This window comes from Burkholderia sp. 567 (assembly GCF_040545115.1).
In the GTDB taxonomy this organism is placed as follows: Bacteria; Pseudomonadota; Gammaproteobacteria; order Burkholderiales; family Burkholderiaceae; genus Burkholderia; species Burkholderia ambifaria.
On the sequence record NZ_JBEPLG010000010.1, the window covers coordinates 112,911 to 168,401 of the forward strand.

At 67.0% G+C, this 55,491-nt stretch carries 52 protein-coding genes and 1 tRNA gene (1 of these 53 cut by a window edge); 22 read left to right on the plus strand and 31 right to left on the minus strand.

The window, feature by feature from the left end; translation table 11 throughout:
• Nucleotides 1-1,599, plus strand: partial view of a phosphoenolpyruvate--protein phosphotransferase gene (gene ptsP, locus ABIC50_RS26460; RefSeq protein ID WP_354167943.1) — the 3' portion only. 984 nt of this gene lie to the left of the window's left edge; 1,599 of the gene's 2,583 nt are visible here — the last part of the coding sequence; the start codon falls outside the window, past its left edge; its stop codon occupies nt 1,597-1,599.
• Nucleotides 1,600-1,686: 87 nt separating this feature from the next.
• Entirely contained in the window at nt 1,687-3,450 is a 1,764-nt protein-coding gene (gene nagE, locus ABIC50_RS26465) for an N-acetylglucosamine-specific PTS transporter subunit IIBC (RefSeq protein ID WP_354167945.1), read from the plus strand.
• A gap of 363 nt (nt 3,451-3,813) precedes the next feature.
• Here the strand turns inward: nagE and ABIC50_RS26470 are convergent, their stop codons facing one another.
• The 6 genes from ABIC50_RS26470 to rpoH all read right to left on the minus strand — a co-directional run bounded on the left by ABIC50_RS26470 (nt 3,814) and on the right by rpoH (nt 11,351).
• Nucleotides 3,814-6,297 carry a beta-N-acetylhexosaminidase gene (locus tag ABIC50_RS26470; RefSeq protein WP_354167948.1) on the minus strand — a complete coding sequence of 828 codons (2,484 nt, stop codon included), beginning with the start codon at nt 6,295-6,297 and terminating at the stop codon, nt 3,814-3,816.
• 587 nt (nt 6,298-6,884) lie between these two features.
• A complete protein-coding gene (gene cydX / locus ABIC50_RS26475) occupies nt 6,885-7,007 on the minus strand; it encodes a cytochrome bd-I oxidase subunit CydX (protein WP_006483737.1) in 123 nt (40 codons plus the stop codon).
• Nucleotides 7,008-7,062: 55 nt separating this feature from the next.
• A complete protein-coding gene (gene cydB, locus ABIC50_RS26480) occupies nt 7,063-8,199 on the minus strand; it encodes a cytochrome d ubiquinol oxidase subunit II (RefSeq protein ID WP_229060862.1) in 1,137 nt (378 codons plus the stop codon).
• Nucleotides 8,200-8,230: 31 nt separating this feature from the next.
• Nucleotides 8,231-9,808, minus strand: coding sequence for a cytochrome ubiquinol oxidase subunit I (locus ABIC50_RS26485; protein ID WP_175662513.1), 1,578 nt, complete (start codon nt 9,806-9,808; stop codon nt 8,231-8,233).
• The gene (gene cydP / locus ABIC50_RS26490) at nt 9,798-10,076 is read right to left on the minus strand and encodes a cytochrome oxidase putative small subunit CydP (RefSeq protein ID WP_471686026.1); all 279 of its coding nucleotides are present in this window, start codon (nt 10,074-10,076) and stop codon (nt 9,798-9,800) included. The genes ABIC50_RS26485 and cydP overlap by 11 nt, the downstream gene beginning before the upstream one ends.
• Before the next feature lie 339 nt (nt 10,077-10,415).
• Entirely contained in the window at nt 10,416-11,351 is a 936-nt protein-coding gene (rpoH, locus tag ABIC50_RS26495; RefSeq protein ID WP_006753294.1) for an RNA polymerase sigma factor RpoH, read from the minus strand.
• A 360-nt stretch (nt 11,352-11,711) separates the two neighbouring features.
• Here rpoH and ABIC50_RS26500 point away from each other — a divergent pair, with 360 nt between their 5' ends.
• Together ABIC50_RS26500 and ABIC50_RS26505 are read left to right on the plus strand one after the other, a co-directional pair.
• Nucleotides 11,712-12,281, plus strand: coding sequence for an acyloxyacyl hydrolase (locus ABIC50_RS26500; RefSeq protein ID WP_354167951.1), 570 nt, complete (start codon nt 11,712-11,714; stop codon nt 12,279-12,281).
• Nucleotides 12,282-12,326: 45 nt separating this feature from the next.
• Nucleotides 12,327-12,710 (plus strand): nuclear transport factor 2 family protein, encoded by a 384-nt coding sequence (locus tag ABIC50_RS26505; RefSeq protein WP_165752060.1) that lies wholly within the window; start codon nt 12,327-12,329, stop codon nt 12,708-12,710.
• A gap of 142 nt (nt 12,711-12,852) precedes the next feature.
• On the opposite strand, the gene leuA is transcribed toward ABIC50_RS26505, so the two are convergent.
• Nucleotides 12,853-14,499 carry a 2-isopropylmalate synthase gene (leuA, locus tag ABIC50_RS26510; RefSeq protein ID WP_354167954.1) on the minus strand — a complete coding sequence of 549 codons (1,647 nt, stop codon included), beginning with the start codon at nt 14,497-14,499 and terminating at the stop codon, nt 12,853-12,855.
• A gap of 391 nt (nt 14,500-14,890) precedes the next feature.
• Nucleotides 14,891-15,865, minus strand: a complete 975-nt coding sequence (ybiB, locus tag ABIC50_RS26515) for a DNA-binding protein YbiB (protein WP_105833011.1) — start codon at nt 15,863-15,865, stop codon at nt 14,891-14,893.
• 189 nt (nt 15,866-16,054) lie between these two features.
• Between ybiB and maiA the strand changes: the two genes are divergently transcribed.
• The gene (gene maiA, locus ABIC50_RS26520) at nt 16,055-16,699 is read left to right on the plus strand and encodes a maleylacetoacetate isomerase (RefSeq protein ID WP_354167957.1); all 645 of its coding nucleotides are present in this window, start codon (nt 16,055-16,057) and stop codon (nt 16,697-16,699) included.
• 94 nt (nt 16,700-16,793) lie between these two features.
• Here the strand turns inward: maiA and ftsY are convergent, their stop codons facing one another.
• Complete coding sequence (gene ftsY, locus ABIC50_RS26525; protein WP_126228535.1) at nt 16,794-17,954, minus strand: signal recognition particle-docking protein FtsY; 1,161 nt, start codon at nt 17,952-17,954, stop codon at nt 16,794-16,796.
• 201 nt (nt 17,955-18,155) lie between these two features.
• On the opposite strand from ftsY, the gene rsmD reads away from it, so the two are divergent.
• The 3 genes from rsmD (at nt 18,156) to ABIC50_RS26540 (ending at nt 19,705) form a co-directional block, all read left to right on the plus strand.
• Nucleotides 18,156-18,770 (plus strand): 16S rRNA (guanine(966)-N(2))-methyltransferase RsmD, encoded by a 615-nt coding sequence (rsmD, locus tag ABIC50_RS26530; RefSeq protein WP_175662516.1) that lies wholly within the window; start codon nt 18,156-18,158, stop codon nt 18,768-18,770.
• A gap of 111 nt (nt 18,771-18,881) precedes the next feature.
• Complete coding sequence (gene coaD / locus ABIC50_RS26535; protein WP_006398238.1) at nt 18,882-19,379, plus strand: pantetheine-phosphate adenylyltransferase; 498 nt, start codon at nt 18,882-18,884, stop codon at nt 19,377-19,379.
• Between the two features lie 59 nt (nt 19,380-19,438).
• Nucleotides 19,439-19,705: a YfhL family 4Fe-4S dicluster ferredoxin gene (locus ABIC50_RS26540; protein WP_006760398.1), complete on the plus strand. Its 267-nt coding sequence runs from the start codon at nt 19,439-19,441 to the stop codon at nt 19,703-19,705.
• A gap of 93 nt (nt 19,706-19,798) precedes the next feature.
• Here the strand turns inward: ABIC50_RS26540 and hisC are convergent, their stop codons facing one another.
• From hisC to ABIC50_RS26580, 8 genes are all read right to left on the minus strand, one after another.
• The gene (hisC, locus tag ABIC50_RS26545) at nt 19,799-20,866 is read right to left on the minus strand and encodes a histidinol-phosphate transaminase (protein ID WP_354167960.1); all 1,068 of its coding nucleotides are present in this window, start codon (nt 20,864-20,866) and stop codon (nt 19,799-19,801) included.
• 125 nt (nt 20,867-20,991) lie between these two features.
• Nucleotides 20,992-21,591, minus strand: coding sequence for an aminoacyl-tRNA hydrolase (gene pth, locus ABIC50_RS26550; protein ID WP_006760396.1), 600 nt, complete (start codon nt 21,589-21,591; stop codon nt 20,992-20,994).
• A gap of 129 nt (nt 21,592-21,720) precedes the next feature.
• Nucleotides 21,721-22,329: a 50S ribosomal protein L25/general stress protein Ctc gene (locus ABIC50_RS26555; protein ID WP_006753282.1), complete on the minus strand. Its 609-nt coding sequence runs from the start codon at nt 22,327-22,329 to the stop codon at nt 21,721-21,723.
• A 161-nt stretch (nt 22,330-22,490) separates the two neighbouring features.
• Nucleotides 22,491-23,453 carry a ribose-phosphate pyrophosphokinase gene (locus ABIC50_RS26560; RefSeq protein ID WP_006753281.1) on the minus strand — a complete coding sequence of 321 codons (963 nt, stop codon included), beginning with the start codon at nt 23,451-23,453 and terminating at the stop codon, nt 22,491-22,493.
• Between the two features lie 44 nt (nt 23,454-23,497).
• Nucleotides 23,498-23,574, minus strand: a tRNA-Gln gene (locus tag ABIC50_RS26565).
• A gap of 53 nt (nt 23,575-23,627) precedes the next feature.
• The gene (ispE, locus tag ABIC50_RS26570) at nt 23,628-24,509 is read right to left on the minus strand and encodes a 4-(cytidine 5'-diphospho)-2-C-methyl-D-erythritol kinase (RefSeq protein ID WP_354167963.1); all 882 of its coding nucleotides are present in this window, start codon (nt 24,507-24,509) and stop codon (nt 23,628-23,630) included.
• 27 nt (nt 24,510-24,536) lie between these two features.
• On the minus strand, nt 24,537-25,157 hold the full coding sequence (gene lolB / locus ABIC50_RS26575) for a lipoprotein insertase outer membrane protein LolB (protein ID WP_354167966.1): 621 nt from the start codon (nt 25,155-25,157) through the stop codon (nt 24,537-24,539).
• Entirely contained in the window at nt 25,157-26,980 is a 1,824-nt protein-coding gene (locus ABIC50_RS26580; RefSeq protein ID WP_011657971.1) for a tetratricopeptide repeat protein, read from the minus strand. The genes lolB and ABIC50_RS26580 overlap by 1 nt, the downstream gene beginning before the upstream one ends.
• A gap of 86 nt (nt 26,981-27,066) precedes the next feature.
• Here ABIC50_RS26580 and mutM point away from each other — a divergent pair, with 86 nt between their 5' ends.
• Nucleotides 27,067-27,894: a bifunctional DNA-formamidopyrimidine glycosylase/DNA-(apurinic or apyrimidinic site) lyase gene (gene mutM / locus ABIC50_RS26585; RefSeq protein ID WP_006759023.1), complete on the plus strand. Its 828-nt coding sequence runs from the start codon at nt 27,067-27,069 to the stop codon at nt 27,892-27,894.
• 35 nt (nt 27,895-27,929) lie between these two features.
• A complete protein-coding gene (gene mutY, locus ABIC50_RS26590; RefSeq protein ID WP_011657969.1) occupies nt 27,930-29,036 on the plus strand; it encodes an A/G-specific adenine glycosylase in 1,107 nt (368 codons plus the stop codon).
• 136 nt (nt 29,037-29,172) lie between these two features.
• Here the strand turns inward: mutY and ABIC50_RS26595 are convergent, their stop codons facing one another.
• The 11 genes from ABIC50_RS26595 to kdsD all read right to left on the minus strand — a co-directional run bounded on the left by ABIC50_RS26595 (nt 29,173) and on the right by kdsD (nt 38,416).
• The gene (locus tag ABIC50_RS26595) at nt 29,173-29,808 is read right to left on the minus strand and encodes an LON peptidase substrate-binding domain-containing protein (RefSeq protein ID WP_175665596.1); all 636 of its coding nucleotides are present in this window, start codon (nt 29,806-29,808) and stop codon (nt 29,173-29,175) included.
• Between the two features lie 26 nt (nt 29,809-29,834).
• The gene (gene rapZ, locus ABIC50_RS26600) at nt 29,835-30,743 is read right to left on the minus strand and encodes an RNase adapter RapZ (RefSeq protein WP_041489859.1); all 909 of its coding nucleotides are present in this window, start codon (nt 30,741-30,743) and stop codon (nt 29,835-29,837) included.
• Nucleotides 30,744-30,818: 75 nt separating this feature from the next.
• Nucleotides 30,819-31,787 carry an HPr(Ser) kinase/phosphatase gene (gene hprK / locus ABIC50_RS26605; protein ID WP_011657967.1) on the minus strand — a complete coding sequence of 323 codons (969 nt, stop codon included), beginning with the start codon at nt 31,785-31,787 and terminating at the stop codon, nt 30,819-30,821.
• Nucleotides 31,788-31,916: 129 nt separating this feature from the next.
• Nucleotides 31,917-32,456, minus strand: coding sequence for a PTS sugar transporter subunit IIA (locus ABIC50_RS26610; RefSeq protein ID WP_011657966.1), 540 nt, complete (start codon nt 32,454-32,456; stop codon nt 31,917-31,919).
• 169 nt (nt 32,457-32,625) lie between these two features.
• Nucleotides 32,626-32,985: a ribosome hibernation-promoting factor, HPF/YfiA family gene (hpf, locus tag ABIC50_RS26615; RefSeq protein WP_006477786.1), complete on the minus strand. Its 360-nt coding sequence runs from the start codon at nt 32,983-32,985 to the stop codon at nt 32,626-32,628.
• A gap of 157 nt (nt 32,986-33,142) precedes the next feature.
• Complete coding sequence (locus tag ABIC50_RS26620; RefSeq protein WP_175710571.1) at nt 33,143-34,648, minus strand: RNA polymerase factor sigma-54; 1,506 nt, start codon at nt 34,646-34,648, stop codon at nt 33,143-33,145.
• A gap of 171 nt (nt 34,649-34,819) precedes the next feature.
• A complete protein-coding gene (gene lptB, locus ABIC50_RS26625; protein ID WP_175656273.1) occupies nt 34,820-35,596 on the minus strand; it encodes an LPS export ABC transporter ATP-binding protein in 777 nt (258 codons plus the stop codon).
• Nucleotides 35,593-36,258 carry a lipopolysaccharide transport periplasmic protein LptA gene (gene lptA / locus ABIC50_RS26630; protein WP_011657963.1) on the minus strand — a complete coding sequence of 222 codons (666 nt, stop codon included), beginning with the start codon at nt 36,256-36,258 and terminating at the stop codon, nt 35,593-35,595. Before lptA ends, lptB begins: the two co-directional genes overlap by 4 nt.
• A gap of 20 nt (nt 36,259-36,278) precedes the next feature.
• Entirely contained in the window at nt 36,279-36,893 is a 615-nt protein-coding gene (gene lptC / locus ABIC50_RS26635; protein ID WP_011657962.1) for an LPS export ABC transporter periplasmic protein LptC, read from the minus strand.
• A gap of 3 nt (nt 36,894-36,896) precedes the next feature.
• On the minus strand, nt 36,897-37,433 hold the full coding sequence (locus ABIC50_RS26640; protein WP_105833002.1) for a KdsC family phosphatase: 537 nt from the start codon (nt 37,431-37,433) through the stop codon (nt 36,897-36,899).
• Nucleotides 37,433-38,416 carry an arabinose 5-phosphate isomerase KdsD gene (kdsD, locus tag ABIC50_RS26645; protein WP_126228526.1) on the minus strand — a complete coding sequence of 328 codons (984 nt, stop codon included), beginning with the start codon at nt 38,414-38,416 and terminating at the stop codon, nt 37,433-37,435. The genes ABIC50_RS26640 and kdsD overlap by 1 nt, the downstream gene beginning before the upstream one ends.
• A 125-nt stretch (nt 38,417-38,541) precedes the next feature.
• Here kdsD and ABIC50_RS26650 point away from each other — a divergent pair, with 125 nt between their 5' ends.
• The 5 genes from ABIC50_RS26650 to purU all read left to right on the plus strand — a co-directional run bounded on the left by ABIC50_RS26650 (nt 38,542) and on the right by purU (nt 43,632).
• Nucleotides 38,542-40,548 carry a monovalent cation:proton antiporter family protein gene (locus ABIC50_RS26650; protein WP_175662521.1) on the plus strand — a complete coding sequence of 669 codons (2,007 nt, stop codon included), beginning with the start codon at nt 38,542-38,544 and terminating at the stop codon, nt 40,546-40,548.
• 78 nt (nt 40,549-40,626) lie between these two features.
• Nucleotides 40,627-41,193, plus strand: coding sequence for an adenine phosphoribosyltransferase (locus ABIC50_RS26655; protein WP_011657958.1), 567 nt, complete (start codon nt 40,627-40,629; stop codon nt 41,191-41,193).
• Between the two features lie 26 nt (nt 41,194-41,219).
• A complete protein-coding gene (locus tag ABIC50_RS26660) occupies nt 41,220-41,834 on the plus strand; it encodes a LysE family translocator (RefSeq protein WP_165752049.1) in 615 nt (204 codons plus the stop codon).
• A gap of 5 nt (nt 41,835-41,839) precedes the next feature.
• Nucleotides 41,840-42,697 carry an NUDIX hydrolase gene (locus ABIC50_RS26665; RefSeq protein ID WP_354167969.1) on the plus strand — a complete coding sequence of 286 codons (858 nt, stop codon included), beginning with the start codon at nt 41,840-41,842 and terminating at the stop codon, nt 42,695-42,697.
• Nucleotides 42,698-42,747: 50 nt separating this feature from the next.
• Nucleotides 42,748-43,632: a formyltetrahydrofolate deformylase gene (gene purU, locus ABIC50_RS26670; RefSeq protein WP_011657955.1), complete on the plus strand. Its 885-nt coding sequence runs from the start codon at nt 42,748-42,750 to the stop codon at nt 43,630-43,632.
• 105 nt (nt 43,633-43,737) lie between these two features.
• On the opposite strand, the gene ABIC50_RS26675 is transcribed toward purU, so the two are convergent.
• Together ABIC50_RS26675 and uvrA are read right to left on the minus strand one after the other, a co-directional pair.
• The gene (locus tag ABIC50_RS26675; protein WP_011657954.1) at nt 43,738-44,820 is read right to left on the minus strand and encodes an AI-2E family transporter; all 1,083 of its coding nucleotides are present in this window, start codon (nt 44,818-44,820) and stop codon (nt 43,738-43,740) included.
• A gap of 242 nt (nt 44,821-45,062) precedes the next feature.
• Entirely contained in the window at nt 45,063-47,948 is a 2,886-nt protein-coding gene (gene uvrA, locus ABIC50_RS26680) for an excinuclease ABC subunit UvrA (RefSeq protein ID WP_012364727.1), read from the minus strand.
• A gap of 263 nt (nt 47,949-48,211) precedes the next feature.
• Between uvrA and ABIC50_RS26685 the strand changes: the two genes are divergently transcribed.
• Together ABIC50_RS26685 and ABIC50_RS26690 are read left to right on the plus strand one after the other, a co-directional pair.
• Entirely contained in the window at nt 48,212-49,399 is a 1,188-nt protein-coding gene (locus ABIC50_RS26685; protein WP_034176676.1) for an MFS transporter, read from the plus strand.
• Nucleotides 49,400-49,502: 103 nt separating this feature from the next.
• Nucleotides 49,503-50,060: a single-stranded DNA-binding protein gene (locus ABIC50_RS26690; protein WP_175706572.1), complete on the plus strand. Its 558-nt coding sequence runs from the start codon at nt 49,503-49,505 to the stop codon at nt 50,058-50,060.
• 280 nt (nt 50,061-50,340) lie between these two features.
• On the opposite strand, the gene ABIC50_RS26695 is transcribed toward ABIC50_RS26690, so the two are convergent.
• Nucleotides 50,341-50,562 (minus strand): hypothetical protein, encoded by a 222-nt coding sequence (locus ABIC50_RS26695; protein WP_011657941.1) that lies wholly within the window; start codon nt 50,560-50,562, stop codon nt 50,341-50,343.
• 215 nt (nt 50,563-50,777) lie between these two features.
• Here ABIC50_RS26695 and ABIC50_RS26700 point away from each other — a divergent pair, with 215 nt between their 5' ends.
• From ABIC50_RS26700 to ABIC50_RS26720, 5 genes are all read left to right on the plus strand, one after another.
• Nucleotides 50,778-51,542 (plus strand): ParA family protein, encoded by a 765-nt coding sequence (locus ABIC50_RS26700; RefSeq protein WP_011657940.1) that lies wholly within the window; start codon nt 50,778-50,780, stop codon nt 51,540-51,542.
• Nucleotides 51,543-52,019: 477 nt separating this feature from the next.
• Nucleotides 52,020-52,601 (plus strand): TIGR01841 family phasin, encoded by a 582-nt coding sequence (phaP, locus tag ABIC50_RS26705; RefSeq protein WP_011657939.1) that lies wholly within the window; start codon nt 52,020-52,022, stop codon nt 52,599-52,601.
• Between the two features lie 276 nt (nt 52,602-52,877).
• The gene (locus ABIC50_RS26710; RefSeq protein ID WP_354167971.1) at nt 52,878-54,059 is read left to right on the plus strand and encodes an acetyl-CoA C-acetyltransferase; all 1,182 of its coding nucleotides are present in this window, start codon (nt 52,878-52,880) and stop codon (nt 54,057-54,059) included.
• Nucleotides 54,060-54,270: 211 nt separating this feature from the next.
• Nucleotides 54,271-55,014 (plus strand): acetoacetyl-CoA reductase, encoded by a 744-nt coding sequence (gene phbB / locus ABIC50_RS26715; protein WP_105832879.1) that lies wholly within the window; start codon nt 54,271-54,273, stop codon nt 55,012-55,014.
• Nucleotides 55,015-55,212: 198 nt separating this feature from the next.
• The gene (locus tag ABIC50_RS26720; RefSeq protein WP_175656281.1) at nt 55,213-55,413 is read left to right on the plus strand and encodes a hypothetical protein; all 201 of its coding nucleotides are present in this window, start codon (nt 55,213-55,215) and stop codon (nt 55,411-55,413) included.
• Nucleotides 55,414-55,491: the final 78 nt, after the last annotated feature.

The following is a 55,491-nucleotide window of genomic DNA, read 5'->3' on the forward strand; positions in this document are numbered from 1 at the left end:
GGCACGCCCGCGTCGGAAAGCCGCCGGCTCGACCAGGCGCTGAAGGCGGTCGATGCCGAACTCGACGAAACGGTGCGCAACGCGTCGGCGCGCGGCGCAGTCGGCGAGGCGGGGATCTTCGCGGTGCATCGCGTGCTGCTCGAGGACCCCACGCTGGTCGACGCGGCGCGCGACCAGATCAGCCTCGGCAAGAGCGCGGGCTTCGCGTGGCGCGCGACGATCCGCGCGCAGATCGACACGCTGTCGAAGCTCGACGACGCGCTGCTCGCCGAGCGCGCGGCCGACCTGCGCGACATCGAGAAGCGCGTGCTGCGCGCGCTCGGCCACACCAGCGGCGCGACGCGCGCACTGCCCGACGAGGCCGTGCTCGCCGCCGAGGAATTCACGCCGTCGGACCTGTCGTCGCTCGATCGCCAGCGCGTGACCGCGCTCGTGATGGCGCGCGGCGGCGCGACGTCGCATGCGGCGATCATCGCGCGCCAACTCGGCATTCCGGCGCTCGTCGCGGTCGGCGACGCGCTGTACGCGATTCCGGACGGCACGCAGGTCGTCGTCGATGCGAGCGCGGGCCGTCTCGAACACGCACCGACCGCGCTCGACGTCGAGCGCGCGCGCCACGAACGCCAGCGTCTGGACGGCGTGCGCGAAGCGAACCGGCAGTTGGCCGGTGCCGCCGCCGCGACCACCGACGGCCGCGCGATCGAGGTCGCCGCGAACATCGCGACGCTCGACGACGCGAACACCGCGGTCGACAACGGCGCGGACGCGATCGGCCTGCTGCGCACCGAGCTGATGTTCATCCATCGCCAGGCCGCGCCGAGCGCGGTCGAGCATCAGCAGAGCTACCAGTCGATCGTCGACGCGCTGCAGGGCCGCACTGCGATCATCCGCACGCTCGACGTCGGTGCCGACAAGGAAGTCGACTACCTGACGCTGCCGCCCGAACCGAACCCGGCGCTCGGCCTGCGCGGCATCCGCCTCGCGCAGGTGCGCCCCGACTTGCTCGACGATCAATTGCAGGGCCTGCTCGCGGTGCGGCCGTTCGGCGCGGTGCGCATCCTGCTGCCGATGGTGACGGATGCGGGCGAACTCGTGCGGCTGCGCAAGCGCATCGATGAATTCGCGCGTGCGCAGGGCCGCACCGAGCCGATCGAGGTCGGCGTGATGATCGAGGTGCCGTCGGCGGCGCTGCTTGCCGACCAGCTCGCGCAGCACGCGGATTTCCTGTCGATCGGCACCAACGACCTCACGCAGTACACGCTCGCGATGGACCGCTGCCAGGCCGATCTGGCCGCGCAGTCCGACGGCCTGCATCCGGCCGTGCTGCGCCTGATCGACATCGCGGTGCGCGGCGCGGCGAAGCACGGCAAGTGGGTCGGCGTGTGCGGCGCGCTGGGCGGCGATCCGCTCGCGGTGCCGATCCTCGTCGGCCTCGGCGTGACCGAATTGTCGGTGGATCCGGTGTCGGTGCCGGGCATCAAGGCGCGCGTGCGCCGTCTCGATTACCAGCTGTGTCGCCAGCGTGCGCAGGATCTGCTCGCACTCGACTCGGCACAGGCGGTAAGGGCAGCAAGCCGCGAGGTCTGGCCGCTCGACTGAACGTCGACGGCGGGCGCGCGACCCGTTTCACCACGAAAGCAATTCGTTCAACGACGATTAACGACGAGACATGGACTGGAGGACTGAATGGACGGGAATCCGTTTCTGAAGATACAGGGCCTGGGCCGGGCGCTGATGCTGCCGATCGCGGTGTTGCCGGTCGCCGGCATCCTGCTGCGGCTCGGGCAGCCCGATGTGTTCAACATCAAGATGATCGCCGACGCCGGCGGCGCGATCTTCGACAACCTGCCGCTCTTGTTCGCGATCGGCGTGGCGGTCGGTTTCGCGAAGGACAACAACGGCGTGGCGGCGCTCGCGGGCGCGATCGGCTACCTGATCGAAACCGCGATCATGAAGGACATCGATCCCAAGCTGAACATGGGCGTGCTGTCCGGGATCATCGCGGGCGTGGTCGCGGGGCTGCTGTACAACCGCTACAAGGACATCAAGCTGCCGGACTACCTCGCGTTCTTCGGCGGCAAGCGGTTCGTGCCGATCATCACGGGGCTCGCGTGCGTGATACTCGGCATCGTGTTCGGCTACGTGTGGCAGCCGGTCCAGCATGCGATCGACGCGGCCGGCCAGTGGCTCACGACGGCGGGCGCGATCGGTGCGTTCGTGTTCGGCTTCCTGAACCGGCTGCTGCTCGTCACGGGCCTGCACCACATCATCAACTCACTCGCGTGGTTCGTGTTCGGCAACTTCACGCCGCCGGCCGGTGGCGAGATCGTGCACGGCGACCTGCACCGCTTCTTCGCGGGCGATTCGACCGCGGGCACCTTCATGGCCGGCTTCTTCCCGATCATGATGTTCGGCCTGCCGGCCGCGTGTCTGGCGATGCTGCACGAAGCGCCGAAGGAGCGCCGCGCGATGGTCGGCGGCCTGCTGTTCTCGATGGCGCTCACGTCGTTCCTGACCGGCGTGACCGAGCCGATCGAATTCAGCTTCATGTTCCTCGCGCCGGTGCTGTACGTGATCCACGCGGTGCTCACCGGGCTGTCGCTCGCGATCTGCCAGCTGCTCGGCGTGAAGCTCGGCTTCACGTTCTCGGCTGGCGCGATCGACTACGTGCTGAACTACGGGCTGTCGACGAAGGGCTGGATCGCGATTCCGCTCGGCATCGCGTACGGTGTCGCGTACTACGGGCTGTTCCGCTTCTTCATCCGCAAGTTCAACATGGCGACGCCGGGCCGCGAGCCGGCCTCGGCCGATGCGGCGACCGAGTCGTTCGCGTCGGGCGGTTTCGTCGCGCCGGCCGCCGGTGCCGCGGCGGCAGCGCCGCGTGCGCTGCGCTACATCGCCGCGCTCGGCGGGGCGGGCAACCTGACGGTCGTCGACGCATGCACGACGCGTCTGCGCCTGAGCGTCGTCGATCCGGAGAAGGTGTCCGAGTCTGAACTGAAGTCGATCGGCGCGCGCGGCGTGCTCAAGCGCGGCGGCAACAGCGTGCAGGTGATCATCGGGCCCGAGGCCGACATCATTGCCGACGAGATGCGTTCGGCGATCGGCAGCGGCGCAAGCGGCGCCGCGGCGCCGGCCACGGCCGCGGCCGCGCAGCCGGTCACGGGCGCGGCGGCCGGCCCGCTCGATCCCGATCCGCTGCGCTGGCTCGCGGTGTTCGGCGGCGCGACCAACGTCGCGACGCTCGATGCGATCGCGACCACGCGCCTGCGTGTCGTCGTGCGCGATGCATCGGCGGTCGATCGCGAGCGCCTCGGTGCACTCGATGTCGCATGGGTGTCGCCGGACACGTTCCACATCGTCTGCGGCAACGCGGCGGCGCGCTACGCCGAACAGCTCGGCGCACGGCTGCCGTCGACGGGCGGCGGCGCGGCCGCGCAACCGGCCTGATGTGCTGAGACGGGCCCGGTCCGCCGGGTCGCAGGGCAGCAAAACGAAAACGGCTTGCGATGCGTCGCAAGCCGTTTTTCATTGGCGGCGCGTATGCGCGATGCGTTCGTCTGCATCGCGCACCGCGCACCGCGCACCGCTCAGTCGCTCAGTCGCTCAGTCGCTCAGCGGTCAGCGGCTCGAACACTCGATCCCTCGACCGCTCGTCGACTGATCGGCCGCTCAGCCGGTCAGCCGGTCAGCCGGTCAGCCGCTCAGCGATCAGCGGCCAGCCGCCAGCGGTCAGCGGTCAGCGGTCAGCGGTCAGCGGTCAGCGGTCAGCGGTCAGCGGTCAGCCGCTCGACCGCTCAGCCGCTCGACCGTTCACGGGTTCGTCAGCGTGAAAGTCGGCTTCCGATAGCCGATGCCGGCACGGTCGAGCTTCGGCAATTCGCGCTGCGTGACGAGCGTCGCGAAACCGGCCCAGTCGCGCTGCAGCGCGGCCGTGTCGACGCGGTGCGTGTCGCCGCGCTTGTAGCGCACGCCGGCCGCGTACGGCAGCTCCCAGTCGGCGCGGTGCCACGCGCGTTCGGCGAGCGCGAGCAGGCGCGGATACACCATGTACTCGAGGAACGTGTCGTTGCGCATCACCTCGCCCCAGGCCTGCCCCTGGATGCCTTCGATGCGCGGCGCGGCGCCCGTGCCGGTCACCTCGAACGCGTTGCCGTCGCGATCGCCCATCACCTCGGCGTTCTGCGGCAGGTTCTCCGGCGCGAGCGAGAACACCTTGTACTCGTCGGTTGCCTGCGAGCCCCAGTAATAGCCGCGCTCGCGCGGGTTCAGCGTGTACGGGAAGTCGAAGTACAGGTAATCGGGCAGCGCCAGCACCGTCTGGTAGCCCTTGCCGCTCAGGTCGCGCGCGCTGTCGGATGCGCCCCAGAAGATCGTGTCCCACAGCGACACCATCACATGCCGCGTGCTGAAGTCCTGCGGCCCGTTCGCATGCTTGATGCCGTCCTGCCACGCGGCCATCGTGCCGATCCCGTTCGCGTCGACCGCCGCGCTCACCTGTTTCGCGAAGCGCGTCGGCAGCTCGTCGATCGACTTGATCTCGCCGCGCTGGAGCAGCGCCGTGCACGCGGGCGAGCGCGCCCACGGCTTGTCCTGCGCGGCGAGGTCGATGCGCCCCTTGTTCGGATCGGTGCCGTTCAACGGCTGGAAGCCGCCGCCGAGCAGGATGTTCTTCGCTTCGTCGCCGCCGTAGTGCCAGATGCGCAGCGGCGCCTGCGCGTCCGCATGCATCGCCGCGATCTCGCGGATCACCTTCGACGCGAAGTTGAGCGCGCCCGGCACGCACGGGTTCAGGTCGCTGCGCCGGTCGTAGAACTGCACCGTCGTCAGGTTCGACGTGTCCTGCGGATCGAGCAGCCGGTACGCGTTCGCGTCCTGGTCGCGGCCGGCCGCATGCAGCCGGCGGTAGCGCGCCTCCATCGACACGACGGCCGCGCGCGCGTGCGCGGGCATGTCGATTTCGGGAATCACGTCGATGAAGCGGTCGGCCGCGTAGCGCACGAGCGCGACGTAGTCGGCGCGCGTCAGGTAGCCGCCGCCCGAGCGATTGTCGGGGCCGGAGCCGAGTTGCGGCAGCAGGCAGCGCGTCTCGCTCGGATCGTGGCAGCGGCGCGCGCCGATGTCGGTCAGCTCGGGCAGGCCGGGAATCTCGATGCGCCAGCCTTCGTCGTCCGACAGGTGCAGGTGCAGGCGATTGAGCTTGTACGCACTCATCTGGTCGATCAGGCGGCGCAGCGTCGCCGGCTGCTTGAAGTTGCGCGCGAGATCGACGTGCATCCCGCGATGCGTGAAGCGCGGCGCATCCTCGATGAGCAGCGCCGGGATCGTGCCGCCGCCGGCCGGTGCAAGCGAGAACAGCGTCTGCACGCCGTAGTAGAGGCCGGCGCGATCGTAGCCTTCGATGAGGACGCCGCGCGGCCCGATCGCGAGCCGGTAGCCGCCCGGCGTCGCGATGTCGGCCGGCAGCCGGCGCGGTGCGACCGCGCCGAGCACCGGCACGCGTGTGCCGTCCAGGCCGAGCGTCGTCGCGCGCTCGCGCAGCGCCGCGACCTGCGCGTCGGGCAGGCCGGCCAGCAAGAGCTCGACGCCGCGCAGATCGAGCGCGCCGGGCAGCGGCTGCTCGCGCTTCACGCTCGGCAGCGCGCGGCTCGCGTCGGGCCGCGCGGCGACGGCCGGCGCGTTGCCCGTCGAATTGTTCTGCGCGTCGGCCGGCAGCGATTCGACGTAGCGCAGCTCGTTGTCGGTGTCGTTGTAGCGGAGCACCGCGGGCGGCGCGCCGTCGACGACGACGTACGGCCGCGGAATCACGTCGCTGTAGCGCCGCACCCAGTATTCGGCGACGAACGGCAGCTCGATGCGTTCGCCGGGCGCGAGCCGTACCGATCCCGGCTGCGGCGTCAGCTCGTACAGGTCGCCGGTGAGCCGGCGCAGCGCGAAGCCCGGACGGTCGATTCGCAGCAGGCGGCGGATGCTGTGCAGGTAGAGCTTCCAGCCGCCGTCGGCGATCGGCTGGTGGCCGCGGTTCTGCAGAAAGAGGCGGCCCGTCGCGCAGGCCGCGCCGTCGGCGCCGAGGTCCGCACACGGCACGCCGGCCGCGGCCGCGTGGTTGTTGTCCACGGACACGCGCAACGCGAGGCCGTTCGACAGCAATGCAGCGAGATCGGCCGGCTGCATGGCCGCCCGGGCGGTGCCGGCGATCGCGCCGGCGGCGGTTTGCACCGGCGCGGCGCAGGTCGCGGCCGGCAACAGCGCCGCGATCAGCAAGCCGGTCAGCAGGGAGGGCAACGTGCTCTTCATTCGAACTCCTGAGAAAAAAGGGGGGCGTCGCGGCGTCGTGGGACGACGTCGCCGCGGTCGGGTCTTTCAACGGAGCTGCGGGGACACCAGCGCCCGGCGCGAGGCGGTCGCGCCGGACGTATTCGGCACGCGAGTCGCGTGCGTTACGGAACGGGAGGCGGACACGCGTGCCGATCCGATCGGCGAGGGCACGTCGGCGCGTTCATCGGGAAGGGGCGGCAGAGGGAGCGGCGTGGATGCGCACGTCGCCGACGGTATCGAGGTGGTCGCGCCCGACGGCAACGGCGAGCGCCGTCACCCGGCAAGCAGCTGCCGCACGCAAGCGGCGACGCGACGCGCACGCGCGCGCCCCACACGGGATTCGCATGTCTCCCCCACTCAAATGGATTCGGCCTGTTGGCGGCCGCGTCCAACGATCATATGAAACCTTTTATTGGTATTCAAGTGGTATCAATCTGGCGCTAAATTGGGATCGACCGGCCGCGCTCGCCCCCAACTGTCCGGACGAAAAAAAACCTCGCATGAAGCGAGGTTCGTTCCGGAGGCAGCGGCGGCGGGGCGAGATGCGCGCCGCCGCCGCGCACACGTCAGTCGCGGCGTGCGCGCACCGGCGCTTCCTGCGGCTTCTGCCGCGCTTCGAGCCACATCGCGTTGACGATGCCGAACGACAGCGCGACGCCGATACCGAGAATCCAGCTGAAATACCACATGATCCGACTCCTTGCGAAACGGTGGGCGAGGGCGCGTGCGCGCCCCCGGCCGGGTTCAATACATCGAGTGTTCGTTCTCTTCGAGCGTCTGGCGCGTGACCTTGCCGCGCATCACGCGATAGACCCAGCTCGTATAGAGCAGGACGATCGGCAGGAACACGATCACCGCGAACAGCATCACCTGCAGCGTCATGTGGCTCGACGTCGAATCCCACACGGTCAGGCTGCTGCGCGGGTCGAGCGACGACGGCATGATGAACGGGAACATCGAGAAGCCCGCGGTCAGGATCACGCCGGTGATCATCAGGCCGGTGCAGAAGAACGCCGTCTTTTCCTGTCGGGAGCCGGCGAGCAGCAGCGCGAGCAGGCCGCCCGCGATCCCGACCAGCGGCGCCGCCATCATCCACGGATACTCGCCGTAGTTCGCCAGCCACAGGCCGGAGCCGGCGGCGACGTCCTTCAGCAGCGGGTTCGCGACCGTGTCGTTCGGCGCGGCGTGCGTGATGTGGAAGCCGCCGATCGTCGATGCGACCAGCACACCGGCCAGCACGAACAGCACGACCGCCAGGAGCGCCGACACGCGCAGCGCGATCGACGCGCGGCGCGCGATCACGCCGTCGGTCTTCATCTTGATGAAGGCCGCGCCGTGCGCGACGAGCATCGTGAGGCTGACGAGCCCGCAGAGCAGCGCGAACGGGTTCAGCAGCGCCCAGAAGCCGCCGTAGTAGGTCACCCGCAGGTCGCTGTCGAACTGGAACGGCACGCCCTGCAGCAGGTTGCCGAACGCGACGCCGAACACCAGCGCCGGCACGAAGCCGCCGACGAACAGCCCCCAGTCCCAGCCCGCGCGCCAGCGCGGGTCGGGCCGCTTGCTGCGATAGTCGAAGCCGACCGGCCGGAAGAACAGCGCGAACAGCACGAGCAGCATCGCGAAGTAGAAGCCGGAGAACGACGCGGCGTAGACGAGCGGCCACGCGGCGAACATCGCGCCGCCGGCCGTGATCAGCCATACCTGGTTGCCTTCCCACGTCGCGCCGACCGTGTTGACGATGATGCGGCGCTCGTCGTCGGTCTTGCCGAGGAACGGCAGCAGCGCGGTCGCGCCCATGTCGAAGCCGTCGGTGACGGCGAAGCCGATCAGCAGCACGCCGACGAGCAGCCACCAGATCAGCTTGAGAGTTGCATAGTCCATAGCGATTCCTTGTTCCGTTGCGGGCGCGTGCTCAAACCGTGGCACGCTCGCCGGCGGCGATTTCGTGGTGATAGCGGCCGGTATGCAGCGACGACGGGCCGAGGCGCGCGTACTTGAACATCAGCTTGATCTCGATGACGAACAGCGCGGTGTAGAACAGGATGAAGCCGGCGAGACTCAGGTACAGGTCGCTCGGCTGCAGGCTCGACGCCGACAGATGCGTCGGCAGCACGCCGGCGATCGTCCACGGCTGGCGGCCGAGCTCGGCGACGATCCAGCCGAATTCGATCGCGATCCACGGCAGCGGAATCGCCCACACCGCGTAGCGGAGGAACCAGCGGCGGTTGTCCTGCAGCAGCTCGCGGCGCGCGCAGAACCAGAACGCGGCAACGAACGTCGCGACGAACAGGAAGCCCAAGGCCACCATGATCCGGAACGAGAAGAATACGGGCGCGACCGGCGGGATCGTCTTCTTCGCGGCGGCCTTGATCTGCTCGGGTGTTGCGTCCGTCACGTTCGGCGTGAACTGCTTGAGCATCAGCCCGTAGCCGAGATACTGCTTGTGTTGGTCGAACAACGCGCGGGTCGCGTCGCTCGTGTCGCCCTGCTTGATCTTCTGCAGCGCGCCGTACGCGAGCATCCCGCTCTGGATGTGCTCCTCGCTGCGCTTCGCGAGCTCGCGCAGGCCGATCACCGGCTCGTCGATCGAGCGCGTCGCGATCAGGCCGAGCGCGTACGGGATCTTGATCGCATAGTCGGTGCGCTGCGCTTCCTGGTTCGGAATCCCGATCAGCGTGAACGACGCGGGCGCCGGCTGCGTTTCCCATTCGGATTCGATCGCGGCGAGCTTCATCTTCTGCACTTCGCCGGTCGTATAGCCCGATTCGTCGCCGAGCACGATCACGCAGAGCGTCGCCGCGAGGCCGAAGCCGGCCGCGACCGCGAACGAGCGCAGCGCGAAGTCGACGTCGCGCTTCTTCAGCAGGTACCACGACGACACGCCGAGCACGAACATCGCCGCCGACACGTAGCCGGCCGACACGGTGTGCACGAACTTCACCTGCGCGACCGGGTTGAACAGCACGTCGAACAGGCTCGTCATCTCCATGCGCATCGTCTGGTAGTTGAACGCCGCGCCCACCGGGTTGTTCATCCAGCCGTTCGCGACGAGAATCCACAGCGCGGACAGGTTCGAGCCCAGCGCGACGAGGAACGTGACCATCAGGTGCTTGATCTTCGACAGGCGGTTCCAGCCGAAGAAGAACAGGCCGACGAACGTCGATTCGAGGAAGAACGCCATCAGGCCTTCCACCGCGAGCGGCACGCCGAAGATGTCGCCGACGTAGTGCGAGTAGTACGACCAGTTCGTGCCGAACTGGAATTCGAGCGTGATGCCGGTCGTCACGCCCATCGCGAAGTTGATCCCGAACAGCTTGCCCCAGAACTGGGTCATGTCCTTGTAGACCTGCTTGCCCGTCATCACGTAGACGGCTTCCATGATGACGAGCAGCCAGGACAGGCCGAGCGTCAGCGGCACGAACAGGAAGTGGTAGAGCGCCGTGATGCCGAACTGTAGACGTGACAGATCGACGACTTCGCTACTTATCATGGTGGTCTCCCTCGGTAGATGCAGGAGCCGGCACCGAGAGCAGCTTCTCGGCGACGACGGCAGGCGGCAGTGACATGTGCTCGGCCTGCGGATGATTGAAGAATGCGTATTTGAGCGACATCAGGAGGATCAGCTTGACGATCAGCACCAGCGTGATGTCGCGCATGAGGGTCGGGCCGCGCGCCCACGCGGCGATGCGCGCGCGCCAGCCGATCATGCCGGCGGCCTGCGGGGGAGGCGGCGCAGGCTCTTTGTTGATCGAGATCAAGGCGATTATCCTGAATCGATTTACGTGGGTTTTGGGGCGACTTTACGTCGGATTTATGACGGCACTTAAGCTGTTTTAATCCTTTTAAGCCGACATGCCAATTTTAAAACGCCGGCTTTCCGCTGCCGAGTGCCGCGCTGCGGCAGACCGTCGCGAATCGCGGGTCAAAACTTGAGGTAGATCAACGATATGCGGATGGGGCGGGAAACCGGCCGATAGCCGGTCAATAACGTCGATTAATTAGCGCGGCGACGCGCGAAACGACAGACAAACGACAGACGAAAAAAAACCGCTGCCGGTCGGGCAGCGGTTTTGGATGAAGCGTGCTGAATCGCGGATTTATGCGTATTCGGCGAGTGCGGTGCGCATCTTCTTCATGGCGCTCGCTTCGATCTGGCGGATGCGTTCCGCCGACACGCCGAATTCGGCGGCGAGATCGTGCAGCGTCGAGCCGCCCGAGCCGTCGTCGTCGACGTTCAGCCAGCGCGCCTCGATGATCCGGCGGCTGCGTGCGTCGAGCGCCTCGAGCGCCTGCGCAATGCCGTCCGTCTGCAGCATGTCGCGCTGACGCGCGGCGAGCACGGCGCTCGGCTCGTTGTGCGAATCGGCCAGGTAGGCGATCGGCGCATACGACTCCTCGCCGTCGTCCACTTGCCCCTCGAGCGCGATGTCGCCGCCCGACAGGCGCGTTTCCATCTCGGTCACGTCTTCGCGCTTGACGTTGAGCTCCTGCGCGAGGCCGTCGATTTCCTCGGGCGTCATCGCCTGCATGCTCTTCTTGTGGCTGCGCAGGTTGAAGAACAGCTTGCGCTGCGCCTTCGTCGTCGCGACCTTCACCATCCGCCAGTTGCGCAGGATGTACTCGTGGATCTCGGCCTTGATCCAGTGGATCGCGTACGACACCAGGCGCACGTTTTGCGTCGGGTCGAACCGCTTCACCGCCTTCATCAGGCCGATGTTGCCTTCCTGGATCAGGTCGCCATGCGGCAGGCCGTAGCCGAGATAGTTGCGCGCGATCGACACGACGAGCCGCAGGTGCGACAGCACGAGGCGGCGGGCCGAGTCGAGGTTGTTGTCTTCGCGGAATTCGGTCGCATAGCGGCGTTCTTCCTCGGCGGTCAGCAGCGGGATCCGGTTGACGGCCTGGATATACGCGTCGATGTTGCCAAGCTGGCCCGGCAACATCGATTGAGTTGCGAGCGCCAGCGAGCCTGCCGATTCGGCCTTGGCCGGCGTCGGGCTCAGGGTGTTCGGAAGGGTCAGGGCGTGGCTCACTAAAAAACTCCTTTGGAATCAGGGACAAACCCCTGGTCTCGGATGAGATTCCGGGGCCCATCTTAGCACTCCCGGAATCCGAGTGCTAATCCTTAGAGGGCGCGTGGGCATCCGAGTTCCCGGTTTTTCTATCGAACTTGTCGAGTCGATAGTCTAATTTGCGACCGGGGCTGCGAGGGGAAGTTCCGTAAACCGTTGTTTCTGATGGTAATCAGTAGACGTTTTCGATTTTTGTAGTTTTGGAAGCAAACAATTTCGCTTCGTGATGCCGATCCGAAAAGTCCTTTACCATACCATTCAGTTCGCTCGGGCCGGCCGCTGCGGCAAGGCTCCATTCAACCCGCAAAGTTGGAGTGTCAGATGAACAATAAGAAGAATCGCCGGTCCCGTTGCCGGCTTGCGCTGCATGCGCTGCTGGCGGCGTCGCTGCTGGGCGGATCGGGGGCCGCGTTCGCGGACCGCTGGGGGATCCAGGCGGGCGGCGGTTTTTCCGATCGCCACGGGATCGACAAGGCCGATCTCGCCGTGGTGTGGGATCCCGGCTGGAACTGGTGGGAAATCGGCGGCTGGCACTTCACGTTCGTGATGGAAGGCCACGCCGGCTACTGGCATACGGGCGGCAATGTTCACGCCAATATCGGGGAGTTCGGCGCGACGCCGATGTTCCGTTTCATCAAGAGCGCTGGCCAGGTTCGCCCGTTCATCGAGGCCGGCGCCGGCATCCGCTTCCTCACGCACCCGACGATCTCGAACGATCTGTCGTTGTCGACCTCCTTCCAGTTCGCGGATGTGGTCGGCGTCGGCGCGCAGTTCGGAGCACGCCAACAGTATCAGCTCGGTTACCGTTTTCAACATGTGTCTAACGCGGGTATCAAAGAGCCGAATCCTGGTATAAATTTCCACCAGTTCTACGTGCAGTACAACTTCTGATCCGCACGCCCGCGCACGGCGGGCGCGTTGCCGAGGAGTCAGGCGATGACGAAGGTGGTCGATGCGATTCGCGCACTCGAGCGCGATCGGTTCCGGGCGATGGTCGACGGAGACGGCGAAGCGCTTGACGCGCAATTGTCGGACAAGGTGTTCTTCGTGCACACCAACGGCAAACGCGAAACCAAGCAGCAGTTCATCGACGCAATCGTCGCCGGCCGCCGCCGCTATCGTCAGATCGAAATCCAGTCGCAGGACCTGCTGACCCTCGGCGACGCCACCTGCGTCGTCACCGGGCGCGCGCTGATCGAGATGGAAACGAACAATGGCGGGCTGGTGTTTCCGATCGCCTATACGGCCATCCACACCCACGAGCAGGGCCACTGGCGCCTGCTGGCGTGGCAGGCGACGCGGTGCGCGACCGAGACATGAGCGCGCGTGGCGCTCCTTTTCATGTCCCCACCGAAGCGGCCTCCTGGGCCGCTTTTTGCTGGCCCGTGCGACGCGGATCGCGCGGCGCACGGGCGGTCACGCCCGCTCCCTGACGTTCGAACCCTGAAGTGAAACGCGGTGCTCAGGCCGCCGCGCGTCGATCGGCGCAATGCCAGGCCGAGCGGTTGATCGCGCTGACGACCGCGTCGAGCGCGGCGCTCGCCGCGTCGGCGTGCACCCCGACGCCATGCCGCAGCGGCGCATCGCCGATCCGGCAGCCGACCGATACCGCGATCCTGCCGTCCGTCGTGCGCGCGTGTTCGCACGACGCGACGTCGATCGTCGCGCCTGCCGCCGTCGCGAAGGCCGCGGCCATCCGTCGCACGGCGTCTTCGGGCGTCGCGTCGGCCGGCGGCGCGGCCGCGATGTCGCGGTTCTGCCAGCGCGCGGCGTCACCGTGGCGCGCGGCCGGGCCGGCGGTCTCGAAGAACTCGCGGGCGAACAGCGCGCAGATCGCATCGCCGGTCACTTCCTCGCCGGACGCGTCGGCGAGCGTCTGCACCGCGTGGCTGAATTCGATCTGCACGCGGCGCGTCGGCGTGAAGCCCATCCCGCGTTCGAGCAGGAACGTCGCGCCGCCCTTGCCGGACTGGCTGTTCACGCGGATCACCGCGTCATAGCTGCGGCCGAGGTCGGCCGGGTCGATCGGCAGATACGGCACCTCCCACACCGCGTCGGGCCGCTGCTGCGCGAAACCCTTGCGGATCGCGTCCTGGTGCGAGCCCGAGAATGCGGTGAACACGAGGTCGCCCGCGTACGGATGGCGCGGATGCACCGGAATCTGGTTGCAGCGCTCGACCACGCGGCGCACCGCGTCGATGTCGGAGAAATCGAGGCCCGGGTCGATGCCCTGCGTATAGAGGTTCAGCGCGAGCGTGACGAGATCGACGTTGCCGGTGCGCTCGCCGTTGCCGAACAGGCAGCCCTCGATGCGGTCGGCGCCCGCGAGCAGCGCGAGTTCGGCGGCCGCGACCGCGGTGCCGCGATCGTTGTGCGGATGCACGGACAGCACGATGCTGTCGCGATACGCGAGATTGCGGTCCATCCACTCGATCTGGTCGGCGAACACGTTCGGGCTCGCGGCTTCGACGGTTGCCGGCAGATTGACGATCATCTTGTGATCGCGGGTCGGCCGCCAGGCCTGCGCGACCGCGTCGCACACTTCGCGCGCGAACGTCAGTTCGGTCATGCTGAAGGTTTCCGGCGAGTACTGGTAGGTCCAGTGCGTGTCCGGACGGGCCGCCGCATGTTCCTTGATCAGTCGCGTGCCGTCGACCGCGAGTGCCTTCACGTCGTCCTTCGACATCCCGAACACGATGCGGCGGAACGACGGGCAGATCGCGTTGTACAGGTGGACGATCGCGCGCGGCACGCCTTCGAGCGCGTCGAAGGTGCGTGCGATCAGGTCTTCGCGCGACTGGACGAGCACTTCGATCGTCACGTCGTCGGGGATGCGCTTGTCGTCGATCAGCTTGCGCACGAAATCGAAGTCGGTTTGCGACGCCGACGGAAAACCGACTTCGATCTCCTTGAAACCGATCGCAACCAGCATGTCGAAGAACTCCAGCTTCTGCTCGATGCTCATCGGCTCGATCAGCGACTGGTTGCCGTCGCGCAGGTCGGTGCTCATCCAGACCGGCGCACGCTCGATGGTGCGGGTCGGCCAGCGGCGGCCATTGAGGCGGACGGGTTCGAACGGACGGTACTTCTCTTGCGGGTTGCGCTTCATCTTCGGGACCTCGGGTCTCAAGTCGCGAGCGAAGACGGGCGGCAGGAGCGACGGTTGGCGCTGCCTCGCACCGTGGCGCGGGAAACGCGCCGCGGATGCGGATGATCTTCGCGAATCGACCGACGGATAGACGGACGAATGCTGACGACTTCGGGTTGTAAAAACTGCGAGAAGGGTGCTGCGAGGAACTGCTGGAGGGACCGTGCGGACAGCACACGGCGCTACGAGAGCCTTAGGCTAGTCGTAGCGATAGCGACCGCGCTAGGCGGCCGGAGGTAATTCGGAGGGTGTTCGGAAAGGAACGCATGGCGACAACTCTATGCCAGGATGCGTGCGCGTGTCAAATGGTCGGTTCAAAGGTCGGCGCGAAAGGGCCGACCCGGGGGGCCGTTCACGGTGCGGTCCGGACGATCCCCACGATCGTCGCGACCTGCCGCGCAAGCGCGTCGGGCACGGGGATCTCGCCGCGCAGCACGGCGTCCGTCCAGGCAGCTGTCGTCTCCGCGTCGCGCGATTCGGGCAGTGTGACGGGTGGCGCGTCGGTCGACGAGCGCTCGGCCTCGATCAGCGTGTCGCACACGCCATCGTGCAGCCAGTCGACCTGCACCTGGCGCCGCGTGTCGGCCGCCGCTTCGCCTTCGGTGCCGCGCGCGAGCAGCGCACCGCCGAGCGCGGCGTCCGGATGATCGCGGAACAGTTGCGCGAGGCTCTCGCGGTACGGCGGATGCGTGTAGTTGACGAGCCGCAGCCCGGCCGGCGCGAACGGCTGCAGAATCTTCACCAGCGTGTGCGTGGAGTTGCGCACGCCGAGCACGCGGCGCATCGACAGCAGGTGCGCGATGCGCGGCGCCAGCGCTTCGATCGGCGCGAACGCGACGCGGCGCTCGGCGAGCGTGTCCTCGATCGCGTCGTGCGACGTCGACGGCGCGATCGACAGCGCCGAGAAGATCTCCGCGCTCGTCACGCGGCCCGGATCGCGCTCGACGCCGTGCACGAGCACCGGCACCCCTTCCCGCGCGAGCAGCAGCGCGAGCAGTGGCACCAGGTTCGGCTGCTTGCGCGCGCCGTTGTAGCTCGGAATCGATACCGGGCGGAACGCGGCATCCTGCACGTGCACGGGTTCGAACGACGCCTGCGCGGCGGCGAGCATCGCGGCCAGTTCGTCGGCGCTTTCACCCTTCAGGCGATAGGCGATCAGGATCGCGCCGAGCTCGACGTCCGACACGCGGCCATCGAGCATCGCGCGATAGAGCTCGAACGTGTCTTCGGCGGACAGCGCGCGTGCGCCGTGCGGGCCCCGGCCGATTTCCTTGATGAAGCGGGCGCAAGGGAACGGCGAGGCTGCGGAGTCGTGGGGAGCGGTCATCGGCGTGGGGCGGGCGGCCGGCATCGGGCCGCGCTGTGAACGGTAAGGAATGCCCCGAGTATCGCATGGGCGCGGCTCGCCCAAACGCGCGGCCGCGCGCGTCGGCACCGCGCGGCGCGCTAAACTCGGGTTCCCGGCGGTGCGCTGCGCATCCCGTCGCCGGCCGAATACGACTACGAGAGACATCCCATGAAGCTCTACAGCTATTTCCGCAGTTCCGCGTCGTACCGCGTGCGAATCGCCCTGAACCTGAAGCAGCTGCCGTACGAAACGGTGCCCGTGCACATGCTGCGCGACGGCGGCGAGCAACTGAAGGAAGCGTACCGCGCGGTGAATCCGGATGCCGTCGTGCCGACGCTGATCGACGGCGATGCCACGCTGCAGCAATCGCTCGCGATCATCGAATATCTCGAGGAAACGCATCCCGAACCCGCGCTGCTGCCGAAGCAGCCGGTCGACCGCGCGTATGTGCGGGCGATCGCGCTGCAGGTCGCGTGCGAGATCCATCCGCTGAACAACCTGCGCGTGCTGAAGTACCTGAAGCACACGCTGAAGGTGCCGGAGGAAGCGAAGAACGAATGGTATCGGCACTGGATCGAGGCGGGTTTCGCGTCGCTCGAGACGCGCCTCGCGAACGATCCGCGCACCGGCAAGCTTTGCTTCGGCGACACGCCGACGCTCGCCGATATCTGCATCGTGCCGCAGGTGTTCAACGCGAACCGTTTCTCGATCGACACGACGCGCTTCCCGACGATCCAGCGGGTGGCCGATTACGCGTCGACGCTCGACGCGTTCAAGGCCGCCGAGCCCGGCGTGCAGCCCGACGCCGAGTGAACGTCGAGTGATGCCGCGGCCGCCGGCTGGCGCTTTCCGGCGCGCATGAAAAAGGGCGCCCGAAGGCGCCCCGTGCGATGCAGGCCGGCGGCGTTCAGTCGAATAGCGCGTCCGCGAATTCCACGGCGTTGAATGGCTGCAGGTCCTCGACCTTCTCGCCGACGCCGATGAAGTAGACGGGCACCGGGCGCTGCCGCGCGATCGCCGCCAGAATCCCGCCCTTGGCGGTGCCGTCGAGCTTCGTGACGATCAGGCCCGTGAGGCCGAGCGCATCGTCGAAGGCCTTCACCTGCGTGAGCGCGTTCTGGCCGGTGTTCGCGTCGATCACGAGCAGCACCTCGTGCGGCGCGCCGTCGTGCGCCTTCGAGATCACGCGCTTCACCTTCTTCAGCTCTTCCATCAGATGCAGCTGCGTCGGCAGGCGGCCGGCCGTGTCGGCCATCATCACGTCGATCTTGCGCGCGCGCGCGGCGCTGACCGCGTCGAAGATCACCGCGGCCGGATCGCCGCTTTCCTGCTGGACGACCGTCACGTTGTTGCGCTCGCCCCAGACCGCCAGCTGTTCGCGCGCGGCCGCGCGGAACGTGTCGCCCGCGGCCAGCAGCACCGACTGGTCGAAGCTCTGCAGATGCTTCGCGAGCTTGCCGATGCTGGTGGTCTTGCCCGCGCCGTTCACGCCCGTGATCATCATCACGAGCGGCTGCGCGCGGCCAAGCATCAGCGATTTCTCGAGCGGCTTCAGCAGTTCGACGAGCAGGTCGTGCAGCGCGCTCTTCACCTGCTGCGGATCGGTCAGCCGGCCCGTCTTCACTTTCTCGCGCAGCGCACCGAGCAGGTACTCGGTCGCATCGACGCCGGCGTCGGACATCAGCAGCGCGGCTTCGAGTTCTTCGTACAGATCCTCGTCGATCTTCGTGTTGACGAACACGCCGGTGATGCTCGAACCCGTCTTCGCGAGCCCCGTTTTCAGGCGGGTAAGCCACGATTTCTTCGCGGAGGCGTCCTGCGTCGGCGGCGGCACGATCTCGACCGCTTCGACGACGTCGTCGCTCCCGTCGTTGGTCGGCGTGACCGTCATCACGACGGCCGGCGCGGCCGGTTGCGGTTGCGCCGGCGCTGGCGGGGCTTCGATCGGCTGACGGGCATCGGCGGCGGGCGCGTCGGACGGCTCGTCCGGTTGCAGCGCGTCGGCCGATTGCGATTCCGTGGAGTCGGACTCCTGCGTTTTCTTGAATCGTTTGAAGAAGCTGAACATGGTCTGACGTCGGGAAGAGGGCGGGGCGCCGCGGGCTGGCGCGCGGCAGGGGCTGTCGGGCGTGCGCACGGCGGCCGAAACCGTGCATTTTATCAGTGCGGCGAGGCACTCGCGTCAGCCGGTGCCGCCGCTGTGGTAACGTGCGCCTGTTTGGCGGTGCGCCCCCGTGCGCACCCGGTCCCTCCGTCGTCGATATTCCGTATGTCCCGTTCCTCTTCCGGCCGCCCGGCGGCCCCCGCCAGCCGCGGCAAGCCGCACACGATCCGCATCATCGGCGGTGACTGGAAACGCACGCCGCTCGCCGTGCTCGATCTCGACGGCCTGCGGCCGACGCCCGATCGCGTGCGCGAGACGCTGTTCAACTGGCTCGGCCAGGATCTCGACGGCCGGCGCTGCCTCGACCTGTTCGCGGGCACCGGCGCACTCGGGTTCGAGGCCGCGTCGCGCGGCGCGGCGAGCGTCGTGATGGTCGAGCGCCACCCGCGCGCGGCGCAGCAGCTGCGCGCGATCAAGGACAAGCTCGGCGCGCGCTCGGTCGAGGTCGCGGAAGCCGACGCGCTGCGGCTCGCGGCCGGGCTGACCCCGGGCGCGTTCGACGTCGTGTTCCTCGATCCGCCGTTCGGCGAGCCGGCCGTGCTCGAGCGCGTGATCGCGCTGGCGGCGCCGCTCGTCGCGCCGGACGGCCTGCTCTACGTCGAGACGGGGGCGGAACTCGACCCGGCCGCGCACGAAGCGCTCGCCGGCTGGCAGGTGGTCAAGCACGGCAAGGCCGGTGCGGTTCACTACCATTTGCTGCAGCGCGAAAATGATGAATAATGCGCGTTCCATACGAGGCGGCGCGCCGGAGAGGCGACGCGTGCCCATCTCGGCAGTGGCGTGCGCATCGCACGGCTGCCACCCCGTTTGCGTGATGACAGGAGGAGCGACATGGTAGTCGCCGTGTATCCCGGTACGTTCGATCCGCTGACGCGCGGGCACGAAGACCTCGTGCGGCGTGCGTCGAGCATTTTTGATACGCTGGTGGTCGGTGTGGCCGACAGCCGCGCGAAGAAGCCGTTCTTCTCGCTGGAAGAACGTCTGAAGATTGCGAACGAGGTGCTCGGCCATTATCCGAACGTGAAGGTGATGGGGTTCAAGGGCCTGTTGAAGGACTTTGTCCGCACCAACAACGCGCGCGTGATCGTGCGCGGCCTGCGTGCCGTGTCCGATTTCGAGTATGAGTTCCAGATGGCGGGGATGAACCGCTATCTGCTGCCCGACGTCGAGACGATGTTCATGACGCCGTCCGATCAATACCAGTTCATCTCGGGGACGATCGTGCGCGAAATCGCGCAGTTGGGCGGCGATGTCAGCAAATTCGTGTTCCCGTCCGTCGAGAAGTGGTTGACCGAGAAAGTCGCCGCGATGGGAGGCCCGGCCGCGTGATGCGGCGCCGGCCGGTTTCATTGCGAAGCCGGCCGCTGGCCTGAAGAAGTGAGATCAGTATGTCCTTGATGATTACCGACGAGTGCATCAATTGCGACGTGTGCGAGCCCGAGTGCCCAAACGGCGCAATTTCGATGGGCCCGGATATCTACGTGATCGACCCGAACAAGTGCACCGAGTGCGTCGGCCATTTCGACGAACCGCAGTGCCAGCAGGTGTGTCCGGTCGAATGCATTCCGCGCGATCCGCAGCATGACGAATCGCACGCGCAGTTGATGGAGAAGTATCACGCGTTGACCGCCGCGAAGGGCGACGACGCGCAGTGACCTTGCAGTGACCCAGTCGTGACGCGCGCGTCACGACGTCACGATTTCCTCGACCGGCGCCTCTCGGCGCCGGTTCCGCTTCCCGCTTGTGCTTCAGCCGATCAGGTCGCGCAACGCCGCGACGAGCGCGTCGCATTCCGCGTCGGTGCCGACGGTGATGCGCAAGTGCTGGTCGATGCGCGGCGCGCGGAAGTGCCGCACGAAAATTTCCCGATCCTTCAGCCTTGCCGCGATCGCGCCCGCATCGTGCGCGGGGTGGCGCGCGAACACGAAATTCGCGGCCGACGGCACGACGTCGAAGCCGAGCGCCTCGAGCGCGTGCGTGAGGCGCGCACGCGTGTCGATCACGCGCCGGCAGGTCGCGTTGAAATAATCGGTGTCTTCGTATGCGGCCTGGGCGGCGGCCTGCGCGAGCCGGTCGAGCGGATAGGAGTTGAAGCTGTCCTTCACGCGATTGAGCGCGTCGATCAGCGCCGCATCGCCGAACGCGAAACCGACGCGCATGCCCGCGAGCGAGCGCGCCTTCGACGTCGTGTGCACGACGAGCAGGTTCGGATAGCGGTCGATCAGCGTGATCGCGGATTGCGCGCCGAAATCGACATACGCTTCGTCGATCAGCACGACCGACGACGGGTTCGCGGCCGCGATCCGTTCGATGTCCGCGAGCGGCAGCGCGCGCCCGGTCGGCGCGTTCGGGTTCGGAAACAGCACGCCGCCCGCGTCGTCGAGGTAATCCTCGACACGGATCGAGAAGTCGTCCGCGAGCGGCACGATCGTGGTCTCGACGCCGTACAGGCGCGCGTAGGTCGGATAGAAACTGTACGAAATGTCGGGAAAGCGCAGCGGCCGCTCATGCTTGAGCAGGGCCTGGAATGCATGCGCGAGCACTTCATCGGAGCCGTTGCCGACGAAGACCTGTTCGGGCTTGATGCGGTGATGGGCCGCGACCGTCTCGCGCAGTGCGCGCGCGAGCGGGTCGGGATAGCGGCGCAGCGTGTCGCCGGTGTCGCCGAGTTCGCGGGCGATCGCCGCGACGACGCGCGGCGAAGGCGGATAGGGATTCTCGTTGGTGTTCAGCTTGACGGGGTGTGCGAGTGCGGGCTGTTCGCCCGGCACGTAAGGCACGAGTTGCTGAACGAGGTCGCTCCAGTAACGGCTCACCGCTTGGCTCCTGACGGGCAAAAACGACCAGATTACCGCATGTGGGCCGCGCGGTGCGCAATGGCACGGGGCCGAAATGCCGCCCGGCGCCGCCGGACGGCACGTTGCACCCTGCCGGTGCGGCTTCAGTTCCGATGCAGCTGCATCGTCGCGCGGTCGAGCTCACCCTTGACGACCATCGGCATCACGGCGAGCGCGCGCTCGATCGATGCGTCGATCACGTCCTGCTCCTCGCGGCGCGGCGGCTTCAGCACGAAGTTCGCGACGTCGGGCTTCGCGCCGGCACGCGCGCCTTCCGGAATCAGGTCGCGCGGATGGCCGATGCCGATGCGCAGCCGCCAGTACTGCTGCGACGACAGGTGCGCGGAGATGTCCTTCAGGCCGTTGTGGCCGCCGCTGCCGCCGCCGAGCTTCAGCTTCACGGTGCCGGGCGGCAGATCGAGCTCGTCGTGTGCGACGAGGATCTGGTCGGGCAGGATCTTGAAGAAACTCGCGAGCGCGACGACCGACTGGCCGGAGCGGTTCATGTAGGTTTGCGGCTCGAGCAGGTGGACTTCCTCGCCGTGCAGGCGCGCTTTCGCGTAGAAGCCGTGGAAGCGGCGCTCGTCGCGCAGCGTCGCGCCGGCTTCGCGGGCGAGCTGGTCGACCAGCCAGAAGCCGGCGTTGTGGCGCGTCGCGGTGTATTCCGCCCCGGGATTGCCGAGGCCGACGATCAGTTTGATCATGACGTTTCGTAGGCGGCAGCGCCGCCTGGGCGCAGAAAAAGAAAAACCCGCCGGGCGAGCCGCGGCGGGTTGCGTCGACCGTTTCGTGAAACGGATCGAACGGGCGCGAGGGCAGCGCGTGGGCAGCCCTTAGGCAGCCGGCGTTTCGCCTTCGCCTGCTGCGTCCGACACGGCGCCAGCCGGGATCGTCGCCGATGCGACAACCGGGTTTTCCGCGTCGATGTGCGCGACCAGCGCCACGCCCTTCGGCAGAGCGATGTCCTTCGCGTGCAGCGACTGACCTGCTTCGATCTTCGACAGGTCGACTTCGAGGAATTCCGGCAGTGCCGACGGCAGGCACTCGATTTCGATTTCCGTCGCGACGTGCGAGACGACTGCGCTCGACAGCTTCACTGCCGGGCTGACTTCAGCGTTCAGGAAGTGCAGCGGCACCTTCGTGTGCAGCTTCTTCTTCGCGTCGACGCGCTGGAAGTCAACGTGCAGCACGAGTTGCTTGAACGGGTGGTATTGCACGTCGCGCAGCAGAACCTGTTGCGACTGGCCGGCCACTTCGAGATCGAGGATCGACGAGTGGAAGGCTTCCTTCTTCAGTGCGTGCCACAGCGCGTTGTGATCGAGTTCGATCTTTTGCGGGGCTGCTTCGCCACCGTAGACGATACCCGTGGTCTTACCAGCGTTGCGCAGGCGGCGGCTCGCACCCGTACCTTGCTCTTGGCGCTCGAAAGCGACGACTTTCATGTGATTCTCCATTAGCTGCCCGCGACCAGGCAGTAAAACGGGGCCTGCGAAATGGCGGCCCCTGATGAAACGGGCGGGGTTTCGTCTATCCCGTCCGATTGTGCAAAAAGCGAAGCGTTGCCGCTTCGCTTTCCGCGCATGCTTTTTTTGTCGTTACGCGATCAGGATTCCGCGAACAGCGACATCACCGAGTCGCCGCGACGGATTCGCGAGAACGTTTCGGCCAGCAGGCTCGCGCTCGTCAGCGAGCGGATCTTCGAGCAGGCCAGCGATTCGGCCGACAGCGGGATCGTATCGGTGACGACCAGCTCGTCGAGTTCCGATGCGGCGATACGCTCGGCGGCGCCACCCGACAGAACCGGGTGCGTCGCGTACGCGAACACCTGCTTCGCACCGCGATTCTTCAGGACTTGCGCGGCCTTGCAGAGCGTGCCGGCGGTGTCGACCATGTCGTCCATGATCACGCAGGTGCGGCCTTCGACTTCACCGATGATGTTCATCACTTCGGCGACGTTCGCCTTCGGACGACGCTTGTCGATGATCGCGAGATCGCAGTTGAGCTGCTTCGCGAGTGCCCGGGCGCGGACCACGCCGCCGACGTCCGGCGACACGACGAGCAGATCCGCGTAGTTCTGCTTGCGCAGGTCGCCCAGCAGGATCGGCGTTGCGTAGATGTTGTCGACCGGGATGTCGAAGAAGCCTTGAATCTGGTCGGCGTGCAGATCCATCGTGATGATCCGCTCGACGCCGGCGATTTCCAGCATGTTCGCGATGACCTTCGCCGAGATCGCGACACGCGCCGAGCGCGGGCGACGGTCCTGGCGGGCATAGCCGAAGTAGGGGATGGCAGCGGTGATCCGGCCGGCGGACGCACGCTTGAGCGCGTCGACCATGATCATCAGTTCCATCAGGTTGTCGTTCGTCGGCGCGCACGTGGATTGCAGGACGAAGACGTCCTTGCCGCGCACGTTTTCCTGGATCTCGACTTGAATCTCGCCGTCGGAGAAACGGCTGACCATTGCTTTGCCGAGGGGGATTCCAAGGATATTGACGACTTCCTGTGCGAGCGCGGGATTCGCGTTGCCAGTAAAGACCATCAGGCCATCAAGGCTGTGGCTGCTCATCGTGCACCTGCTTCAGGCTTGGGCGGGAAATGCGGGAAAATTTTTGGCAGGGGAGGAAGGACTCGAACCCTCGCATGCCGGAATCAAAATCCGGTGCCTTGACCAACTTGGCGACTCCCCTACACTTAACTGATAACTTCACCGGACTTGTAGGCCATCCGGCAAAGCAAAACTTCATGACGCGAAAGCGAAGAGCGGATGCTCGTTCAGGCTCTCGGCAACTGCACCGTTCCAACCGGTGGGCAGCTGGGCTTTCGCCGCTTCTGCCTCGTGCTTGCTTTGAAACGCTGCAAACACGCTTGCTCCGGAGCCGGTCATCCTCGCGGGGGTCACATTATACAACCATTTGACCACCTGCGCAACTTCCGCGTACTTACTTGTCACAACTTGCTGCATATCGTTCCGGCCGAAACTGTCTGGCCATCCCGCATCGCTGTTTCGCTGTGCAAGAAAGTCAGCAATTGTGACTGGCTTCGTATTTCTTGTCAACAACTCATCTGAAAAAATTTCAGCGGTGGGGACATGAACTCGCGGCGTCACAACCAGGAACCAGCGAGTCGGCAATTCTACCTCAGCTAATTCTTCTCCGATACCCTCTGCGAACGCATTTTTTCCAAAAACAAAAAACGGGACGTCGGCGCCGAGTTTTACCGCGAGCGATTGCAGTTCCGTACGCGACAGGTCGAGCTGCCACAGGCGGTTCAGCGCGAGCAGCGTCGTCGCCGCGTCGGAGCTGCCGCCGCCGAGGCCCGCGCCCATCGGCAGACACTTGTCGATCTCGATGTCGACGCCGGCCGCGGTGCCCGTATGCGCTTTCAGCAGGTTGGCCGCGCGCACGACGAGATCGCTTTCCTCGGGCACGCCCGGCACGTCGGTGACGCGTGCGACGCGACTGTCGTCGCGCAGCGAGAAGTGCAGCGTGTCGCCCCAGTTCAGCAACTGGAACACGCTTTGCAGATCGTGATAGCCGTTCGGGCGACGGCCGGTGATGTGCAGGAACAGGTTGAGTTTCGCGGGCGCAAGGCAGTTGCGCAGCGAGCGGGTCGAATCGGTCATGCGTATGTCGGGGCTAGGTTCACGTGCTTACTGGTCGAGCACGAGCTTGATGTCGAGCGGCGGCGTCGCGCGCACGAGGTTCACGCGTTTGACGCCGGTGGCCGGTGCGTCCGCGTAGGCGAGGTAGTCGATCGTCCAGCCGTCCTGGCGAATCTGCTTCACGTGCGTCGTGTCGGCCGGGTCGCGCACCGTCTGCGCGGGCGTCGCGGGTGCGGGCGTCGGCAGCAGCCAGTAGCGCAGGCCGGCCAGCGGCAGCGAGAAGCCGAGCGTGTTCTGCATCAGCTCGCCGACGTCGGTCGCATATTGCGGCTGGCGGTTCGGCAGTTCGAGCGTTGCGGTCTGCGGCGTCGATTTCACGACCGCGAGCGTCTGGCCGAGCGGACTGCGCAGCTCGAGCGACACGTCGTCGCCGTGCTCCAGCCAGTCGAAGTTGCCGTACACGTTCTGCTGCCTGCCGAGGCGGTCGTTGTACTGCACCGCGAAGCGGCCATGGTATGCGTGCGTCGCGGCCGTCTGCAACGCGGCGCCGGCCGGCGCGTTCGCCGCCGGCGGCGTGCTCGCGCAGCCCGCGAGCGCGAGCGCCGCGCCGGCCGCGGCCAGCGTGCGCAGCGCGCGGGAAGACAGGGAAAGCATCGGGAACATCCGCATCAGAGGCCGTTGATCTGCAGGCGCTTCAGCGTCTGCACGAGCGTGTCGTTGTCGGGCTCGAGCTTCTGCGCGGCGCGCCATGCGATGCGTGCGTCGTCCTGCGCGCCGCTTTTCCACAGCACTTCGCCGAGGTGCGCGCCGATCTCGGCGTTCGGCTGCAACTCGAACGCGCGCTGCAGCACCTTGGCCGCGCCGGTCGTGTCGCCCATCCGGTACTTCACCCAGCCGAGGCTGTCCATGATGTACGCGTCGTTCGGCGCGAGCGACAAGGCCTTGTCGATCAGCTTGCTGGCCTCCGGCAGGCGCTGATTGCGATCGGCCAGCGAATAGCCGAGCGCGTTGTACGCCTGCGGGTTGTCGGGCTGCGTGCGGATCAGTTCGCGCAGCTGCTTTTCCATCGTCGCGTAGTGGCCGGTCTTTTCGGCTGCCATCGCGTAGTCGTAGCGCAGGTCGGGATCGTCCGGGAAGTCCTGGACCGCCTGGCCGAGCCGCGCCTCGGCTTCCGGATAGCGCTTCGCGGTGAACAGGATCGACGCGTCGGTGCGCGCGACCACGGCCGCATCGCGCGGATCGCTGATCGGCAGATCGTCGAGCACCTTGCGGGCCGCGTCGGTCTTGCCTTGTTTCTGCAGCAGCTGCGCGCGCGTGATCTGCGCCGGCAGATAGTGCTGGCTCGTCTGGTCGACCTTGTCGAGCCATTGCGACGCCTGCGCGTCGTTGCCCTGCTCGATCGAGATCTGCGCGAGGTAGATGTAGCCCTGGCCGACGTCGAGGTTCGACTGCTTGTCGCCGAGCTGCACGTACTGTTTCAGGTACGCGCTCGCGTCGTCGAGCTTCTTCTGCTGGATCCTGATCAGCGCGAGCGCCATCAGCGGCGTCGGGTCCTTCGAGTCGAGCTTGCGCATCGTCTCGAACTGCTTCTGCGCGTCGTCGAGGCGGTCGTCGGCGAGATAGAGCTGCGACAGCGCGAGCCGCCCGTCGCGCGACTTCGGATTCTGCTGAACATATTTCTCGAACGACGCGATGCCGGCCGCGCGCTCCGCGGGGCCCATCTGTGACAGCATCAGCGCCGCCGGCAGGTAGTCGGGGCGGATCTGCAGCGCCTGCTTCAGCGAGCGCGCCGCGCCTTCCTTGTCGTCGACCGCCAGTTGCTGCCGCGCGATCGCGAGCTGCGCCTCGGGGCGGTTCATGTCGTTCTTCAGCATGTCCTTCAGCACCGCGAGGCCGCCGACGCGGTCGGAGCCGCGCACCAGCAGCGCCTGCAGCGCGAGGATCGCAGGGCCGCGCGTTTCGCCGGTCGCGCGGGCCAGCTCGCGCGCAAGCATCGGCTGCGCGTCGGCCGGCTTGCCGGCGAGCACCAGCAGCGCGGCGTCGACTTGCGATGCGCGATTCGAATCGGGCGCGTACTGGCGCCACAGATTGGCCGCGGAGAGCGCATCCGCCGGGCTTTGCGCGCCGAGTGCGATCTCGGTCGCACGCTGCGCCATGCGCGGATCGCGCGTGTCGCGGGCGAGGGCGAGGTAGGTCTGGTAGGCGGGCGCCGGCTGGTTGCGCTGGAGCGCGACTTCGGCGGCCAGCACCTGGTAGACGATCTGGCTCGTCAGCGGGACGCCGGGGAGATTCTTCTGCTCGTCCGCCATCACGTGCTCGAACGCGCCCTGCGGCTGCGCGTCGTCCGATGCCGGATCCTGCGCGTGAGCCGGGAAGGCGGTGAGGGTCCAGGCGGCGAACAGCGCGGCGCCGAGCGCACGGCGGACCGGGAAGACGCGCGCGCCGTGCTCGGCGGCGGGGCGCTTCAGAAGCAGCTTCGAGGGCAGAGTCATGGAAATCCGTTCGATGTTTCAACCGATTGTAACGCGCTCGCTACAATACACGCACGATCGTGAATGCCGTTTCAGACCCGCAAAACATGCCAGAGTTGCCAGAAGTCGAAGTCACGCGCCGGGGCATCGAGCCCTTTGTCGCGGGCCGCCGCGTCGAGCGTGTCGACGTCCGTACCGCGATGCTGCGCTGGCCCGTGCCGGCGGGGCTCGCGGAGCAATTGCGCGCGCGCGAGGTGCTCGCCGTCGAGCGTCGCGGCAAGTACCTGCTGTTCGAGGTCGACGCGGGCTGGTTCATCGTGCATCTCGGCATGACGGGCACGCTGCGCGTGCTGCCCGCGGCCGGCGTGCCGGTCGCCGCGAAACACGACCACATCGACTGGATCTTCGACGAGTTCGTGCTGCGCTTTCGCGATCCGCGCCGCTTCGGCGCCGTGCTGTGGCACGCGCGCGAAGCGGGCGACGTGCATGCGCATCCGCTGCTCGCGAGCCTCGGCGTCGAGCCGTTCTCGCCGGCGTTCACCGGCGCGCTGCTGCACGCGCGTACGCGCGGCCGCACGGTGTCGGTCAAGCAGGCGCTGCTCGCGGGCGACATGGTCGTCGGCGTCGGCAACATCTATGCGTCGGAGAGCCTGTTTCGCGCCGGGATCCGGCCGACGACCGCCGCCGGCAAGGTCTCGCTGCCGCGCTACGAGCGACTGGCCGACGCGGTGCGCGCGACGCTCGCCGACGCGATCGAGCGCGGCGGCAGCACGTTGCGCGACTTTGTCGGCAGCAACGGCGAAAGCGGCTATTTCCAGCTCGACTGCTTCGTCTACGACCGTGCGGGGCTGCCTTGCCGCGTATGCGGCACGCCGATCCGCCAGATCGTGCAGGGCCAGCGCTCGACCTATTTCTGCCCGACCTGCCAGCGTTGAGCCCCGTTGAAACCTTTTTCCGAAGATTCGAACACTTGAAGCCGCCCCGCATTGCCCCCGCTCCGTTCCCCGTCACGCCGCTGCACCGCACGTTCGCCACGCGCCTGATCGCATGGCAGCGCACGCACGGCCGCCACGACCTGCCGTGGCAGAACACCCGCGATCCGTACCGGATCTGGCTGTCGGAAATCATGCTTCAGCAGACGCAGGTATCGACCGTCATCCCGTACTACCTGCGCTTTCTCGAACGCTTTCCCGACGTCGCCGCGCTCGCGGCCGCGCCGGCCGACGACGTGATGGCGCTGTGGGCCGGCCTCGGCTACTACTCGCGCGCACGCAACCTGCACCGCTGCGCGCAGGTCGTCGTCGCCGAGCATGGCGGTGTATTCCCGCCAACACCCGATGCGCTCGCCGAACTGCCGGGCATCGGCCGGTCGACGGCCGCGGCGATCGCGTCGTTCGCGTACGGTGCGCGCGCGACGATCCTCGACGGCAACGTGAAGCGCGTGCTCGCGCGGGTATTCGGTGTCGAAGGCTTTCCGGGCGAGAAGCGTGTCGAGAACGACATGTGGGCGTTGGCCGAATCGCTGCTGCCCGATGCCGCGAACGAGGCCGACGTGAGCGCCTATACGCAAGGGCTGATGGATCTCGGCGCGACGCTGTGCGTGCGCGGCAAGCCGGATTGCGCGCGCTGTCCGTTCGCGGGCGACTGCGTCGCGCAATCGACGGGCCGCCAGCGCGAACTGCCGGCCGCGCGGCCGAAGAAGGCCGTGCCGACGCGCAAGACCTGGATGCTCGTGCTGCGCGACGGCGACGCCGTGCTGCTCGAGCGGCGTCCGCCCGCGGGCATCTGGGGCGGTCTGTGGTGCCTGCCGCAGGCGGACGGCGATGCCGCGCTCGCGGCGCTCGCACGCGGCTTCGGCGGCGGCGGCCCGGTGCCGCTCGCACCGTTTACGCACACGTTCACGCATTTCAGGCTCGAGATCGAGCCGCGGCTGAGCGACATGACGAACGGCGGGCTGCCGGCCGCGCACGCGCAGGATGCCGAGACGGCGTGGGTGCCGCTGAGCGGGCTCGCTGCTTACGGCGTGCCGGCGCCGGTGCGCAAGCTGCTCGATGCGCTGAGCGGGCCGCTGCTGTAACGAAAGGGGAAGGGGGCGCGCTCGGGCAGGCGCCCGGTCACCGCAGGGCATCCATCCGTTCGGCGACGGGCGGCAGCGGCACCGCTGCAACGCTCAGACGCTCAGACGCTCAGACGCGACCGGGTGGCCGCGATGCCTACAGCCATCCGTGCCGGTCGAGCACGTGGTGCACGGCATCGATCCGCGCGCCGACATCCGGAAACTCCATCAGCTTCTGCCGCGCGCGCAGGTCGAGCGGCAGCAGTTCCGCGAGGCGGTTCGCCACCCAGCTCGGATCGTCGAGGCGGAATGGCTCGGCGAACGGCAGCTTGCCCGGTTCGGATTTCTTCAGCGCTTCGATGATGCGCTCGAGCACCTCGGCGCACGAGCCGAATTGCGCGAGCGCCTGCTCGCCTTCGAGCGGGATGTCGTCGGGCAGCGGCTCGGCGATCCCGACCAGCAGCCCGTTGCCTTCGACGCGATACGACAGCAGCTCGAAACGCTGCGTGCCGATCGCCTCCAGGTACAGCATCCCGAATTCGCCGGTATCGCACTCGGTGATGCGCGCCATGCAGCCGATGGTCTCGGGCACCGACACGGCGCCGTCCTGCGCGACTTCAGGGCCGCTCTTGAGCAGGCACACGCCGAACGGTGCGTCGTCGCGCAGGCATGCGCGCGACATGTCGAGATAGCGCGCCTCGAACACCTTGAGCGGCAGCCAGCCACCGGGAAACAGCACCGTGTGCAGCGGAAACAGCGGCAGGTCGATCAGGGTGGTCGATAGGGTGGACATGGCGCGCCGGGAAGAGGGTGGTGTCGCTAAGGTCGGTCGACCTCGGTGACGAGCCGCGACGACGCGTCGACATCCACTGGCGCGTCACGATGCCGCACGATCACGTTCGCATCGTGCGCAAGGCGCGCGGCGAGCGTTTCCGCGATGAATACCGAGCGATGCTGACCGCCCGTGCAGCCGATGGCGACGGTCAGGTAGCTGCGGTTGTCTTCGCGAAAGTGCGGCAGCCATTTCATCAGGAACGCATGGATGTCGTCGATCATCTGGTGGACGATCGGCAGTGCGTCGAGAAAGGCAATGACCGGCTGGTCCAGCCCGGTGAGCGGGCGCAGCTCATGGTCGTAGTACGGATTCGGCAGCGCGCGCACGTCGAACATCAGGTCGGCATCGAGCGGCACGCCGCGCTTGAAGCCGAATGACTCGAACATCACCATCAGGTCGTTGTTCTTCTGCTCGATGAAGCGCTTGACCCACGTGCGCAGCACGTTCGCGCGCAGGGTGCTCGTATCGATCTGATGACCGAATTCGGCGAGCGGCGCGACCAGGTCGCGCTCGCGCTCGATCGCTTCCTCGAGCGACGACAGCAGCCCGATGTTCGCGTCGTGCGACGGCGAACCGGACAGCGGGTGGCGTCGGCGCGTTTCGGAGAAGCGCTGGATCAGCGCCTGCGTGCTCGCGTTGAGGAACAGCACGCGGACATCGTGCTCGAGCGACAGCGAGCGGATCAGGCCGGGCAATTCGTCGAGCGACGCGCTCGAGCGCGCATCGATTGCGACCGCGAGCCGATGCTGGCCGCCGTCGGCCAGGTAGCGGGCGAGTTCGGGGAGCACGTGCGGCGGCAGGTTGTCGACGCAGTAGTAGCCTGCGTCTTCAAGCGCATTCAGCGCGACGGACTTGCCTGAGCCGGAGATGCCGGTGATGAGGACGATACGCATGGGAAGCTGAGAATCCTGACGTTTCATCATAGCACCGGCTCGACGCGTCGGCGCTGCGAGGCCGGCGCGGGGTGGTTACACGAGCTTGCCGGGGAACTGACTGTCGGGATCCTGCATCGCGAGTCGTTGCCGATCCATGAAATCGCGCAACGTGTCGATGCCGCGCAGCTGCAGGATCGTGTTCCGCACGGCCGCCTCGACCAGCACCGCGAGGTTGCGGCCGGCCGCCACCTGGATCGTGACCTTGCTGATCGGCAGGCCGAGCACGTCGACCGTCTGGCTTTCCAGCGGCAGCCGCTGGAATTCGCCGTCCGGGCGCCGCACGAGCTGGACGATCAGCTTCAGCTTCATTTTCCGCCGCACGGCGGTTTCACCGAAGATCGTCTTGATGTCGAGCAGGCCGAGGCCGCGCACTTCGAGCAGATTCTGCAGCAGCGGCGGGCAGCGGCCTTCGACGAAATCGGGGCCAAGTCGGACGAAGTCGACGGCGTCGTCGGCGACGAGGCCGTGGCCGCGGCTGATGAGTTCGAGGCCGAGTTCGCTCTTGCCGAGCCCGGAGTCGCCGGTGAGCAGCACGCCCATCCCGAGGATGTCGAGGAACACGCCGTGCAGCGTCGCGCGCGGTGCGAGGATGCGCGACATGTAGAGCCGCAGGCTGTCGATTACCGCGGCGGCCGACATCGGCGTCGTGAACAACGGCGTGGACGAGCGCGTACAGCGCAGCACGAGTTCGGGCGGCGCGGCGGCGCCGCCGGCGACGACGAGAAACGGCGGTTCGAGCGCGATCAGCTCGGCCATGTGGCGCGAGCGGTCTTCGTCGGTCTGCCGCTGGTAGTAGTCGATTTCGGCTTCGCCGAGCACCTGGATCCGGTTCGGGTGGATCAGGTTCAAGTGGCCGACGAGGTCGGCGCTCGACGTCGCGTTGGCGACGGTGTCGGACGAAAAACCGCGCTCCCAGCCTTCATGCCCCGTGAGCCAGCTCAGTTTCAGCGTGGCCGCGTTGTCGTCGAAGATGCTCTGGGCGTTGATGCTGGACGTATCCATGACTTTCGTCACTCCAATGAGCCGGTGCATGTGCGCGGCGACGGGCGTCGCCATGCCGGACCGGCGCCGGGCGGCCCTGGACGGCGGCGCGTGCCGCCTCGTTCGGGAAAATATTCCGCCCGGATCAACTCAAGGTTGCCACTGAGTGAGCACGCGATGCAACTCGGCGAGATCTGTTTCGTTGTGCAGACGCTCGCGCGCGTCGCGATCGGATAGCAGTTGCGCGATTTCCGACAGGATCTCGAGGTGCTGTTGGGTAGCTTGCTCGGGGACGAGCAGGAAAATCAGGAGACCGACCGGCTGGCCGTCGGGCGCTTCGAACGGGATCGCGTCGGCGAGCCGCACGAATGCGGCGAGCGGGTGCTTGAGCCCCTTGATGCGCCCGTGCGGAATCGCGACGCCTTCGCCGAGCCCGGTCGAGCCGAGGCGCTCGCGCGCGAACAGGTTGTCCGTGACGGTGCTGCGGGCGACGCCGTTCTGATTCTCGAACATCAGCCCGGCTTGTTCGAAGACGCGTTTCTTGCTGGTGACGGAGAGGTCGATGACGACGTTCTCTATGGGCAGGATTTTGGCTAGGCGATTCATGTTGGCAGGCGATAGGGCGGCCTGGGGTCTCCTTGCGGCGGCAGACTGATTTTCCATGTTCGGCGATATCAAGGCGTTTGGCATCGGCAACCTGCAACGCAGCTACCGCATTCAACGCCCCCCGGCGATAACCGGGACATTATAGAGCACAGCCGCGTGCGTGGCGCGGCATGGACGGACCGGTCGCACCACTGCCGCTCGGACTCAAAAAAAACGCCCGGCGAACCGGGCGGCGTGGGTGTTGCGGTGAACGTTATTGCGGCGGCAGTTCGATCTGGTCGATCGACGGCTGCAGCTTGATCGGGTCGTGCGCATGGGTCTGCAGACGCTCCATGTGCTTGACGACCTGGCGGTCCAGCTTGTCGATCAGCAGATCGATCGCAGCGTAGAGGTTGCCGTTTGCGCTTTCGACGAAGATGTCCTTGCCCTTCAGGTGCAGATTGATTTCCGCGCGCTGCTGCTTGTCCTTTTCCTTGTGGTTGTCGACCGAGAGGATCACAGTGCCATCGATCACCTGATCGCTATGGCGTAGCACCCTGTCCAGCTTGGTGATCACGTATTCGCGAATTGCAGGCGTGACTTCGAGATGATGTCCACTGATCTTCAGGTTCATAGTGCTTCTCCAAGCGAGTGACCACCCGGCCGCATCGAGGCGGCGCTCCGGTCGACTTGCCCTTGCCGCACGTGGCGGCAAATTCGCGGACAGGTCGCCCGGCTGTCCCCCGTGTGCGCGGTGGCCGGAAGACGCCTGCCGCCGGGCAGGCAGCAGGCTAAAGAGACTTGCGCAGATTCACTGCCGGGATTTTGAGGGCTTCGCGATACTTGGCAACCGTGCGGCGCGCAACCACGAAACCCTGTTCTGCCAGCAGCTCGGCAATGCGGCTGTCCGAAAGTGGCGATTTTGGGTCTTCAGCTCCTATCAGTTGCTTGATCAGGGCTCGGATGGCGGTCGACGATGCGGCGCCTCCGGTGTCGGTCGAAACGTGTGACCCGAAGAAGTACTTGAATTCCAGCGTACCGAACGGGGTCAGCATGTACTTGCCTGTTGTCACACGGCTGACAGTCGACTCGTGTAGGCCCAGCGTATCAGCTATTTCCCGCAAAACCAAGGGGCGCATGGCGATTTCACCATGCGCGAAGAAATTCTTTTGACGTTCGACAATGGCCTGCGCGACACGCAGGATCGTGTCGAATCGCTGCTGGATGTTCTTGATCAGCCAGCGTGCTTCCTGAAGCTGCTGCTTGAGCGACCCGGCCGACGGATCGCCGCGGCTGTTGCGCAGGATGTTCGCGTACAGGTTGTTGATCCGCAGCCGCGGCATCACTTCCGGATTGAGTTCCGCGAGCCAGCCCTGGCCGGCCTTCTTCACGATGATGTCGGGCACGACGTAGTCGGCCTCGGCCTTGCCGTACGCGGCGCCGGGGAACGGCTCGAGCGAACGGATCAGCGCGTGCGCGTCGCGCAGCGCGTCGTCGCTCGCCTTCAGGTGCTTGCGCAGCCGCGTGAAGTCGCGCGCGGCGAGCAGCTCGAGGTGCTGCGACACGATCTCCAGCGCGAGCGTGCGGGTGGGGGACGGATCGAGCCGCAGCAACTGCAGCTTCAGGCATTCGGAGGCCGAGCGGGCCCCGACCCCGGCCGGGTCGAAGCTGTGCAGCAGCGCGAGCGCCGCATTCAGTTCGTCGCAGTCGACTTCCAGTTCCGGCGGCAGGTCGGAGAGCACTTCGTCGAGCGACGCGGTCAGGTAGCCGTCGTCGTCGAGCGATTCGATCAGGAACATCACGAGTGCGCGATCGCGCGGGCTGGCCTGCGTCATGCGCAACTGCGCGGACAGATGGTCGCGCAGCGACGTCGCGGCTTCCTGCACCTGCAGCGGCGGGAGGTCGTCATCGTCCGACGCACCGCTCGAGCGGCCGTACTCGTCCAGATTCCACTGCGGGCCGTCGCCGGCGTCGCCCGACCCGTAGCCGTCGTATTCGTCGGCGCCGGCCGGCTCGTCGCGCTCGGCGCGTTCGCTCGACGGGCTGCTGCCGTTCGCGGGGCCCGGCTCGATGTTCTGTCCGGAAGGCCCCTGCGCGATCAGCGATCCGTCCGACGCGACACGCAGCGGACTCGTGATCCATTCGTCTTCGTTTTCGAGCAACGGATTTTGCGCGACGGCCATCGCGACTTCCTGCTGCAGTTCGAGCGTCGACAGTTGCAGGAGCCGGATCGACTGCTGCAGTTGCGGGGTCAGCGCCAGGTGTTGCGACAGGCGGAGTTGAAGGCTGGCTTTCATGGCAGAGAGGGAGTCATACCGGCAGTTTGCCACGACCGACCCGCATTGAGCCATCGGCGATTACGCGCGGCGCGGCGCCCGGCCGCGCAGAGGGCCGCCGCGCGGGGCACACGGGCGCAGCCCCGCGCGGCGATGCCGGGCGGGGTGCAGCCAGCCACAAAAAGGGGGAGGTTACATGCGGAAGTGTTCGCCGAGGTACACGCGGCGCACGCTTTCGTTTTCGATGATTTCGCTGGGCGCGCCGGCGGCGAGCACCGAACCGTCGCTGATGATGTACGCGTGGTCGCAGATGCCGAGCGTTTCGCGGACGTTGTGATCGGTGATCAACACGCCGATGTTGCGCTGCTTGAGGAACTTGACGATCTTCTGGATCTCGAGCACCGCGATCGGGTCGACGCCGGCGAACGGTTCGTCGAGCAGGATGAAGTTCGGGCTGGTCGCGAGCGCACGCGCGATCTCGACGCGACGGCGTTCGCCGCCCGACAGCGACAGCGCCGGGTTCTCGCGCAGGTGGCCGATCTGCAGCTCGTCGAGCAGCTCCTCGGTGCGCGCTGCGATCGCGTCCTTCGACAGGCGCTTGCCGTCTTCGCCGTGCTGCAGCTCGAGCACCGCGCGGATGTTTTCCTCGACGGTCAGCTTGCGGAACACCGACGCTTCCTGCGGCAGGTACGACAGGCCGAGCGATGCACGCTTGTGGATCGGCAGCAGGCTGATCGAGCTGCCGTTCAGCGAGATCTCGCCCGCGTCGAGCGGCACGAGGCCGACGATCATGTAGAACGACGTCGTCTTGCCGGCGCCGTTCGGGCCGAGCAGGCCGACGACTTCGCCGCTCTTCACGTCGAGCGACACGTCCTTGACGACCGTGCGCGAGCCGTAGCGCTTCTTCAGGTTGCGCACGACGAGCGAGCTCGTCGCGCCAGCCGGCTGGCGATTCGGTAGCGCGCTCATTGTCCCGGCGCTCCCTGGATCGTGGTCGACGGCGACAGCTTCGCCGGCGCGCCGTTCAGCTGGCCGGGGCCGCCGCTCTTCGGCGACAGCATCGCGCGCACGCGGCCGTTCGGATTGCCCGGCGCCGCGACGTCCTTGCCGCCCTTCGCGGTGTAGAAGTCGCGCTGGCCGTCGTACGTGATCACGCTGCCGTGCACGGTGTCGGCGATCGTCGACGTGCCCTGCAGGCGGCGCACGGTCGCGGCGGTCGTCAGGGTCGTCAGATCCTGCTTGCCGTCGTAGTCGATGCGCTCGGCGTCGCCGTCGATGTACTCGTCGAGGCCTTCGCGCTTCTGGCGGAACGTCGCGTGCTTCTTGCCGCTGCCGAACGACGTTGCGTACTGATAGCCTTCCGGATCCTGGCGCACTTCGACGCGATCGCCCTTGATGATGATCGTGCCCTTCGTGATCACGACGTTGCCGGTCGCGACCGTCACCTGCTTCAGGTCGTCGTAGGTGAGGTTGTCCGCCTCGACGTTGATCGGCTTGTTCTGGTCAGCCTTCTCGGCATGGGCGAGCGGCGCCAGCCCGATGAGCGGGAGCGCCACGAGCGTCGCGGCGAGCGCGGCGCGGACGGCGCGCGCAGCGCCGCCGGAATTCTGTCGAGGGAACGGTTCGTTCATGCAGTCACGTGAGGGATGCGTCACCTGGATTGACCTTTCGAGCCGCCGGACGTGTCCGCCGCGGCGATCGTGCCGCGCACGTTGCCGTAAAGCTCGATGACCCGGGTGACGTTGTTGTACTTCATGCCGTCGGTCGCGTTGACGAGCGACAGGCCGCGCTGAAGTTTAACCGGCTTTTCGGTCTGGATCACATCGTCATTGACCAAGATCCGGAAATGCTGGGAATCGGCCTGCATCTGCGGATCGCCGCCGCCGGCCACGCGCAGGATGCGCGCGTCGTCGTACAAGTCGACGATCGACACGTCGCCGTTGACGGTGCCGCGCTTCGCGGTGGTCGTGACGACCGGCTTGCCGGGCTGGAATGCGCGCATGGCCGGAGCGGTCAGGTCGCTGTTGTCGGTGTCTTCATAGTGGACCAGCTTCGCGGCCGTGAGCCGGTACTGGGTCGTGCCCGACTGGTCGAGCTCGGTGACCGAGAAGTTGTCCGCGAAATAGTCGGGCGTATGGCGCTTCGGCTGCGCGGCGCCTTCGCCGGGCGGCGGCAGCGTCGCCTGCAGCAGCCACCACGTGATGCCCGCGAGCGCGGCGACCGCGATGAGCGGCAGCAACTGGGTCCAGCGGAAATGCGTGTTCATCCGTCAGGCTCCGCAGGCAGCCGCGAGCAGCGCGTCGTAGCGGCGCTGCGCGCGCAGGATCGCGTCGCACACTTCGCGCACCGCGCCGTGGCCGCCGCGGGCCTCGGCCACCCAGTGCGCGCGGGCGATCACCTCGGGGTGCGCGTTGGCCGGCGCGGCCGCGAAGCCGCAGCGCAGCAGCACCGGCAGGTCGGGCCAGTCGTCGCCCATGTAGCCGCATGCGTCGGCGCCGATGTCGAGCGACGCGGTCAGCTCGGCGAACACGGCGAGCTTGTTCTCGACACCCTGGAACAGGTGCGCGATCTTCATCTCCTTCGCGCGCGCCGCGACGATCTCGGAGTTGCGGCCGGTGATGATCGCGGTCGCGATGCCGGCCTCGCCGAGCAGCTTCACGCCATGGCCGTCGAGCGAATTGAACGACTTCATCGCGTCGCCGGACGCGGTAAACAGCAGGCCGCCGTCGGTCAGCACGCCGTCGACGTCGAAAATCATCAGCTTCACGCGGCTCGCGCGTTCGGCCGCAGTCAGCGCTGCGCTCATCAGATCACCTTCTTCGAAAACAGGTCGTGCATGTTCAGCGCGCCGATCAGCGCGCCGTCGGCATCGACCACCAGCATCTGGTTGATCCGGTGGCGCTCCATCAGTTCCACGGCCTCGACCGCGAGATGGTCGGGGCCGATCGTACGCGGTTCGCGCGTCATCACGTCGACGATCGGCAGCGTGCGGAAATCGCCTTCGCGCGCGAGCACGCGGCGCAGGTCGCCGTCGGTGAAGATGCCGGCCACGCGGCCGTCGGGGCCGACCACGGCCGTCATGCCCAGCCGTTTCGCGGTGATCTGGAACAGCGCGTCCGACAGCGTGGCGTCGAGTCCGACGCGCGGCACGTCGTCGCCCGAGCGCATCACGTCGCGCACATGGGTGAGCAGGCGCCGGCCGAGCGCACCGCCCGGATGCGAGCGCGCGAAATCCTCGGAGCCGAAGCCGCGCGCGTCGAGCACCGCGACGGCGAGCGCGTCGCCGAGCGCCAGCGCGGCGGTCGTGCTCGCGGTGGGCGCGAGGTTCAGCGGGCACGCTTCCTTCGACACCGCGGCGTTCAGGTTCACGTCGGCGAGCGTGCCGAGGCTCGATTCCGCACGGCCCGTGATCGCGATCAGCTTCGCGCCGATCCGCTTCACGAGCGGCAGGATCGCGACGAGCTCTTCCGATTCGCCGGAATAGGAGATGCCGATGAAGACGTCGTCCGACGTGACCATCCCGAGGTCGCCATGGCTGGCCTCGGCCGGGTGGACGAAGAAGGCCGGCGTGCCGGTGCTCGCCAGCGTGGCCGCGATCTTGCGGGCGATATGCCCCGATTTGCCGATGCCGGATACCACGACGCGGCCGCGGCAGCCGAGCAGCAGCGCGACGGCCTGCACGAAGTCGCCGTCGAGCTGGTCGCGCAGCGCGCGCACGGCGTCCGCCTCGATGTCGAGCACGTCGCGGGCGAGCGCGAGCGCCCGGTCATCATTGATTTTCGCTATCATGCGCGGAGTATAGCAAAGGCGTTTGTTCGCCGCGCCGCGCCTTCGGACTCGTCCGAGGTCGTTTGCCCCCCGCCACCACCCGCGCCCGCATTGCCGTGGCCCCGACGAACGAGGACGCTTTGCCTGTGATTTCCCCGCTCGAAATGACCCTGCTGCTGCTGCTGGCCTCGGTGGTGGGCGTCGTCGTCTTTCGTTCGTTGAACCTGCCGCCGATGCTCGGCTACCTGACCGTCGGCATCCTGGTCGGCCCGCACTCATTCGGCATCGCCGCGGACCTCGAACGGGCCGAGCACCTCGCGGAATTCGGCGTGGTATTCCTGATGTTCTCGATCGGCCTCGAATTCTCGCTCGCGAAGCTGAGGGCGATGCAGCGGCTCGTGTTCGGGCTCGGGCTGCTGCAGGTGGTCGTGACGCTCGTGCTCGCGGTCGCGCTCGGGGCGCTGTTCGAGCGCTGGGTGCACATCACGTGGCAGGGCAGCGTCGCGCTCGGCGGCGCGCTAGCGATGTCGTCCACGGCCATCGTATCGAAGATGCTCGCCGAGCGGCTCGAGATCGAGACCGAGCACGGCCGCAACATCTTCGGCGTGCTGCTGTTCCAGGATCTCGCGGTGGTGCCGCTGCTGATCGTGATCGCCGCATTCGGCGCGGAGTCGTCGAAGGATCTCGCGATCACGCTCGGCTTCGCGGCGGTCAAGATCGTGATCGCGCTCGCGCTGCTGCTCGTCATCGGCCAGCGCTTCATGACGCGCTGGCTCAACGTGGTCGCGCGGCGCCGCTCGCAGGAACTGTTCGTGCTGAACCTGCTGCTCATCACGCTCGGCGCCGCGTTCATCACCGACCGCTTCGGGCTGTCGCTCGCGCTCGGCGCGTTCATCGCGGGGATGCTGATCTCCGAGACGCCGTTCCGTCATCAGGTGGAAGAGGACATCAAGCCGTTTCGCGACGTGCTGCTCGGGCTGTTCTTCGTGACGACCGGGATGCTGCTCGATGCGCGCGTGATCTGGGAGCACCCGTTGCTCGTGCTCGGCTTCTTCGTCGGGCAGATCCTGTTCAAGGGGACGATGATCGCGGGGCTCGCGCGCCTGTTCGGCGCGACGCCGGGCGTCGCGATGCGCACCGGCATCGGGCTCGCGCAGGCCGGCGAATTCGGCTTCGTGCTGCTGAACCTGATCCTCGACCGGCATCTCGTCGATTCGACGCTGTTGCAGGCGATCCTCGCGTCGATGCTGCTGTCGATGCTCGCCGCGCCGTTCCTGATCCAGAACGCCGACCGGATCGTGATGCGGCTGTCGTCGACGGAATGGATGCAGCAGTCGCTGCAGATGACGCGGATCGCGACGCAAAGCCTCAAGCAGCGCGGCCACGTGATCATCTGCGGCTACGGCCGCGCGGGCCAGAACCTGGCGCGCATGCTCGAGCAGGAAGGCATTTCGTACGTGGCGCTGGACCTCGATCCCGATCGCGTGAGCGCGGCGGCGACGGCCGGCGAATCGGTCGTGTTCGGCGACGCCGCGCGTCGCGAGTCGCTGCTCGCGGCCGGTATCCATCGCGCGGCGGCCGTCGCGATCACGTATGCGAACACGCCGTCCGCGCTGCGCGTGCTGCACCACGTGCACGAGCTGGAGCCGACGCTGCCGGCGATCGTGCGCACGGTCGACGACGCCGATCTCGAGAAGCTGCTCGCGGCCGGCGCGACCGAGGTGATTCCGGAAATCGTCGAGGGCAGCCTGATGCTCGCGTCGCACACGCTGGTGCTGGTCGGCGTGCCGATGCGCAAGGTCGTGCGGCGCGTCGAGGAGATGCGCGACGCGCGTTACCAGCTGCTGCGCGGCTATTTCCACGGCGCCGACGACGCGGACGACGACGACCACGAGCAGGTGCGGCTACAATCGGTGCCGGTCGACGCGCGCGCGGACGCGGTCGGGCGCTCGCTGGAGGAGCTCGGGCTGTATGCGCTCGGGCTGGAAGTCACGGCGATCCGCCGGCACGGGATTCGCGGCGTCGAACCCGACCCGCTGACCAAGCTGCGCGCGAGCGACATCGTCGTGCTGCGCGGGCTGCCCGAGGCGCTCGCGCTCGCGGAAGAGCGGCTGTCGCGCCATCGGCGCGAGCCGCCGGCCGCGGTCGCCTGACTCGCGCTTCGTTGACCTGACCCGTATTGATTCGAAACGGTGCCCGATCTTCGCGCACCGTTTTTTTCGGAGAGTTTCATGCCGCATTCGTCGCCGGGCGCACCGCTCGATCCGGTCGCCTTCATCCACAGCCAGATCCGCACCGTGCCCGACTGGCCGCAGCCGGGCGTGCAGTTCCGCGACATCACGACGCTGCTGCAGAGCCCGAAGGCGCTGCGCATCCTCGTCGACCTGTTCGTCGAACGCTATGTCGATGCGAAGCTCGACTACGTCGCGGGGCTCGATGCGCGCGGCTTCATCATCGCGCCGATCGTCGCGTACGAGCTGAGCGTCGGCTTCGTGCCGATCCGCAAGGTCGGCAAGCTGCCGTACAAGACGCGCTCGGAATCCTACGACCTCGAATACGGCAGCGCGACGGTCGAGATCCACGAGGACGCGTGCCGCCCCGGCGACCGCGTGATCATCATGGACGACCTGATCGCGACCGGCGGCACGATGATGGCGGGGCGCAACCTGCTGCAGCGGCTCGGCGCGGTCGTCGTCGAGGGCGCGGCGATCATCGACCTGCCCGATCTCGGCGGCTCGACGCTGCTGCGCAACGCGGGGCTGCCCGTCTATACCGTCACCGAATTCGCCGGCCACTGAACGCCGGCCCACGCCGCGAGGTCACGATGCCCAACTTCATGCTGTTTCTCGCCACGTCGATCGCGATCACGTTCGCGCCCGGTCCCGACAACCTGCAGGTGCTCGCACGCGGCATCTCGCAGGGCCGCGCGGCCGGCTTCGTCGCGGCGCTCGGCTTCACGGCCGGGATCCTGTTCCATACGACGCTCGCGGCGCTCGGCGTCGCGGCCGTGCTGCGCTCGTCGCCGGTCGCGTTCCAGGTGCTGAAGCTCGCGGGTGCCGCGTACCTCGTGTGGATCGGCATCAAGGCGCTGCGCAGCCAGGGCCTCGCGAACGCGCATGCGCGTGCGCCGCAGCCGCTTCGCGCGATCTTCCGGCAGAGCGTGATCGGCAACCTGATGAACCCGAAAGTCACGCTGTTCTTCGTCGTATTCCTGCCGCAGTTCGTCGATCCGCACGGCGCGCAGGGCGTGACGCTGCAGATGTTCGAGCTCGGCGCGCTGTTCATGCTGCAGACGGCTGCGATCTTCTCGCTGTTCGGCGTCGGCGCGGGCGCGATCGGCGCATGGCTGAAGCGCCGTCCGAAGGCCGGCGTGTGGCTCGACCGCATTGCCGGCGCGACCTTCATCGCGATCGGCATCCGCGTGGCGCTGAAGGACTGAACCCGATGACGTTTCCATGCATTGCGGCCGCGCGCCGCTTCGATCCGGCCGCGCACCTGCGTTTCGAGATCGCGGGCGAGCAGGTCGGCTGGGTGCGTCGCCGCGACGTCGCGAAGCTCGAGCGCTGGCCGGACGTGTTCGAGCTGACCGACGAGCGCGTCGTGCTGTCGGCGCGCTATGACACGGTCGATGCGCGCAGCATGGCGCTCGCGAGCGCGATCGGCGCGCTGGCGGCCGAAGGCGCGATTCCCGGCTGGCGCGACGAGATCTATGCGATCCGCAACCGCTTCGACGATCCGCCGCTCGCGTATATCGAGCGCGCCGCGTCGCGTTTTTTCGGCACGCAGACTTATGCGGTGCACCTGAACGGCATCGTAGAATATGCGGCTGCGCCGGGTTCGCCCGCCGCGCCGCAGATGTGGCTCGGCCGCCGCAGCACGACCAAGGCCACCGACCCCGGCATGCTCGACAACGTCGTCGCGGGCGGCATCGGCTGGGGCTTGGGCGTTCACGAGACGCTCGCGAAGGAATGCTGGGAAGAGGCCGGCATGCCGGCCGAACTGGCGGCGCGCGCGATCGCGGGCCGGGCGGTGCAGGTGCTGTGCTCGCTGCCGGAAGGCACGCAGTCCGAACTGATCTTCGTGTACGACCTGCCGCTGCCGCGCGACTTCGCGCCGCACAACCAGGACGGCGAAGTGGCCGAGCACCTGCTGGCCGGCGTGCCCGAGGTGATCGGCTGGTTGCGCGAAGGCCGCGCGACGATGGATGCGAGCCTCGCGATACTCGACACGCTGCTGCGCCACCGCTGGCTCGCGGCGGACGACGCGGCGGGCATCGACGCGCTGTTCGCGCCGGCCGCGTAACGCGCCGAACGGCCTATTTGACGAATACCGAAACGAAGGGAGTAGCGGTCATGTCGACCGATCACAGCTTTATCTTGAAACTGTCGTGCCCCGACCGGCACGGCATCGTTCACGCGGTCTCGGGCTTCCTGTTCGAGCGCAGCAACAACATCCTCGACTCGGCGCAGTTCGGCGACAGCCGCACCGGCGAGTTCTTCATGCGCGTGCACTTCGAGCAGGATGCCGACGGCGCGGATGCCGCGTCGGCGCTCGACACGCTGCGCCAGGAATTCGCGCCGCTCGCCGAGCAGTTCGCGATGCGCTGGGAGCTGCACGACGCGGCCGTGAAGCCGCGTGTCGTGATCATGGTGTCGAAGATCGGCCACTGCCTGAACGACCTGCTGTTCCGCTACCGCACCGGCCAGCTGCCGATCGAGATCCCGGCGATCGTGTCGAACCACAAGGAGTTCTACCAGCTCGCCGCGAGCTACAACATCCCGTTTCATCACTTCCCGCTCGTGGGCGGCTCGTCCGATGCGGCGAAAGCCGCGCAGGAGGCGCGCGTGCTGGAAGTGATCGACGAGCACCAGGCCGATCTCGTCGTGCTCGCGCGCTACATGCAGATCCTGTCGCCGAACATGTGCCAGCAGCTCGCCGGCCGCGCGATCAACATCCATCATTCGTTCCTGCCGAGCTTCAAGGGCGCGAAGCCGTATTACCAGGCGTTCGACCGCGGCGTGAAGCTGATCGGCGCGACCGCGCACTACGTGACGACCGACCTCGACGAAGGCCCGATCATCGAGCAGGAAGTCGAGCGCGTCGACCACAGCATGACGCCCGACCAGCTCACCGCGATCGGCCGCGACGTCGAGTGCGTGACGCTCGCGCGGGCGGTGAAGTGGCACGTCGAGCACCGGATCGTGCTGAACGGGACGAAGACCGTCGTGTTCCGCTGATCGGCGGTGCGCGTCGACCAGCGGCCATCGGCCATCGGCCGGCCCCGCAAGTAACAACGCCGCGCCCTGGGGCGCGGCGTTTTTTTTCGCGTGATGCGCGGCGCGTCAGATCAGCCGCAGCATGTACAGCTCGCGCTTCAGGTACGCATAGAAGATCGGCGCGGCGATCACGCCCGGCAGCCCGAACGCGGCTTCCATGATCAGCATCGCGAGCAGCAGCTCCCACGCGCGCGACTCGATCTGGCCGCCGATGATCTTCGCGTTCAGGAAATATTCGAGCTTGTGGATCACGACGAGGAACGCGAGCGACGCGATCGCGGTGCCCATGCTGACCGACAGCGACACCGCGACGATCAGCGTGTTCGAGATCAGGTTGCCGATCACCGGCAGCAGCCCGACGATGAACGTGACGAGCACGAGCGTTTTGGACAGCGGCAGCCGCTGGTGGAAGATCGGCAGCGCGACGAGCAGGTAGATGCCGGTGAAGGCCGCGTTGATCGCCGAGATCTTGATCTGCGCGAACACGATCCGGCGGAACGATTCGGCGAAGCGCGACACGCGCGTCACGAGCGCGGTGGACAGCGGCCGGCGCACCTTGCCGTGCTCGACGCCGATCGCGATCATCGCGCCGATGATCATCCCGAACAGCACATGGCCGAAGCCGCGCGCGACGCTCTTGCCGCCTTGCTGGAGCTGATCCATGTGCGAGTGCATCAGCAGCGCCGCCTTGGCTTTCATCTGTTCGACGTCGACGGGCAGCAGGTTCGCGATCCAGGCCGGCGTGCGGGCGCGCGTCTGCTCGACGATCTGCATCAGCTGGCCGAGCAGGCTCTGCAGGTTCGGCACCGTGTGCTCGAAGTGATCGATGATGCCGATCGTCAGGCCCGTGAGCCCGCCGACGATCGCGATCGACAGCAGCACGACGGAGACCCAGCGCGCGCGCATGCTCGTCGTGTGGCGTTCGATCACCGGGGCGATCGTGTGGATCAGCTGATAGACCAGCAGGCCGGCCAGCAGCCCGCCCAGCAGCTTGAGTTCGATGACGAGCACCATCGCGACGAGGGCGAACAGATAGCTGCCGATCTCGATCGCCGACAGCTTCGGCAGGCTGAAGTCGCTCGTCAGCCGCACGCTGCGCAGGTGGGGCTCGCGGCTCTGCGCGTCGCGCGACTCTTGTTGCTTCTCCATCGTGGATTCCTGTCGTTCGTGTGTCGCGCCGCGCGGTGGGCGGCAGGACGGTGCTCGCCCGGCGTCGCACCGGATTGGTGCGGATAGCGAACCTTACGACCGTAAAGTATAGCCGCCATTATGGTCTGTCACGGGACAGTTTGGCTCGTGGTGTATACGCAGAAGGGAAAACGAGGGGGGGCCGGCGCCGCGGGCGGGCGCCGGCAGGCGGCCGGGGCGGCCGCGCGCGGGAACGGAAGCGCTCAGCCGGCCGCCGCCTTGCGGGGTGAACGCTTGAGCAGCGGCGCGAGGTACTTGCCGGTGAAGCTCGCCTTGGTCTTCGCGATCTCCTCGGGCGTGCCTTGGGCGATGATCTGGCCGCCGCCGGCACCGCCTTCGGGGCCAAGGTCGATCACCCAGTCGGCCGTCTTGATCACGTCGAGATTGTGCTCGATGATCACGACCGTGTTGCCTTGGTCGCGCAACCGGTGAATCACCTCGAGCAGCAGCGCGATGTCGTGGAAGTGCAGGCCGGTGGTCGGCTCATCCAGGATGTACAGCGTGCGGCCCGTGTCGCGCTTCGACAGCTCCAGCGACAGCTTCACGCGCTGCGCCTCGCCGCCCGACAGCGTCGTGGCCGACTGGCCGAGGCGGATGTAGCCGAGACCGACGTCGAGCAGCGTCTTCAGCTTGCGGGCGATCACCGGCACCGCGCTGAAGAATTCGTACGCCTGCTCGACCGTCATGTCGAGCACTTCGCTGATGTTCTTGCCCTTGTAATGCACGTCGAGCGTTTCGCGGTTGTAGCGCTTGCCGTGGCACACGTCGCACGGCACGTAGACGTCCGGCAGGAAGTGCATCTCGACCTTCAGCACGCCGTCGCCCTGGCACGACTCGCAGCGGCCGCCCTTCACGTTGAACGAGAAGCGGCCCGGATCGTAGCCGCGCTCCTTCGCGGTCGGCACGCCCGAGAACAGCTCGCGGATCGGCGTGAACAGGCCCGTGTAGGTGGCCGGGTTCGAGCGCGGCGTGCGGCCGATCGGCGACTGGTCGACGTTGATCACCTTGTCGAAGTGTTCCAGCCCCTCGATCGCCTCGTGCGGCGCCGGCTCGGCCGACGAGCCGTACAGGTGGCGCGCGACCGCGTGATACAGCGTGTCGTTGATCAGCGTCGACTTGCCGGAGCCCGACACGCCGGTGATGCAGGTCAGCAGGCCGACCGGCAACTCGAGGTCGACGTGCTTCAGGTTGTTGCCGTGCGCGTCGACGATGCGCAGCATCCGCTCGGGATCGGGCGCGAACCGCTCGTCCGGATACTCGATCGTGCGCTTGCCGACCAGATACTGGCCCGTGAGAGACTGCGGGTTCGACTGCACCTGCTTCGGCGTGCCTTCGGCGACCACCACGCCGCCATGCTCGCCCGCGCCCGGGCCCATGTCGACGACGTAGTCGGCCGTGCGGATCATGTCCTCGTCGTGCTCGACGACGATCACCGAGTTGCCGAGGTCCCGCAGGTGCTTGAGCGTCGCGATCAGGCGGTCGTTGTCGCGCTGGTGCAGGCCGATCGACGGCTCGTCGAGCACGTACATCACGCCGGTCAGGCCCGAGCCGATCTGGGACGCGAGCCGGATCCGCTGCGCCTCGCCGCCGGACAGCGTCTCGGCGCTGCGCTCGAGCGACAGGTAGTCGAGGCCGACGTTGTTCAGGAAGGTCAGGCGCGCGACGATTTCCTGGATCACCTTGTCGGCGATCTCGCGTTTTGCGCCGTCGAGCGACAGGCCGGCGAAATAGCCGAGCGCGTCGCGCAGCGGCCAGCCGCTGATTTCATAGATGCCGCGCGCGTAGTCGCCCGCGCCGACCCGCACGTGGCGCGCCTCGCGGCGCAGCCGCGTGCCTTCGCACGACGGGCACGGCTGGTTGTTCTGGTACTTCGAGAGTTCTTCGCGCACCGCGACCGAATCGGTCTCGCGGTAGCGGCGCTCGAGGTTCGGGATGATCCCTTCGAACACGTGCTCGCGGATCGTCGTGCGGCCGCGCTCGTTGATGTACGAGAACGGGATCGTCTGCTTGCCCGAACCGAACAGCAGCACCTTGCGGATCTTTTCCGGCAGATCCTCGAACGCGGCGTCGATGTCGAATTCGTAGAACGCCGCGAGGCTCTGCAGCATCTGGAAGTAGAACTGGTTGCGGCGGTCCCAGCCCTTCACGGCGCCCGCGGCGAGCGACAGCGACGGGTGCGCGACGACCCGCTTCGGGTCGAAGAACGTGATCTGGCCGAGGCCGTCGCATTCGGGGCACGCACCCATCGGGTTGTTGAACGAGAACAGGCGCGGCTCGAGCTCCTGCAGCGAGTACGAGCAGATCGGGCACGCGAACTTCGAGCTGAACAGGTGCTCGTGGTCGGTATCCATCTCGAGCGCGATCGCGCGGCCGTCGGCGAGGCGCAGCGCGGTCTCGAACGATTCCGCGAGGCGCTGCTTCATGTCCGGGCGCACCTTCAGGCGGTCGACGACGACGTCGATCGTGTGCTTGTCGTTCTTCTTGAGCTTCGGCAGCGACTCGACCTCGTAGATCTTCGCGACGCCTTCGTTCGCGGTGCCGCCGCCCGAGCGCACGCGAAAGCGCACGAAGCCCTGCGCCTGCATGTCCTCGAACAGCTCGGCGTGCTCGCCCTTGCGGTTCGCGACGACGGGCGCGAGGATCATCAGCTTGGTTTCCTCGGGCAGCGCGAGCGCGGCGTCGACCATCTGCGACACGCTCTGCGCCTCGAGCGGGATGTCGTGGTCGGGGCAGTAGGGCGTGCCGACCCGTGCGAACAAAAGTCGCAGGTAGTCGTGGATCTCGGTGACCGTGCCGACGGTCGAACGCGGGTTGTGGGACGTCGCCTTCTGCTCGATCGAGATCGCGGGCGACAGCCCCTCGATCAGGTCGACATCGGGTTTCTCCATCAACTGCAGGAACTGGCGGGCGTAGGCGGACAGGCTTTCGACGTAGCGGCGCTGGCCCTCTGCATAAAGGGTGTCGAACGCGAGCGACGACTTGCCCGACCCGGACAACCCGGTAATCACGATCAGCTTGTGGCGCGGCAGGTCGAGATTGACGTTTTTCAGGTTGTGGGTGCGTGCCCCACGGATACGGATCTGTTCCATGAACCTGGCGAAAATGGAGGGAACCAAACCTGCTACTATAACGGCTTTTCGAGGCCGTCGTTGGGGGCCCCCAGCCTTTGCAGCAACTGGCAGCAAGGCGGTGCCCACGCCGGGGAAGCGGCCGCGCCGCACGGCTTCGGACGGCCCGCGGGCTGCCCGTCGGACGTCCCGGAAAGCGCCAGCCAGGCCTGCCGGGCCGGTGGCCCTGATCTTCCGCCGCCCGCCGCCGGGCGGACATTCCGATCATTCGAAATTCATTCCCGATGTCCAATCCGTCCGCCACGTCTTCCCGCATGAGTGCGCCCGAACTGCGCGCGACCACGTCGCTCGCGGCGATCTTCGCGCTGCGCATGCTCGGCCTGTTCATGATCATGCCGGTGTTCTCGGTCTACGCGAAAACCATCCCGGGCGGCGACAACGTGCTGCTCGTCGGCATCGCGCTCGGGGCCTACGGCGTCACGCAGTCGCTGTTCTACATCTTCTACGGGTGGGCGTCCGACAAGTTCGGCCGCAAGCCGGTGATCGCCACGGGCCTCGTGATCTTCGCGCTCGGCAGCTTCGTCGCCGCGTTCGCGCACGACATCACGTGGATCATCGTCGGCCGCGTGATCCAGGGGATGGGCGCCGTGTCGTCCGCGGTGCTCGCGTTCATCGCCGACCTGACCTCCGAGCAGAACCGCACCAAGGCGATGGCGATGGTCGGCGGCTCGATCGGCGTGTCGTTCGCGGTCGCGATCGTCGGCGCGCCGATCGTGTTCCACTGGGTCGGGATGAGCGGGCTGTTCGCGATCGTCGGTGTGCTGTCGATCCTCGCGATCGGCGTCGTCGTGTGGATCGTGCCCGACGCGGCGAAGCCCGTGCACGTGCCGGCGCCGTTCGCCGAGGTGCTGCACAACGGCGAGCTGCTGCGCCTGAACTTCGGCGTGCTCGTGCTGCACGCGACGCAGACGGCGCTGTTCCTCGTCGTGCCGCGCCTGCTGGTCGACGGCGGGCTGCCGGTCGCCGCGCACTGGAAGGTCTACCTGCCGGTGATGGGGCTCGCGTTCGTGATGATGGTGCCGGCGATCATCGTCGCGGAAAAACGGGGCAAGATGAAACCGGTGCTGCTCGGCGGGATCCTCGCTATCCTGATCGGCCAATTGTTGCTGGGCAGCGCACCGCATACCATTCTCATTGTGGCGGCGATCCTGTTCGTGTACTTCCTGGGCTTCAACATCCTGGAAGCATCGCAGCCGTCGCTCGTGTCGAAGCTCGCGCCCGGTTCGCGCAAGGGCGCGGCCACGGGCGTCTATAACACCACGCAATCGATCGGGCTCGCGCTCGGCGGCATCGTGGGCGGCTGGCTGCTGAAGCACGGCGGCGCGAACACCGTCTTTTATGCGTGTTCTGGGCTCGTGGCGGCGTGGCTTATAATCGCGGCCAGCATGAAAGCGCCGCCGCGCAAGGCCTGAACCTACTTTTCGGACACGCACGGGCGGCGCTCGCCGGCTTGTCCGGCGGGCCGCTCCGACGTCTGTCGCGGGCGGCCCGGCATCGAATTTACTGGAGAAACACATGGCATCCGTCAACAAGGTCATCCTCGTCGGCAATCTCGGCGCCGATCCTGAAGTCCGTTACCTGCCGAGCGGCGACGCGGTTGCGAACATCCGTCTCGCGACGACCGATCGCTACAAGGACAAGGCGAGCGGCGATTTCAAGGAAATGACCGAGTGGCACCGCGTGGCGTTCTTCGGCCGTCTCGCCGAAATCGTCAGCGAATACCTGAAGAAGGGCTCGTCGGTCTATATCGAAGGCCGCATCCGCACGCGCAAGTGGCAGGGCCAGGACGGCCAGGATCGCTACTCGACCGAAATCGTCGCCGACCAGATGCAGATGCTCGGCGGCCGCGGCGGCGCGGGCGGCGGCGGTGGCGGCAGTGACGAAGGCGGTTACGGCGGCGGCTACGGTGGTGGTGGCGGCGGTCGCGGCGGCGAGCAAATGGAGCGCGGTGGTGGCGGCGGTGGCCGTGCTGGCGGCGCACCGCGCGGCGGCGCAGCAGGCGGCGGCCAGAGCCGTCCGAGCGCGCCGGCAGGCGGCGGCTTCGACGAGATGGACGACGATATTCCGTTCTAAGCGGAACGTTGGTTCCCGCTGTACGGATGGGCCCGAACTTCCGAGCTAAATCAGTGATTTGGCCTGGAGCTTCGGGTCTTTTTTCGTGTGCAGGTTTTTCGATTCGGCTGGAACGTGCCTAATCGGATGGTTCCGTTCCGTCGAACGGAGGCTGGCGTGACGCGATACGCAGTTCGTGAACTGCCGATGGCATCGACCAACGCCTTCGGCGAAGCCATCGATGCGATGGCTTCGCGCGCGCACGCCGAACGGGCGCCGAGCGCGCCCGGAGAACAGCGAATTACGCTTCCGTGATCGCGACCAGATTGCTGACGCGCTCGACCGACTTTCCGCCCTTCGGCCACCGCACCAACGCGTCGCTACCGTGGACCGACAGGACCACGCCGTCGCTGCGGTCGACCGTGCCCGTGAACGTGACGCGGTTCACTTTGGCCGCGGGCGCGAACGTCGCCTTGCTGCGGCCCGGCAGCATGTCCATCAGAAACGAAAATACGGGGTACACGATTGCTCCTTCGCGAGCTTGAACTAAGGGTTTTCCCCTAGTTTAACACCGCGCATGCGGCACCGCAACATTTCGGCCCCGTGCATTGAGCGCACGCCGTGTGCCGGCAACGTTTTCATTTCTGGTGCGGTGCCGCGCATCTGACTTATGTCACCCCGTCGCCACGATTGACCGGCTAAACTGCTTCTTTCGACGTTTCGATCGAAGGAGACACCATGCGGCGGGTCGTATTCAACCAGAAGGGCGGCGTGGGCAAATCGACGATCGTCTGCAACCTGGCGGCGATCAGCGCGAGCGAAGGCTTGCGCACGCTCGTCATCGACCTCGACGCACAGGCGAATTCCACGCGCTATCTGCTCGGCGACGCCGCGAGCGACGTGCATCCCGGCGTCGCCGAATTCTTCGAGACGGCGCTGACGTTCAACTTCCGGCCGGTCGACGTCGCGTCGTTCATCCATCCGACGCCGTTCGACGGGCTCGACGTGATGCCCGCGCATCCGGATCTCGACACGCTGCACGGCAAGCTCGAGTCGCGCTACAAGATCTACAAGCTGCGCGACGCGCTGAACGAGCTCGACACTTATGACGCCATCTACATCGACACGCCGCCCGCGCTGAACTTCTACACGCGCTCGGCGCTGATCGCGGTCGAGCGCTGCCTGATTCCGTTCGATTGCGACGACTTCTCGCGCCGCGCGCTCTACACGCTCCTCGAGAACGTGAAGGAAATCCAGCAGGACCATAACGCGGCGCTCGAGGTCGAAGGGATCGTCATCAACCAGTTCCAGCCGCGTGCGAGCCTCCCGCAGCGGCTGGTCGACGAACTCATCGAAGAAGGATTGCCGGTGCTCGCGTCGCGGCTGTCGGCATCGGTGAAGATCCGCGAGTCGCATCAGCAGTCGACGCCCGTGATCCATCTCGAGCCGGCGCACAAGCTCGCGCAGGAGTTTCGCGCGCTGCATCGCGAGCTGGTCGGGTGACGCCGTCGGCATTATCGCGGCAATTCTTCCGATAATTGAATTGGTTGTTAATAATTCCGATTACGATTTCGGAAATAATCGCGGTAACGATTTCAGAATCAGCCCAAAAGAAAAAACGATTACAGAGCGGATTGGGCTGTTTTCATGCACACCTATTTTCCCATAGCGGAAATAATGACGCGGTAAATATTGCGACGCAGTCGGTGCGTGCTGCTGTAAAATTGAGAAAATCGTTTAAGCGTAAGGCGTTGCGGCCCGGCCCCATTGAGCCCGCCCGGCCCGGAGGCGGTCATTTCGATGCGTAAGGGTTTTCACCTAGCATTAATGCCATTTAATTGACAATTAATGCATCTAAAATGCCTTCTTCAACTTCTCGCATTCAATGCCGGGTGCGGGTTGAAAATAAGGGAGCAGGCTGTCGATCTGACTTCCATTTCCTTGTGTCGTCTCTCGCAATTGCCAACAGGAGCATACCCGATGTCCGTATTTGCCCCCGAAAAACTCGCCGCCGATTACCAGTCCGGAATCGCCGCATGGTTCGCGCTTGCCCGTCCGGCCATCAACGGTTTCGAGGCTGTCGTCGAGCTCAATGTACAGGCGGCCAAGACGGCGCTCGAGGAGTACGAGGACAAGCTGAAGAACGCATTCAATATCAGCAACCCGGCCGCGGGCTTCGCGCAGCAGGTCGCCGTGCCGCAGGAAGCGGCCGGCAAGGCCGTCGCGTACGGCCGCCATCTGTTCGACATCGCGGTGTCGACGCAGGCCGAGTGGGCGAAGGTCGCGCAGGTTCAGTACGAGCAGAACGACAAGCGCATGAAGGACGTGTTCGGCGAACTGTCGAAGCACGCGCCGGCCGGTTCGGCCCCGGTAGTCGCCGCGCTGAACTCGGCGCTGTCCGCGGCGACGGCCGCGGCCGACACCGTGCGCGCAGCGGCGGGGCAGGCGATCGAGGCCGCGCAAAGCGGTTTCGACGCGGTCAGCGAAACGGCGGCGCGCGGTGCCAAGCAGACGGCCACTGCGGCACGCAAGGAAGCGGCTTCGCGCGACTCCGCTGCGTGAGCGCGTGTCGCGCGCAGGCGCGACACGAGTAAGGAATGAGCGGTGCCGGAAGGCGCCGGCCGCCGCGTGTGCCGCGTGGCGGCCGGCGAGCTTTCCGCTCGCCGCGGCGTGCCCGGACACGGCCGGAGCACGCGGATGTGCCGCGCGCATGCGCGCGCGAACGTGCAGCCGCATCGCGAGCCGCGCGGCGCTCACGCGCCGTCGCCGGCCGCAGTGCCGTGCCGGCACCGGCACACGATTCGGATCGACCCACTGATTTCAAAGCAGGAATTGAACATGACGGACGTAGTGATCGTATCGGCCGCGCGGACCGCGGTCGGCAAATTCGGCGGCTCGCTCGCGAAGATCGCGGCACCGGAACTGGGCGCGACGGTGATTCGCGCGGTGCTGGAGCGCTCGGGTGTGAAGCCCGACCAGGTGAGCGAAGTGATCATGGGCCAGGTGCTGGCGGCAGGCTCGGGGCAGAACCCGGCGCGTCAGTCGCTGATCAAGGCCGGCCTGCCGAGCGCGGTGCCGGGCATGACGATCAACAAGGTGTGCGGCTCGGGCCTGAAGGCCGTGATGCTGGCGGCGAACGCGATCGCGGCGGGCGACGCGGAGATCGTGATCGCGGGCGGCCAGGAAAACATGAGCGCGGCGCCGCACGTGCTGCCGGGCTCGCGCGACGGGTTCCGGATGGGCGACGCGAAGCTGGTCGACACGATGATCGTCGACGGCCTGTGGGACGTGTACAACCAGTACCACATGGGCATCACGGCGGAGAACGTCGCGAAGGAATACGGGATCACGCGCGACGAGCAGGACGCGTTCGCGGCGCTGTCGCAGAACAAGGCGGAAGCCGCGCAGAAGGCCGGCCGCTTCAACGACGAGATCGTGCCGGTGTCGATTCCGCAGCGCAAGGGCGAGCCGCTGCAGTTCGCGACCGACGAATTCGTGCGTCACGGCGTGACGGCGGAATCGCTGGCGGCCCTGAAGCCGGCGTTCGCGAAGGAAGGCACGGTGACGGCGGCGAACGCGTCGGGGCTGAACGACGGCGCGGCGGCGGTGCTGGTGATGTCGGCGCAGAAGGCGGCGGCACTGGGCCTGACGCCGCTGGCGCGGATCAAGGCGTACGCGAATGCGGGCGTGGATCCGAGCGTGATGGGCATGGGCCCGGTGCCGGCCTCGCGCCGCGCGCTGGAGCGTGCGGGCTGGACGCCGGGCGACCTGGACCTGATGGAAATCAACGAGGCATTCGCGGCGCAGGCGCTGGCGGTGCACAAGCAGATGGGCTGGGACACGTCGAAGGTGAACGTGAACGGCGGGGCGATCGCGATCGGTCACCCGATCGGCGCGTCGGGCTGCCGGATCCTGGTGACGCTGCTGCATGAGATGGTCAAGCGCGATGCGAAGCGCGGTCTGGCGTCGCTGTGCATCGGCGGCGGGATGGGTGTCGCACTCGCGGTCGAACGCGGTTGAGCCAGGCCTGACGAGCATGCACGCGTGCGGCGCAGGCCTGCGCCGCGCACGCGCGAGGCAGGTTGCGCGCGCAACGGGCAACCCGCGACAGGTGTGATGTTCCGGTGCGCGCCGCGTCAGCGACGCGGGCGCATCGAAGCGGTGGGGCGGCGGCATGTGCCATGTCGTCGCCGCGCACCATTGATTACTTTACTTCTCGGTAACTAATAGGATGACTAAGCGAATTGCAGTTGTGACGGGTGGGATGGGCGGTCTTGGCGAAGCGATCAGCATCCGGTTGAACGACGCTGGCTACCAGGTCGTTGTCACGTATTCGCCGAACAATACCGGTGCCGACCGCTGGCTGACCGACATGCACGCGGCCGGTCGCGAATTCCACGCGTATCCGGTGGATGTGGCCGATTACGATTCGTGCCAGCAATGCATCGAGAAAATCGTCCGGGAAGTCGGCCCGGTCGACATCCTGGTGAACAACGCGGGCATCACGCGCGACATGACGCTGCGCAAGCTCGACAAGGTCAACTGGGATGCGGTGATCCGCACCAACCTCGATTCCGTGTTCAACATGACGAAGCCGGTTTGCGACGGCATGGTCGAGCGCGGCTGGGGACGCATCGTCAACATCGCGTCGGTCAATGGCTCGAAGGGTTCGATCGGCCAGACCAACTACGCGGCCGCGAAGGCCGGCATGCACGGCTTCACGAAATCGCTCGCGCTCGAGACCGCGCGCAAGGGCGTGACGGTGAACACCGTGTCGCCGGGCTATCTCGCGACGAAGATGGTGACGGCGATCCCGCAGGACATCCTCGATTCGAAGATCCTCCCGCAGATTCCGGCGGGCCGGCTCGGCAAGCCCGAGGAAGTCGCGGGGCTGGTCGCGTATCTGTGCTCGGAGGAGGCCGGTTTCGTGACGGGCTCCAACATCGCGATCAACGGCGGCCAGCACATGCAGTGACGCGCGGCGGCCCGGGCGGCGTTCGCGCGTGCGTCCGGGCCGTGCTCCCGCTGTATCCAGCGCCGGAGCGGCGCGGCATGCGTGCGGTGATGGATCATGGACGCAGGGTCGCCACACATGCGGGGGCCGGATGCGTCCGCGCTCCAGCTACCGCGTCGCGGCAGGCGTGCCGCCCCGGCCTCGCATTCCGGAGGAGGCATGGGTGAAACCTGGATGGGACTCGCGATCGGCGGCTCGGCACTGGCCGTCGCGCTGACGATGGCGATCGCGCTTCACTGGCTCGAGCGGCGCCGCGCGCGGCTGCTGCGAAATTTTGATCATCGCGATTGCTGGTTCGTCGCGTACGGCAAGTGCCTCGCGCGCCGGCCGGCGCGCCGCACGCGCAACGGCGTGCGATGACGAAGCGGTGCGGCAGCGGCGCACTCGCGCGTCGTGCCGCATCCCGCGCATCCTGCCTGCGCTGCGCGGGACGCTCAC

What these genes read in the sequence shown, in the direction of transcription:
- nagE (WP_354167945.1), top strand. Translation starts at nt 1,687, where the DNA reads ATGGACGGGAATCCGTTTCTGAAGATACAGGGCCTGGGCCGGGCGCTG.
- ABIC50_RS26470 (WP_354167948.1), bottom strand. Translation starts at nt 6,297, where the DNA reads ATGAAGAGCACGTTGCCCTCCCTGCTGACCGGCTTGCTGATCGCGGCG.
- cydX (WP_006483737.1), bottom strand. Translation starts at nt 7,007, where the DNA reads ATGTGGTATTTCAGCTGGATTCTCGGTATCGGCGTCGCGCTGTCGTTC.
- cydB (WP_229060862.1), bottom strand. Translation starts at nt 8,199, where the DNA reads ATGGACTATGCAACTCTCAAGCTGATCTGGTGGCTGCTCGTCGGCGTG.
- ABIC50_RS26485 (WP_175662513.1), bottom strand. Translation starts at nt 9,808, where the DNA reads ATGATAAGTAGCGAAGTCGTCGATCTGTCACGTCTACAGTTCGGCATC.
- ABIC50_RS26500 (WP_354167951.1), top strand. Translation starts at nt 11,712, where the DNA reads ATGAACAATAAGAAGAATCGCCGGTCCCGTTGCCGGCTTGCGCTGCAT.
- ABIC50_RS26505 (WP_165752060.1), top strand. Translation starts at nt 12,327, where the DNA reads ATGACGAAGGTGGTCGATGCGATTCGCGCACTCGAGCGCGATCGGTTC.
- leuA (WP_354167954.1), bottom strand. Translation starts at nt 14,499, where the DNA reads ATGAAGCGCAACCCGCAAGAGAAGTACCGTCCGTTCGAACCCGTCCGC.
- ybiB (WP_105833011.1), bottom strand. Translation starts at nt 15,865, where the DNA reads ATGACCGCTCCCCACGACTCCGCAGCCTCGCCGTTCCCTTGCGCCCGC.
- maiA (WP_354167957.1), top strand. Translation starts at nt 16,055, where the DNA reads ATGAAGCTCTACAGCTATTTCCGCAGTTCCGCGTCGTACCGCGTGCGA.
- ftsY (WP_126228535.1), bottom strand. Translation starts at nt 17,954, where the DNA reads ATGTTCAGCTTCTTCAAACGATTCAAGAAAACGCAGGAGTCCGACTCC.
- rsmD (WP_175662516.1), top strand. Translation starts at nt 18,156, where the DNA reads ATGTCCCGTTCCTCTTCCGGCCGCCCGGCGGCCCCCGCCAGCCGCGGC.
- coaD (WP_006398238.1), top strand. Translation starts at nt 18,882, where the DNA reads ATGGTAGTCGCCGTGTATCCCGGTACGTTCGATCCGCTGACGCGCGGG.
- ABIC50_RS26540 (WP_006760398.1), top strand. Translation starts at nt 19,439, where the DNA reads ATGTCCTTGATGATTACCGACGAGTGCATCAATTGCGACGTGTGCGAG.
- pth (WP_006760396.1), bottom strand. Translation starts at nt 21,591, where the DNA reads ATGATCAAACTGATCGTCGGCCTCGGCAATCCCGGGGCGGAATACACC.
- ABIC50_RS26555 (WP_006753282.1), bottom strand. Translation starts at nt 22,329, where the DNA reads ATGAAAGTCGTCGCTTTCGAGCGCCAAGAGCAAGGTACGGGTGCGAGC.
- ABIC50_RS26560 (WP_006753281.1), bottom strand. Translation starts at nt 23,453, where the DNA reads ATGAGCAGCCACAGCCTTGATGGCCTGATGGTCTTTACTGGCAACGCG.
- ispE (WP_354167963.1), bottom strand. Translation starts at nt 24,509, where the DNA reads ATGACCGATTCGACCCGCTCGCTGCGCAACTGCCTTGCGCCCGCGAAA.
- lolB (WP_354167966.1), bottom strand. Translation starts at nt 25,157, where the DNA reads ATGCGGATGTTCCCGATGCTTTCCCTGTCTTCCCGCGCGCTGCGCACG.
- ABIC50_RS26580 (WP_011657971.1), bottom strand. Translation starts at nt 26,980, where the DNA reads ATGACTCTGCCCTCGAAGCTGCTTCTGAAGCGCCCCGCCGCCGAGCAC.
- mutM (WP_006759023.1), top strand. Translation starts at nt 27,067, where the DNA reads ATGCCAGAGTTGCCAGAAGTCGAAGTCACGCGCCGGGGCATCGAGCCC.
- ABIC50_RS26595 (WP_175665596.1), bottom strand. Translation starts at nt 29,808, where the DNA reads ATGTCCACCCTATCGACCACCCTGATCGACCTGCCGCTGTTTCCGCTG.
- rapZ (WP_041489859.1), bottom strand. Translation starts at nt 30,743, where the DNA reads ATGCGTATCGTCCTCATCACCGGCATCTCCGGCTCAGGCAAGTCCGTC.
- hprK (WP_011657967.1), bottom strand. Translation starts at nt 31,787, where the DNA reads ATGGATACGTCCAGCATCAACGCCCAGAGCATCTTCGACGACAACGCG.
- ABIC50_RS26610 (WP_011657966.1), bottom strand. Translation starts at nt 32,456, where the DNA reads ATGCCAAACGCCTTGATATCGCCGAACATGGAAAATCAGTCTGCCGCC.
- hpf (WP_006477786.1), bottom strand. Translation starts at nt 32,985, where the DNA reads ATGAACCTGAAGATCAGTGGACATCATCTCGAAGTCACGCCTGCAATT.
- ABIC50_RS26620 (WP_175710571.1), bottom strand. Translation starts at nt 34,648, where the DNA reads ATGAAAGCCAGCCTTCAACTCCGCCTGTCGCAACACCTGGCGCTGACC.
- lptB (WP_175656273.1), bottom strand. Translation starts at nt 35,596, where the DNA reads ATGAGCGCGCTACCGAATCGCCAGCCGGCTGGCGCGACGAGCTCGCTC.
- lptA (WP_011657963.1), bottom strand. Translation starts at nt 36,258, where the DNA reads ATGAACGAACCGTTCCCTCGACAGAATTCCGGCGGCGCTGCGCGCGCC.
- lptC (WP_011657962.1), bottom strand. Translation starts at nt 36,893, where the DNA reads ATGAACACGCATTTCCGCTGGACCCAGTTGCTGCCGCTCATCGCGGTC.
- ABIC50_RS26640 (WP_105833002.1), bottom strand. Translation starts at nt 37,433, where the DNA reads ATGAGCGCAGCGCTGACTGCGGCCGAACGCGCGAGCCGCGTGAAGCTG.
- kdsD (WP_126228526.1), bottom strand. Translation starts at nt 38,416, where the DNA reads ATGATAGCGAAAATCAATGATGACCGGGCGCTCGCGCTCGCCCGCGAC.
- ABIC50_RS26655 (WP_011657958.1), top strand. Translation starts at nt 40,627, where the DNA reads ATGCCGCATTCGTCGCCGGGCGCACCGCTCGATCCGGTCGCCTTCATC.
- ABIC50_RS26660 (WP_165752049.1), top strand. Translation starts at nt 41,220, where the DNA reads ATGCCCAACTTCATGCTGTTTCTCGCCACGTCGATCGCGATCACGTTC.
- ABIC50_RS26665 (WP_354167969.1), top strand. Translation starts at nt 41,840, where the DNA reads ATGACGTTTCCATGCATTGCGGCCGCGCGCCGCTTCGATCCGGCCGCG.
- purU (WP_011657955.1), top strand. Translation starts at nt 42,748, where the DNA reads ATGTCGACCGATCACAGCTTTATCTTGAAACTGTCGTGCCCCGACCGG.
- ABIC50_RS26675 (WP_011657954.1), bottom strand. Translation starts at nt 44,820, where the DNA reads ATGGAGAAGCAACAAGAGTCGCGCGACGCGCAGAGCCGCGAGCCCCAC.
- uvrA (WP_012364727.1), bottom strand. Translation starts at nt 47,948, where the DNA reads ATGGAACAGATCCGTATCCGTGGGGCACGCACCCACAACCTGAAAAAC.
- ABIC50_RS26685 (WP_034176676.1), top strand. Translation starts at nt 48,212, where the DNA reads ATGTCCAATCCGTCCGCCACGTCTTCCCGCATGAGTGCGCCCGAACTG.
- ABIC50_RS26690 (WP_175706572.1), top strand. Translation starts at nt 49,503, where the DNA reads ATGGCATCCGTCAACAAGGTCATCCTCGTCGGCAATCTCGGCGCCGAT.
- ABIC50_RS26700 (WP_011657940.1), top strand. Translation starts at nt 50,778, where the DNA reads ATGCGGCGGGTCGTATTCAACCAGAAGGGCGGCGTGGGCAAATCGACG.
- phaP (WP_011657939.1), top strand. Translation starts at nt 52,020, where the DNA reads ATGTCCGTATTTGCCCCCGAAAAACTCGCCGCCGATTACCAGTCCGGA.
- ABIC50_RS26710 (WP_354167971.1), top strand. Translation starts at nt 52,878, where the DNA reads ATGACGGACGTAGTGATCGTATCGGCCGCGCGGACCGCGGTCGGCAAA.
- phbB (WP_105832879.1), top strand. Translation starts at nt 54,271, where the DNA reads ATGACTAAGCGAATTGCAGTTGTGACGGGTGGGATGGGCGGTCTTGGC.
- ABIC50_RS26720 (WP_175656281.1), top strand. Translation starts at nt 55,213, where the DNA reads ATGGGTGAAACCTGGATGGGACTCGCGATCGGCGGCTCGGCACTGGCC.